The 57,376-nt window shown below is 73.2% G+C and carries 53 protein-coding genes (2 of these 53 only partly in view); 38 read left to right on the forward strand and 15 right to left on the reverse strand.

All coding sequences use genetic code 11. The features are described 5' to 3' along the window. A protein-coding gene (locus LZG04_RS09260; protein ID WP_233815306.1) for an SDR family oxidoreductase crosses the window boundary here: on the reverse strand, positions 1-466 show its 5' portion. Its footprint begins 305 nt before the window's first position; only the first 466 of its 771 coding nucleotides appear in the window; the start codon lies at positions 464-466; its stop codon lies off the left edge, out of view. Continuing rightward, the gene (gene kduI / locus LZG04_RS09265) at positions 463-1,293 is read right to left on the reverse strand and encodes a 5-dehydro-4-deoxy-D-glucuronate isomerase (protein ID WP_233815308.1); all 831 of its coding nucleotides are present in this window, start codon (positions 1,291-1,293) and stop codon (positions 463-465) included. Before kduI ends, LZG04_RS09260 begins: the two co-directional genes overlap by 4 nt. A gap of 135 nt (positions 1,294-1,428) precedes the next feature. Here kduI and LZG04_RS09270 point away from each other — a divergent pair, with 135 nt between their 5' ends. After that, positions 1,429-2,553 (forward strand): LacI family DNA-binding transcriptional regulator, encoded by a 1,125-nt coding sequence (locus LZG04_RS09270; RefSeq protein WP_233815310.1) that lies wholly within the window; start codon positions 1,429-1,431, stop codon positions 2,551-2,553. On the opposite strand, the gene LZG04_RS09275 is transcribed toward LZG04_RS09270, so the two are convergent. Continuing rightward, entirely contained in the window at positions 2,531-3,481 is a 951-nt protein-coding gene (locus LZG04_RS09275; protein WP_308199035.1) for a sugar kinase, read from the reverse strand. The two genes, LZG04_RS09270 and LZG04_RS09275, sit on opposite strands and share 23 nt — an antisense overlap. A 217-nt stretch (positions 3,482-3,698) precedes the next feature. Between LZG04_RS09275 and LZG04_RS09280 the strand changes: the two genes are divergently transcribed. From LZG04_RS09280 to LZG04_RS09315, 8 genes are all read left to right on the forward strand, one after another. Continuing rightward, positions 3,699-4,997: a BNR repeat-containing protein gene (locus LZG04_RS09280; RefSeq protein WP_233815313.1), complete on the forward strand. Its 1,299-nt coding sequence runs from the start codon at positions 3,699-3,701 to the stop codon at positions 4,995-4,997. 125 nt (positions 4,998-5,122) lie between these two features. Beyond that, the gene (locus LZG04_RS09285) at positions 5,123-6,367 is read left to right on the forward strand and encodes an MFS transporter (RefSeq protein ID WP_233815315.1); all 1,245 of its coding nucleotides are present in this window, start codon (positions 5,123-5,125) and stop codon (positions 6,365-6,367) included. A gap of 290 nt (positions 6,368-6,657) precedes the next feature. Then, positions 6,658-7,587, forward strand: coding sequence for a carbohydrate ABC transporter permease (locus LZG04_RS09290; protein ID WP_267935783.1), 930 nt, complete (start codon positions 6,658-6,660; stop codon positions 7,585-7,587). A gap of 5 nt (positions 7,588-7,592) precedes the next feature. After that, positions 7,593-8,459: a carbohydrate ABC transporter permease gene (locus LZG04_RS09295; RefSeq protein WP_233815320.1), complete on the forward strand. Its 867-nt coding sequence runs from the start codon at positions 7,593-7,595 to the stop codon at positions 8,457-8,459. Between the two features lie 38 nt (positions 8,460-8,497). Beyond that, positions 8,498-9,847: a sugar ABC transporter substrate-binding protein gene (locus LZG04_RS09300; RefSeq protein ID WP_233815323.1), complete on the forward strand. Its 1,350-nt coding sequence runs from the start codon at positions 8,498-8,500 to the stop codon at positions 9,845-9,847. Positions 9,848-9,931: 84 nt separating this feature from the next. After that, positions 9,932-11,692 (forward strand): glycoside hydrolase family 35 protein, encoded by a 1,761-nt coding sequence (locus LZG04_RS09305; protein ID WP_233815325.1) that lies wholly within the window; start codon positions 9,932-9,934, stop codon positions 11,690-11,692. Positions 11,693-11,778: 86 nt separating this feature from the next. After that, positions 11,779-12,837 carry a LacI family DNA-binding transcriptional regulator gene (locus LZG04_RS09310; protein WP_308199017.1) on the forward strand — a complete coding sequence of 353 codons (1,059 nt, stop codon included), beginning with the start codon at positions 11,779-11,781 and terminating at the stop codon, positions 12,835-12,837. Positions 12,838-13,071: 234 nt separating this feature from the next. Next, the gene (locus LZG04_RS09315) at positions 13,072-14,199 is read left to right on the forward strand and encodes a transcription termination factor Rho, short form (protein ID WP_308199018.1); all 1,128 of its coding nucleotides are present in this window, start codon (positions 13,072-13,074) and stop codon (positions 14,197-14,199) included. A 33-nt stretch (positions 14,200-14,232) separates the two neighbouring features. Here LZG04_RS09315 and LZG04_RS09320 read toward each other — a convergent pair whose 3' ends face one another. Continuing rightward, a complete protein-coding gene (locus tag LZG04_RS09320) occupies positions 14,233-14,754 on the reverse strand; it encodes a hypothetical protein (RefSeq protein WP_233815327.1) in 522 nt (173 codons plus the stop codon). Between the two features lie 196 nt (positions 14,755-14,950). Between LZG04_RS09320 and LZG04_RS09325 the strand changes: the two genes are divergently transcribed. Continuing rightward, the gene (locus tag LZG04_RS09325) at positions 14,951-16,060 is read left to right on the forward strand and encodes a glycosyl hydrolase 53 family protein (RefSeq protein WP_233815329.1); all 1,110 of its coding nucleotides are present in this window, start codon (positions 14,951-14,953) and stop codon (positions 16,058-16,060) included. Positions 16,061-16,109: 49 nt separating this feature from the next. On the opposite strand, the gene LZG04_RS09330 is transcribed toward LZG04_RS09325, so the two are convergent. Continuing rightward, complete coding sequence (locus LZG04_RS09330; protein WP_374202797.1) at positions 16,110-16,910, reverse strand: cytidylate kinase family protein; 801 nt, start codon at positions 16,908-16,910, stop codon at positions 16,110-16,112. 115 nt (positions 16,911-17,025) lie between these two features. Between LZG04_RS09330 and LZG04_RS09335 the strand changes: the two genes are divergently transcribed. Together LZG04_RS09335 and LZG04_RS09340 are read left to right on the forward strand one after the other, a co-directional pair. Further along, the gene (locus LZG04_RS09335) at positions 17,026-17,436 is read left to right on the forward strand and encodes an NUDIX hydrolase (protein WP_233815333.1); all 411 of its coding nucleotides are present in this window, start codon (positions 17,026-17,028) and stop codon (positions 17,434-17,436) included. A gap of 15 nt (positions 17,437-17,451) precedes the next feature. Further along, on the forward strand, positions 17,452-18,810 hold the full coding sequence (locus tag LZG04_RS09340; RefSeq protein WP_233815335.1) for a coproporphyrinogen-III oxidase family protein: 1,359 nt from the start codon (positions 17,452-17,454) through the stop codon (positions 18,808-18,810). Here LZG04_RS09340 and LZG04_RS09345 read toward each other — a convergent pair. Next, the gene (locus LZG04_RS09345) at positions 18,785-19,441 is read right to left on the reverse strand and encodes an AAA family ATPase (protein ID WP_233815337.1); all 657 of its coding nucleotides are present in this window, start codon (positions 19,439-19,441) and stop codon (positions 18,785-18,787) included. The genes LZG04_RS09340 and LZG04_RS09345 overlap by 26 nt on opposite strands. A gap of 222 nt (positions 19,442-19,663) precedes the next feature. Between LZG04_RS09345 and LZG04_RS09350 the strand changes: the two genes are divergently transcribed. Beyond that, complete coding sequence (locus tag LZG04_RS09350; protein WP_233815339.1) at positions 19,664-20,236, forward strand: DUF4406 domain-containing protein; 573 nt, start codon at positions 19,664-19,666, stop codon at positions 20,234-20,236. Positions 20,237-20,248: 12 nt separating this feature from the next. Here LZG04_RS09350 and LZG04_RS09355 read toward each other — a convergent pair whose 3' ends face one another. The 3 genes from LZG04_RS09355 to LZG04_RS09365 all read right to left on the reverse strand — a co-directional run bounded on the left by LZG04_RS09355 (position 20,249) and on the right by LZG04_RS09365 (position 24,857). Continuing rightward, the gene (locus LZG04_RS09355; protein WP_233815341.1) at positions 20,249-22,726 is read right to left on the reverse strand and encodes an NACHT domain-containing NTPase; all 2,478 of its coding nucleotides are present in this window, start codon (positions 22,724-22,726) and stop codon (positions 20,249-20,251) included. A gap of 404 nt (positions 22,727-23,130) precedes the next feature. Further along, positions 23,131-24,492, reverse strand: coding sequence for a permease prefix domain 1-containing protein (locus LZG04_RS09360; protein WP_233815343.1), 1,362 nt, complete (start codon positions 24,490-24,492; stop codon positions 23,131-23,133). After that, positions 24,489-24,857 carry a PadR family transcriptional regulator gene (locus tag LZG04_RS09365; protein WP_233815345.1) on the reverse strand — a complete coding sequence of 123 codons (369 nt, stop codon included), beginning with the start codon at positions 24,855-24,857 and terminating at the stop codon, positions 24,489-24,491. Before LZG04_RS09365 ends, LZG04_RS09360 begins: the two co-directional genes overlap by 4 nt. 168 nt (positions 24,858-25,025) lie before the next feature. On the opposite strand from LZG04_RS09365, the gene LZG04_RS09370 reads away from it, so the two are divergent. Beyond that, entirely contained in the window at positions 25,026-25,715 is a 690-nt protein-coding gene (locus LZG04_RS09370) for a response regulator transcription factor (protein ID WP_374202798.1), read from the forward strand. Positions 25,716-25,851: 136 nt separating this feature from the next. Further along, positions 25,852-26,973 carry a cell wall metabolism sensor histidine kinase WalK gene (locus tag LZG04_RS09375; RefSeq protein ID WP_233815347.1) on the forward strand — a complete coding sequence of 374 codons (1,122 nt, stop codon included), beginning with the start codon at positions 25,852-25,854 and terminating at the stop codon, positions 26,971-26,973. Between the two features lie 202 nt (positions 26,974-27,175). Here the strand turns inward: LZG04_RS09375 and LZG04_RS09380 are convergent, their stop codons facing one another. Further along, entirely contained in the window at positions 27,176-28,657 is a 1,482-nt protein-coding gene (locus LZG04_RS09380; RefSeq protein WP_233815349.1) for an aromatic amino acid ammonia-lyase, read from the reverse strand. Between the two features lie 63 nt (positions 28,658-28,720). Here LZG04_RS09380 and LZG04_RS09385 point away from each other — a divergent pair, with 63 nt between their 5' ends. The 6 genes from LZG04_RS09385 to LZG04_RS09410 are packed head-to-tail and all read left to right on the forward strand — an operon-like array spanning position 28,721 to position 37,019. Then, entirely contained in the window at positions 28,721-30,271 is a 1,551-nt protein-coding gene (locus LZG04_RS09385; protein ID WP_233815351.1) for an FAD-dependent oxidoreductase, read from the forward strand. Then, on the forward strand, positions 30,258-31,691 hold the full coding sequence (locus tag LZG04_RS09390) for a class I adenylate-forming enzyme family protein (protein ID WP_233815353.1): 1,434 nt from the start codon (positions 30,258-30,260) through the stop codon (positions 31,689-31,691). Before LZG04_RS09385 ends, LZG04_RS09390 begins: the two co-directional genes overlap by 14 nt. 15 nt (positions 31,692-31,706) lie before the next feature. Then, positions 31,707-33,284, forward strand: a complete 1,578-nt coding sequence (locus tag LZG04_RS09395) for an NAD(P)-binding domain-containing protein (RefSeq protein WP_233815355.1) — start codon at positions 31,707-31,709, stop codon at positions 33,282-33,284. Beyond that, positions 33,281-34,360 (forward strand): alpha-hydroxy acid oxidase, encoded by a 1,080-nt coding sequence (locus tag LZG04_RS09400; protein ID WP_233815357.1) that lies wholly within the window; start codon positions 33,281-33,283, stop codon positions 34,358-34,360. Before LZG04_RS09395 ends, LZG04_RS09400 begins: the two co-directional genes overlap by 4 nt. Further along, positions 34,342-35,736: a cytochrome P450 gene (locus tag LZG04_RS09405; RefSeq protein ID WP_233815359.1), complete on the forward strand. Its 1,395-nt coding sequence runs from the start codon at positions 34,342-34,344 to the stop codon at positions 35,734-35,736. Before LZG04_RS09400 ends, LZG04_RS09405 begins: the two co-directional genes overlap by 19 nt. Continuing rightward, positions 35,733-37,019, forward strand: a complete 1,287-nt coding sequence (locus LZG04_RS09410) for a cation:proton antiporter (RefSeq protein WP_233815361.1) — start codon at positions 35,733-35,735, stop codon at positions 37,017-37,019. Before LZG04_RS09405 ends, LZG04_RS09410 begins: the two co-directional genes overlap by 4 nt. 48 nt (positions 37,020-37,067) lie before the next feature. Here the strand turns inward: LZG04_RS09410 and folE are convergent, their stop codons facing one another. Both folE and LZG04_RS09420 read right to left on the reverse strand, forming a co-directional pair. Next, positions 37,068-37,679: a GTP cyclohydrolase I FolE gene (gene folE / locus LZG04_RS09415; protein ID WP_233815652.1), complete on the reverse strand. Its 612-nt coding sequence runs from the start codon at positions 37,677-37,679 to the stop codon at positions 37,068-37,070. Between the two features lie 5 nt (positions 37,680-37,684). After that, positions 37,685-38,122 carry a hypothetical protein gene (locus LZG04_RS09420; RefSeq protein WP_233815363.1) on the reverse strand — a complete coding sequence of 146 codons (438 nt, stop codon included), beginning with the start codon at positions 38,120-38,122 and terminating at the stop codon, positions 37,685-37,687. Between the two features lie 81 nt (positions 38,123-38,203). Here LZG04_RS09420 and LZG04_RS09425 point away from each other — a divergent pair, with 81 nt between their 5' ends. From LZG04_RS09425 to LZG04_RS42395, 7 genes are all read left to right on the forward strand, one after another. After that, positions 38,204-38,899 carry a metalloregulator ArsR/SmtB family transcription factor gene (locus LZG04_RS09425; protein ID WP_233815365.1) on the forward strand — a complete coding sequence of 232 codons (696 nt, stop codon included), beginning with the start codon at positions 38,204-38,206 and terminating at the stop codon, positions 38,897-38,899. 362 nt (positions 38,900-39,261) lie between these two features. After that, positions 39,262-39,819, forward strand: coding sequence for a DinB family protein (locus LZG04_RS09430; RefSeq protein ID WP_308199021.1), 558 nt, complete (start codon positions 39,262-39,264; stop codon positions 39,817-39,819). A 100-nt stretch (positions 39,820-39,919) separates the two neighbouring features. Next, positions 39,920-40,939: a sigma-70 family RNA polymerase sigma factor gene (locus LZG04_RS09435; protein WP_233815367.1), complete on the forward strand. Its 1,020-nt coding sequence runs from the start codon at positions 39,920-39,922 to the stop codon at positions 40,937-40,939. A gap of 63 nt (positions 40,940-41,002) precedes the next feature. Further along, positions 41,003-41,593, forward strand: coding sequence for a PadR family transcriptional regulator (locus LZG04_RS09440; protein ID WP_233815369.1), 591 nt, complete (start codon positions 41,003-41,005; stop codon positions 41,591-41,593). Then, positions 41,590-42,204: a GyrI-like domain-containing protein gene (locus LZG04_RS09445; RefSeq protein WP_233815371.1), complete on the forward strand. Its 615-nt coding sequence runs from the start codon at positions 41,590-41,592 to the stop codon at positions 42,202-42,204. The genes LZG04_RS09440 and LZG04_RS09445 overlap by 4 nt, the downstream gene beginning before the upstream one ends. Positions 42,205-42,480: 276 nt before the next feature. Further along, the gene (locus tag LZG04_RS09450; RefSeq protein ID WP_233815373.1) at positions 42,481-43,851 is read left to right on the forward strand and encodes a glutamate decarboxylase; all 1,371 of its coding nucleotides are present in this window, start codon (positions 42,481-42,483) and stop codon (positions 43,849-43,851) included. Between the two features lie 4 nt (positions 43,852-43,855). Then, a complete protein-coding gene (locus LZG04_RS42395) occupies positions 43,856-45,034 on the forward strand; it encodes a cytochrome P450 (protein WP_233815376.1) in 1,179 nt (392 codons plus the stop codon). 226 nt (positions 45,035-45,260) lie between these two features. On the opposite strand, the gene LZG04_RS09460 is transcribed toward LZG04_RS42395, so the two are convergent. Further along, on the reverse strand, positions 45,261-45,893 hold the full coding sequence (locus LZG04_RS09460; RefSeq protein ID WP_233815377.1) for a GNAT family N-acetyltransferase: 633 nt from the start codon (positions 45,891-45,893) through the stop codon (positions 45,261-45,263). A gap of 430 nt (positions 45,894-46,323) precedes the next feature. Here LZG04_RS09460 and LZG04_RS09465 point away from each other — a divergent pair, with 430 nt between their 5' ends. The 6 genes from LZG04_RS09465 to LZG04_RS09490 are packed head-to-tail and all read left to right on the forward strand — an operon-like array spanning position 46,324 to position 51,414. Continuing rightward, on the forward strand, positions 46,324-47,559 hold the full coding sequence (locus LZG04_RS09465) for an ATP-binding protein (protein WP_233815378.1): 1,236 nt from the start codon (positions 46,324-46,326) through the stop codon (positions 47,557-47,559). After that, positions 47,556-47,981 (forward strand): roadblock/LC7 domain-containing protein, encoded by a 426-nt coding sequence (locus LZG04_RS09470; protein ID WP_233815379.1) that lies wholly within the window; start codon positions 47,556-47,558, stop codon positions 47,979-47,981. The genes LZG04_RS09465 and LZG04_RS09470 overlap by 4 nt, the downstream gene beginning before the upstream one ends. Then, the gene (locus LZG04_RS09475) at positions 47,978-48,331 is read left to right on the forward strand and encodes a DUF742 domain-containing protein (protein WP_233815380.1); all 354 of its coding nucleotides are present in this window, start codon (positions 47,978-47,980) and stop codon (positions 48,329-48,331) included. The genes LZG04_RS09470 and LZG04_RS09475 overlap by 4 nt, the downstream gene beginning before the upstream one ends. Beyond that, positions 48,309-48,953 carry an ATP/GTP-binding protein gene (locus tag LZG04_RS09480; protein ID WP_233815381.1) on the forward strand — a complete coding sequence of 215 codons (645 nt, stop codon included), beginning with the start codon at positions 48,309-48,311 and terminating at the stop codon, positions 48,951-48,953. Before LZG04_RS09475 ends, LZG04_RS09480 begins: the two co-directional genes overlap by 23 nt. After that, positions 48,950-50,326 (forward strand): cytochrome P450, encoded by a 1,377-nt coding sequence (locus tag LZG04_RS09485; protein ID WP_233815382.1) that lies wholly within the window; start codon positions 48,950-48,952, stop codon positions 50,324-50,326. Before LZG04_RS09480 ends, LZG04_RS09485 begins: the two co-directional genes overlap by 4 nt. Then, entirely contained in the window at positions 50,308-51,414 is a 1,107-nt protein-coding gene (locus LZG04_RS09490) for a cytochrome P450 (RefSeq protein WP_233815383.1), read from the forward strand. Before LZG04_RS09485 ends, LZG04_RS09490 begins: the two co-directional genes overlap by 19 nt. Before the next feature lie 353 nt (positions 51,415-51,767). Here LZG04_RS09490 and LZG04_RS09495 read toward each other — a convergent pair whose 3' ends face one another. Continuing rightward, positions 51,768-52,553: a hypothetical protein gene (locus LZG04_RS09495; protein WP_233815384.1), complete on the reverse strand. Its 786-nt coding sequence runs from the start codon at positions 52,551-52,553 to the stop codon at positions 51,768-51,770. A 136-nt stretch (positions 52,554-52,689) separates the two neighbouring features. Between LZG04_RS09495 and LZG04_RS09500 the strand changes: the two genes are divergently transcribed. From LZG04_RS09500 to LZG04_RS09510, 3 genes are all read left to right on the forward strand, one after another. Further along, positions 52,690-53,361, forward strand: a complete 672-nt coding sequence (locus LZG04_RS09500) for a DNA alkylation repair protein (RefSeq protein ID WP_233815385.1) — start codon at positions 52,690-52,692, stop codon at positions 53,359-53,361. A gap of 226 nt (positions 53,362-53,587) precedes the next feature. Next, complete coding sequence (locus LZG04_RS09505) at positions 53,588-54,883, forward strand: diguanylate cyclase (RefSeq protein ID WP_233815386.1); 1,296 nt, start codon at positions 53,588-53,590, stop codon at positions 54,881-54,883. Positions 54,884-54,888: 5 nt separating this feature from the next. Beyond that, positions 54,889-56,115, forward strand: coding sequence for an MFS transporter (locus tag LZG04_RS09510; RefSeq protein WP_233815387.1), 1,227 nt, complete (start codon positions 54,889-54,891; stop codon positions 56,113-56,115). Here LZG04_RS09510 and LZG04_RS09515 read toward each other — a convergent pair. After that, entirely contained in the window at positions 56,105-57,007 is a 903-nt protein-coding gene (locus tag LZG04_RS09515; protein WP_233815388.1) for a LysR family transcriptional regulator, read from the reverse strand. The two genes, LZG04_RS09510 and LZG04_RS09515, sit on opposite strands and share 11 nt — an antisense overlap. Positions 57,008-57,131: 124 nt before the next feature. Between LZG04_RS09515 and LZG04_RS09520 the strand changes: the two genes are divergently transcribed. Continuing rightward, positions 57,132-57,376 carry the start of an inositol monophosphatase family protein gene (locus LZG04_RS09520; RefSeq protein WP_233815389.1) on the forward strand. The gene runs 553 nt beyond the window's last position, so the window shows 245 of its 798 coding nt (coding positions 1-245); the start codon lies at positions 57,132-57,134; the stop codon falls past the right edge of the window.

Here is a 57,376-nt window from a genome sequence, read left to right on the forward strand (position 1 = left end):
TGCCGCCCTGGAAGCTCAGCATCGACGCGATGTTGACGATCCGGCCCGACCCGCGGGCCAGCATCGCGCGGCCGACGTCACGCGACAGCGTCCACGTGGCGCGCAGGTTGACGTCGAGCACGTGGTCGAAGTCCGCGTCGGCGTGCTCGGCGGCGGGCGCGCGGCGGATCGTGCCGCCGTTGTTGACCAGCACGTCCACCTCCCGCGCGGCCAGCAGCGCGCCCAGCTCGGCCACCTGCCCGTGGTCGGACAGGTCGGTCCGGACCGGGGTGAACACGCGTCCCTCGGCCTCGACCGCGGCCCGCGCCGGGCTGTCGCACTCGGGCATGGCCGAGCTGACGCCGATCACGTCCGCGCCCGCCGCCGCCAGCAGCCGTGCCACGGCCAACCCGATGCCCCGGCTGGCCCCCGTGACGGCGGCGGTCCTGCCGGTCAGGTCGAGCAGGCCGGCCACCTCGGGCGTCATCGCAGCGCCGCCGCGGGGTGCGGGTCCATGTCGTCGAACGCCTGGTTCTCCCCCGCCATCGCCCACACGAAGCTGTACGCGGCCGTGCCCACGCCGCTGTGCACCGACCACGGCGGGGAGATCACCGCCTGCCGGTCGGCCACGACCAGGTGCCGGGTCTCGGTCGGCTCACCCAGCAGGTGCACCACGCGGGCGTCCTCGGGCAGGCCGAAGTAGAGGTAGACCTCCATGCGCCGCTCGTGGGTGTGCGCGGGCATGGTGTTCCACATGCTGCCGGGGTGCAGCGTGGTCACGCCCATCACGACCTGGCAGCTGCGGACGCCGTTCTCGTGGATGTACTGCGTCAACGTGCGGCGGTTCGACGTGAGCGGGTCGCCCAGCTCGCGGACCGTGCCGCCGCCCGGCTCGACCAGCACCGTCGGGTGGGTCGTGTGCGCGGGCGCGGAGAACAGGTAGAACGCGGCGGGCGCGGCCTCGTCGTCGGACGCGAACGACACCTCCTCGGCACCCCGCCCGACGTACAGGCACGCGGTCGGCTCCAGCCGGTGCTCCACGCCGTCCACCGTCACCGTGCCCGGACCGCCGACGTTGACGATCCCGGCCTCGCGGCGGTCGAAGAAGCGCTCCGACTTCAGCTCGGGGAACGCCGGCAGCCGCAGCGGACCCGTGCGCGGCAGCGCGCCCACCAGCACGACCCGGTCGTGGTGGCTGTGCACCGCGCGCACCTCGTCGTCGGCGAACAGGTCTTCGACCAGGTAGTGCCGCCGCAGGTCGTCCGTGGTCATGGACGGCACCTGCTGCGGCGCGGTCGCGTAGCGCTGCTCCACGTGCGTCGCCTTCCTTCCGTCAGGTCGTTTCACTCAGTCAGAAACAGTCAATCTCAGACACAAAGCAAGTACAAGACTGTACAGTTTGCTTGTTACGATCAGTTTCGATCAGGTCGACGAGATGAGCAGGCGGTCATGGCGGACAAACCGGGTGGGGAGGCGAAGGGCTCGATGCTGCCCGCCGCCCGACGGCAGTGGCTGCTGGAGCACCTGGACGGCCGGGGCGTCGTGCGCATCTCGCACATCGCCCGCGCCATGGGCGTCACCCCGGTCACCGTGCGGCGGGACGTGAACGACCTGGCCGCCGAAGGCCTGGTGGAACGGGTGCACGGCGGGGTCCGGCTCGTCGCCGCCGAGCCCGTCGAACCGTCCGGCGCGCAGCCCTCGCCCGCGATCGGGATGGTGGTGCCGTCACTGGACTACTACTGGCCCGAGGTCATCCGCGGCGCGCAGGACACCGCGCACGACCGGCGGGCCCGACTGGTGCTGCGCGGCGCGTCGTACCAGGTGGACGACGTGCGGCACCAGGTGGAGTGGATGATCGGCACCGGCGCGGTCGACGCGCTGCTGGTCGCGCCGCCCACCCGCGGCGCGGGGGCCGAGGAGCTGGTCGCCTGGCTGACGGCCCTGCCCGTCCCGGTCGTGCTGGTCGAGCGGTCCGCGGTCACCGGCCCCTACCGGCAGCACGTCGAGTCGGTGCGCACCGACCACGCGGCGGGCGCGGAGCTGGCCGTCCGCCACCTGCACGCCCAGGGTCACCGGTGCATCGGGCTGGCCATCAGCGCGAGCAGCCCCACGTCCGCCCAGATCCGCGACGGCTGGCACCACGCCATGGCGGACCTCGGCCTGCTGCCCGCGCCGGAGGCGCTGGTCGCGGCCTACTACGAGCCGGGCTGGGCCGTCGACGTCGACCGGGTGCTGGACCTGTGCGCCGAGCACCGCGCCACCGCGCTGGTCGTGCACTCCGACCGGGAGGCGGTGTCGCTGGTGCAGCGCGCGGAGGAGCGGGGCGTCCGGGTGCCCGCCGACCTCTCGGTCGTGGCCTACGACGACGAGGTGGCGAGGTTCGCCCACCCGCCGCTCACCGCCATGCGCCCCCCGAAGTACGCCGTCGGCAGCACGGCCGTGGACCTCGTGCTGGCCAGGCTGGCGCAGGGCCCCGACCGGCCGGTCCGCCGGGTCGTGCTCAGCTCCGAGCTGCGCGAACGCGCGTCGACCAGCGCCCGTGCCGGGCTGATCACCGCACACCCGCCGCGCTGACCCGGGCGGCGGCCCAGGTGGTCGCGTCGGCGGCGAGCAGCCGGGCCACGTCGGCCGGCGGCAGCGGCACGGCGACGTCGGACAGGGTGCACAGCGCCCCCGCCGCGGCCAAGTGGCCCGACCGCAGGCGGCGGGCGGCCGGTTCGCCCGCCAGGTGGGCCGCGAGGTACCCGGCGGCGAAGGCGTCGCCCGCGCCGACGGGTTCGACCACGTCCACGGCGAGGGCGGGCTCGAACACCGGTGCCGCGCCCGCCTCCAGCACGGTCGCGCCGGCCGCGCCCTGCTTGACGACCAGCGTGCCGGGCTCGGGCAGCACCTCGCGGACGGCGGCCGGCTCGGCGACACCCCACAGCGCCTCGGCCTCGTCGTCGCCGACCAGGACGATGTCGGCCTTGGCGGCCAGGCCGCGCAGCACGTCCGGGCCCGCGGGCCCCCACAGGGCGGGCCGCCAGTTCACGTCGAACGACGTCGTGACGCCGGGGTGGTCCAGCAGCGCGTGCACGAGCGCCAGGCAGGACGGCGACAGCGCGGCCGTGATGCCGGTGAGGTGCACGGCGCGGACCCCGTCCAGGTCGAGGAGGTCGACCACCTCGGGCCCGAGCGCGGACGCGGCGGAACCGGCGCGGTAGTAGCGCATGGCGCTGCCCGCCTTGCCCGTCTCCTTGACGTACAGGCCGGTGGGGCGGGTGGGGTCGACCCGCACGCGCGAGACGTCCACGCCGGCCGCCGCCACGGACGAGACGACCGCCCGGCCGAACGGGTCGTCGCCGACCGCGCTCACCCAGCCGACCCCGACGCCGAGCGCCGCCAGGGCGCAGGCCACGTTGGACTCCGCGCCGCCGATGCCGCGCACCCAGGTCCGGACCTCCTCGGCGGGCCCGGCCTCCGCCGGCGTGAACACGGCCATCGTCTCGCCCACGCACAGCACCGCGACCACTTCGACTCCTCAGGGTTCAGACTCCCGACGAAACGATCGTAAACGAAAAAATAATGCTTGACTCGACTAAATCGATCACACATGCTCAACCGGCTGGCCCGCTCCCCTCCCCGGGTGGACGGGAGCAGGATTTGACCGGCGCGGAGCGACGACAGGACGGATCATGGTGTCGGACACCGGGCGAACGACCGCACCCACCGCGACCTTGGTGTCCGACACCCTGCTGGACGCCGCCGCGCTGTACTTCGTGTCCTACGACGGCGTGGTGAACAACAACTCGTTCCAGCGGGAGGCGATCCTCACCCACGCCGGGTACCAGTACGCCACGTGGTACACCGGCAGCCGTCACGCGGTCGTGGCGCGCAGGCGGCTCGGCGGCGAGTGGGAGCACGTCGTGCTGCCGCACCGGTTGAGCGTGGACGACTCGCACAACGTGATCTCGCTCGGCGTCTGCCCGCACGACGGCACGCTGCACGTCGCGATGGACACGCACGACAACCCCGTGTTCTACGTGAAGTCGGTCGCCGGGCTCACCACGTCGCCGAGGGGCTGGGACTCCTCCGCGTTCGGCCCGGTGCAGCGGTCGTTGGACGGCGTGGAGCTGGGTGACGTGACCTACCCGCAGTTCGTCGTGACGCCCGAGGGCGACCTCCAGCTGAGCTACCGCACGGGGTGCTCCGGCAACGGCGTCAACGAGCTGGCCGAGTACCGCGACGGGGTGTGGACGCGGCTGGGCGCGTGGAGCTCCGCCGACGGCGACTACACCGGGCCGAACGGCGTCGTGTCCCGGACCCGCAACATGTACCTGCACGGCCTCGACTACGACCGGGACGGGCGGCTGCACGCCGCGTTCACCTGGCGCGAGGGCGACACCGGCGTGCTGTCCGCGCCCGGCGGCCTGGCCAACCACGACACGGGTTACGTCCACAGCGACGATCGCGGCCGGACCTGGCGCACGAGTGCGGGTGACGTCGTCGCCACCACGGGCGGCACGCCGGTGGGCATCTCCTCCCCCGGCGTCATCGTCGACCACCTGGGCCCCGACCACGCGCTCATGAACCAGGAGAGCCAGGCCGTCGACTCGACCGGCACACCCCACGTGGTGATCAGCTACGTGCCGGAGCGCCTCGTCCCCCGCGTCTCGGACTACGCCGCGCAGCGGGCACGACACGCCCGCACGTTCCACCTGACCCGGGTGGACGGCACGTGGACCAAGCGCGAGATCCCCGTCCCGCCGAACAGCACCCAACGCACCCGCCTGGTCCTCGACCGCGCCGACAACGCCTACCTGGTGATGCCGCGCGGGCTGATCGTGGCGGCGAGCCGGGCGAGCGGGTGGACCGACTGGACGACCGCGTTCACGCCGACGTCGCTGCACGCGTTCGGCGAGGTCAACGTCGACACGTCCCGGGTCGCCCTGGACGGCATCCTCTCCGTCCAGTACCAGCAGCTCTCGACGGGCACCACCCCGTCCCCGATCCGCGTGGCGGACTTCCTCCTCTCCTGACGGCCCGTCGACCGCGCGTCCGACGGGGTGGAGCGTCCGAACGCGCTTGGCGGATCGCGGGCGGGTCGTGGTGGCCGGCTCTCGGCTCCGCGGGTTGTCGGGGGGTGCCAGCAACGTACCGTGCCATGCCCCGGCTTGTTCCCCCTCTGCTGCGCGACCCGACGTTCCGCTGGTACTTCATCGCCCGGACCGCCTCCCACTTCGGTGACGGCCTGATCGGCATGGCGCTGGTGTTCGGCTCGTTGCGGCTCGGCGCGTCGCTGACCGAGGTCGGACTGGTGCTGCTCGTCGGCCGGCTGCCGGTGGTGGTGTTCACGCTCGTCGGCGGGGTGGTGGGCGACGTGGTGTCGCGCCGGGCCGTCATGCTCGCCGCCGACGTCGTCCGCTGCGCCTCCCAGGGCCTGACGGCCGCGCTGCTGATCACCGGCGCCGGGACGCTGTGGCACCTGGCCGCGTTGCAGGCGGTGGCGGGCGCGGCGAACGCCTTCTTCGCCCCCGCCGCGGCGGGCCTGGTCGTCGACGTGGTGCCCCAGGAGCAGCGAAGTCAGGCCAACGCGCTGGTCAACGCCGCCCAGAACGCCGCGACGCTCGTCGCCCCGGTGGTCTGCGCGGTGCTGGTGGAGACGGTCGGAGCGGGCGTGTCGTTCGCCGTGGACGCGGCCACGTTCGCGGTCAGCGCCGCCGCGCTCGTCGCGCTGAACGTCCCGGACAGGCCGGTGCCGCCACGGCCCCCGCTGCTCGACGCCGCACGGCAGGGGTGGCGCGACTTCCGCGGCCGCCCCTGGTTGCAGGCCATCACGATCCAGGTCGCCGTCATCAACGGCGCCTGCATCTCCCCGTTCCTCGTCCTCGCCCCTGTCGTCGCCGACCAGCAGCTGGGTGGCGCTCTGGCCTGGGGTTTCATCGCCAACGGCTACGCCGTCGGCGCGTTGCTGGGCAGCGTCCTGGCCCTGCGCCGGCGACCCCGGCGCCCGCTGCTGGTGGCCGTGACCATCCCGGTCGCCCTGGCCCCGCTGCCGGCCCTGCTCGCCGCCGGCGCGCCGGTCCCGGTTCTCGTCGCGGCGGCCGTTCCCGCCGGAGCGCAGGCCGGCCTCTACGCCGTGCTCACCCAGACCGCGCGGCAGATCCACGTGCCCGCCGACCTGGTCGCCAGGGCCACCGGCCTCTCCACCGTCGTCGGCCTGGCCGCCGCGCCGCTGGGCATGGCCCTGGCCGGACCGGCGGCCGACCTCATCGGCACGGACGCCGTGCTCCTCGCCGGCGCCGTGATCGCCGTGCTCAGCGCACCCCTGACGCTCGCCGTGCGCTCCGTCCGGCAACTCCCGGCCGAGCCCGCACCCGCCCACCCGACCCCTTCGCGCGTCAACTGAGGTCAACTGAGCCACAGGGCCTGCTGCTCGCCTTCACCGCGCCCCGCCCGGCCAGGACCTCTGCTGAAGTCGTTATCAGCCGTGCCTTGCGGACCTCGCATGTTTGCGCAAACATGACCGGCGACCGCTGCGGCACGTGACCTGGGCGACAGGGCCATCGCAGTGATCGGATGCCGGAAGCTGGTCGGACCTCGCGGTCGACGCGAGGCCCTGGACAGGCCCAGGACCGAGGGCTAGCGACTGCGGCCGATGTTTGCGCAAACATGTCGTGTGGTTCGACAGGAGTGACGATGACGTCCATCTCGCCGCCGGTGCAGCCTCGGTCGGTTCGGTCGGTCCGTCGTGGGCGCGGTTCGCGGGTGGAGGGTCGGGGGTGGTTGTTCGTCGCGCCGTTCCTGGTGGTGTTCGCCCTGGTGTTCCTGGCGCCGATCGCGTACGCGGTGTGGCTGAGCCTGTTCCGGGAGCAGGTGTTCTTCGGTGGTACGGAGTTCGTGGGGCTGGACAACTACGCGGCGGTGTTGGGGGACGGGAAGTTCTGGGAGTCGTTCCTGCGGGTGCTGGTGTTCCTGGTGGTGCAGGTGCCGGTGATGCTGGGGTTGGCGTTGGTGGCGGCGTTGGCGATCGACAGCGCGCGGTTGCACGCGGCGGGGTTGTTCCGGATCGTGATCTTCCTGCCCTACGCGGTGCCGGGGGTGGTGGCGGCGTTGATGTGGGGGTTCATCTACGGCGACCACTTCGGGTTGGCGGCCGACCTCAACGAGTGGCTGGGCCGCAAGGTGGTCGAGCCGTTGTCCGGGGACTGGATCCTCGCCTCGATCGGCAACATCGTGACGTGGGAGTTCGTGGGTTACAACATGTTGATCCTGTACTCGGCGCTCAAAGTCGTGCCGCACGACTTGTACGAGGCGGCGGCGATCGACGGGGCGGGGGCGTTGCGGACGGTCGTGAGCGTGAAGCTGCCGGCGATCCGGGGGGCGTTGATGATCGCGACGATCTTCTCGATCATCGGCAGCTTCCAGTTGTTCAACGAGCCCAACATCCTGCGGTCGTTGGCGCCGAACGCGATCAGCACCTTCTACACGCCGAACATGTACGCCTACAACCTGTCGTTCGGCGGTCAGCAGTACGACTACTCGGCCACGGTGGCGATCGTGATGGGTGTGATCACCGCGGTGATCGCCTACGTGGTGCAGTTGCGCGGCTCGCGGAAGGGCGCGTGAACCCCATGACCACCACGAACTCCGTGCTCAAGCCGCGCAGGTCCCCGGTTCTCACCGCCGTCATGGCGCTGTACCTGGTGTACACGTTGTTGCCGTTGGCGTGGTTGTTGATCAGCGCGACCAAGACCCAGCAGGACCTGTTGTCGACGTCGGGGTTGGCGCCCGGTGGGACGTTCGCGTTGTTCGACAACATCGGCCAGACGTTCACCCACGACGACGGGATCTTCCTGCGCTGGCTGGGCAACACGCTGCTCTACGTCGTGCTGGGCGCGGGTGGTGCGACGGTGCTGGCCACCGCGGCCGGGTACGGTCTGGCCAAGTACCGCTTCCGGGGCCGCCGCGCGGTGTTCGCGGTGTTGTTGGGTGCGATCGCGATCCCGGGCACGGCGTTGGCGGTGCCGACGTTCCTGATGTTCAGCAACCTGGGCCTGACCAACACCCCGTGGGCGATCATCATCCCGTCGCTGGTCAGCCCGTTCGGCCTGTACCTGGTGTGGACCTACGCCACCGAGGCGGTGCCCGACGAGCTGCTGGAGGCCGCCCGCATCGACGGCGCCGGCGAGGTGCGCATCTTCCTCACCGTGACGCTGCGGCTGCTGCTGCCGGGTGTGGTGACAGTGGCGTTGTTCGCGGTGGTGTCGACGTGGAACAACTACTTCCTGCCGTTGATCATGCTCAGCGAACCCGACTGGTACCCGCTCACCGTGGGGCTGAACCAGTGGAGCGCGCAGGCCTCCGGGGTCGGCGCGCAGCCGATCTACCACCTCGTGGTCACCGGCTCGCTCATCACCATCGTCCCGCTGGTCATCGCGTTCCTGCTGCTGCAACGCTTCTGGCAGTCGGGCCTGACCGCGGGCAGCGTCAAGCAATAACCCTCTCTCTTTCTCACCGCCGCGAAAGGATCCCGCCCATGTCACCCACCAGGCGCCGCCGCCAGGTGGCCCTCGTCCTGGCCACCGCCCTCGCCACCGCGCTGTCCGCCTGTTCCACCGGTGGTGGCGGTACCGCGCCCGCCGGTGGCGCCACCGGCACCCAGGACGCGGTCGACGCGGCCCTCAAGACCGGCGGCGAGATCACTTACTGGAGCTGGACCCCCTCCGCCAAGGCCCAGGTCGAGGCGTTCCAGCAGGAGTACCCGAACGTCAAGGTCAACTACGTCAACGCCGGCACCGGCAACGACCACTACACCAAGCTCCAGAACGCCATCAAAGCGGGCTCCGGCGCGCCCGACGTCGCCCAGATCGAGTACCAGGCCCTGCCCCAGTTCGCCCTGACCGGCTCACTGGTCGACCTCGGCCAGTACGGCTTCCAGGCGTTCGAGGACGACTACACCCCCTCCACCTGGAACTCGGTCAAGGTCGGTGGCGGCCTCTACGGCCTGCCCCAGGACTCCGGCCCCATGGCCCTGTTCTACAACAAGCAACTGTTCGACCAGCACGGCATCACCGTCCCCAAGACCTGGGCCGAGTACGTGGCCGCGGCGGAGAAGCTGCACGCCGCGGACCCGACCAAGTACATCACCTCCGACACCGGTGACGCGGGCTTCGCCACCAGCATGATGTGGCAGGCGGGCGCCAAGCCGTTCACCACCGACGGCAAGAACGTCAAGGTCGACCTCCAGGACGACGGCGTCAAGAAGTGGACCTCGACCTGGAACCAGCTCGTCGAGAAGAAGCTGGTCTCGTCGATCCCCGGCTGGTCCGACGCCTGGTACAAGGCGTTGGGCGACGGCACCATCGCCACCCTGGTGACCGGCGCGTGGATGCCCGGCGTGCTGGAGTCCTCGGTCAAGGACGGCGCCGGCAAGTGGGCCGTCGCGCCGATGCCGACCTACGACGGCGCAACGCCGATCACCGCGGAGAACGGCGGCGGCGGCCAGTCCGTGCTCAAGCAGAGCGCCAACCCCGCGCTCGCGGCCGCGTTCGTGCGCTGGCTCAACAACGGCAACGGCGTCAAGCCGTTCCTCGAGAGCGGCGGTTTCCCCGCCACGAAGGCCGACCTGGCTTCGCCCGCCTTCAAGGACAAGGCGTCGGAGTACTTCGGCGGCCAGCAGATCAACCAGGTCCTGACCGCCGCCGCGGGCCAGGTCGTGCCGGGCTGGAGCTACCTGCCCTACCAGCTCTACGCCAACAGCATCTTCGGCGACACGGTCGGCAAGGCCTACGCGGGCGGCACCGCGCTCGACCCCGCGCTGGCCGACTGGCAGAAGGCGCTGGTCGACTACGGCAACCAGCAGGGCTTCACGGTCACGACCGGCTGACCCGACGGCGGGGCGGCCCGGACCGGCCGTCCCGCCACCACACCCGCACGCACCCGTGCCCACCCGGAAGGACCACCCACCCCCGTGCCCGAGTTCAGCATCGGCGAGCGGGACTTCCTGCTCGACGGCAGGCCGTTCCGCATCCTGTCCGGCGCGCTGCACTACTTCCGCGTGCACCCCGACCAGTGGGCCGACCGGATCGACAAGGCCCGGCGCATGGGCCTGAACACGATCGAGACCTACGTCGCCTGGAACGCCCACGCGCCCGACCCGGGCACCTTCGACCTCACCGGCGGGCTCGACCTCGGCCGGTTCCTGCGGCTGGTCGCCGACGCGGGGATGAAGGCCATCGTCCGGCCCGGCCCCTACATCTGCGCCGAGTGGGACAACGGCGGCCTGCCCGCGTGGCTGTTCCGCGACCCGGAGGTCGGCGTGCGGCGCACCGAGCCCAAGTACCTGGCCGCGGTGCGCGCCTACCTCGACCGCGTCTACGAGGTCGTCGCGCCGTTGCAGGTCCAGCACGGCGGGCCGGTCATCCTGGTGCAGGTCGAGAACGAGTACGGCGCGTTCGGCGACGACAAGACCTACCTCAAGGCGTTGGCCGAGCACACCCGCGACGCCGGCATCACCGTGCCGCTGACGACCATCGACCAGCCGACCGACGCGATGCTCGAGGCGGGGAGCCTGGAAGGGCTGCACCGGACCGCGTCCTTCGGGTCGCGCGCCACCGAGCGGTTGGCCGCGCTGCGCCGCCACCAGCCGACCGGGCCGTTGATGTGCGCGGAGTTCTGGAACGGCTGGTTCGACCACTGGGGCAGCCACCACCACACCACCTCGGCCGCCGACAGCGCGGCCGAGCTCGACGCCCTGCTCGCCGCGGGCGCGTCGGTCAACTTCTACATGTTCCACGGCGGCACGAACTTCGGGTTCACCAGCGGCGCCAACGACAAGGGCACCTACCAGCCCACCATCACGTCCTACGACTACGACGCGCCGCTGGACGAGGCGGGCAACCCGACCGCGAAGTACCACGCGTTCCGCGAGGTGATCGCCCGCTACCACGACGTGCCCGGCGAACCGCCGCCCCCGGCGCGACCGGCCCCGACGTTCACCGCGGCGTTGGCCGACCCCGTCGGCCTGCTGGAGGTGGCGGGGCGGTGGGACGGCTGGCAGCGCCACGACACCGTGCCAACGCTGGACGAGCTGGACGGCGCGCCGCGGTTGGCGCTGGCGACCACGCGGGTCGACGCCCCCGGCCCGGCCGTGCTGTGCTTCGGCGAGGTGCGCGACCACGCCACGGTGTTCCTGGACCACCAGCCGGTCGGCGCCCTGCTGCGCGAGCACCACCAGCGCGCGCTCGGGCTGCACCGCGCCGTCGGCGCGTTGACGGTTTTGGTCGAGGACCACGGTCGGGTGAACTACGGTCCGCGCATCGGCGAGCCGAAGGGCCTGATCGGCGAGGCGACCCTCGACGGCCGCCCGCTGACCGGGTGGGAAGTCCTGCCGCTGGCCCTGGACACCCCGCCGCCGGCGTGGGCCGACCACGACCTCACCGCTCCGGTCACGGGACCGGTCGGCGGCCCGGTGTTCCTGCGCTCCCGGTTCGACCTCGACCAGCCGGCCGACCTCCACCTCGACACCGGTGGCTGGGGTCGGGGCGTGGTGTGGGTCAACGGCTTCGGCCTCGGCCGGTACTCCTCGCGCGGCCCGCAGCGCACGCTGTACGTGCCGGGCCCGGTGCTGCGCGCCCGCGGCAACGAGCTGGTCGTGCTGGAGCTGGCGGCGCTGACCGAGCCCACCGCCCGGTTCGTGCCCGGACCGCTGCTGGGCCACACGGAGGCATGACGGAATGTTTGCGCAAACAACGATCGGCGCGCACGGGCTATAGTGGCACCGCGTCAAGACGGCCGCCGGGGGAAGGAGCCCTAGACGTGACAGCGGAGTCCACGTCCGGGACGCCCCGGCCGCCGGCCACCCGGCGCGCACCCGCCCGCCGGGTGTCCATGGCCGACGTGGCCCGCCTGGCCGGCGTGTCGGCCCAGACCGTGTCCCGGGTGTCCAACGGCCACCCCAGCGTGGTGGGCTCCACGCGCGAGCAGGTGCTCGACGCCATGCGCCGCCTGGGCTACCGGCCCAACAGCGCGGCGCGCGCCCTGAAGTACGGCGAGTTCCGCACCATCGGCGTCATCCTCTTCACGCTCTCCACGGTCGGCAACAGCCGCACCCTGGAGGCCATCGTGGACCACGCCGCGCACGAGGGTTACGCCATCACGCTGATCCCGGTGGCCGTGCCGACCCAGGACGGCGTGCTCGGCGCGTTCACCCGGCTGGGCGAGCTCGCCGTGGACGCGGTCATCGTGATCATGGAGGTCCACCTCCTCGACGCCGCCACGATGACCCTCCCGCTGGGCATCCCGGCCGTGGTCGTGGACTCCAACGGCGGCGACCGCTACACCGTCGTGGACACCGATCAGGCCGACGGCGCGCGCCAGGCCGTGCGCCACCTGCTCGACCTCGGCCACCGCACCGTCTGGCACGTCGCCGGCCCCGAGGACTCCTACGCCGCCGAACGCCGGGCCGAGGCGTGGCGGGACGCGCTGGCCGAGGAGGGCTTGGAAGTGCCCCGGATGTGGCGCGGCGACTGGTCGGCCGACTCCGGGTACCGGGCCGGGCTGGAGCTGGCCGACGAGCCGGGCTGCACGGCCGTGTTCGCGGCCAACGACCAGATGGCGCTGGGCCTGCTGCGGGCGTTCCACGAGAAGGGCCGGGTCGTGCCGCGCGACATCAGCGTGGTCGGGTTCGACGACATCCCCGACGGCACCTCCTTCATCCCGCCGCTGACCACGGTCCACCAGGACTTCACCGAGGTCGGCCGCCGCTGCGTCGAACGCGTGCTGCGCCAGGTCCACCACCGGCGCACCAAGCCGGGCACCACCCTGGTGCCGACCCGCCTGGTGGTGCGCGCCAGCACCGCGCCGCCGCCCGCCTGACGGCCCTGGTCACCGCCTGTCCACATCGGACAGGCTTGCGCGTCGTGCCCAGCGGCGGCTATGCTGCACGACATCTCGTTCCCGTGGACGCAGGCGGCTCGGCCCCACCCACGGAGTCTCGCGAAATCCCCGGACCGACCGGACGTGGCTCGCACAGCCTTCCCCGACGTGTCACCGGGTCGTCACCGCGGCTGCGCCGCGCATCCCACCATTCCCGAAATCAGGGAGAAACCCTTGAACCACAACGACATTCCCGACACCCGGCTCACCTCCGGCGTCCTCGACCTGGTGGACCGCCGGGCCGTGCTGCGCGTCGACGGCTACCTGCCCGGACCGCACGACGTCGCGGTCGCGCCGCACCTGGTGGCCGAGCACGGCCTGCGGCGCGGCGACGAGGTGCACGGCCGGGTCGCGCCCGCGCCCCGCGGCGGCAAGGCGCCGTCGCTGGTCTCGGTCGAGGCCGTCAACGGCGCGCACCCGCGCCACTCCCCCACCAGGCGGGGGTTCACCGACCTGGTGCCCACCCACCCGGACGAGCGGCTGCGGCTGGAGACCGAGCCGCACGAGCTGACCACGCGCGTGATCGACCTGCTGATGCCCCTGGGCAAAGGACAACGCGCGTTGGTCGTCGCACCGCCCAAGGCGGGCAAGACGACCGTGCTGCGGTCGATCGCGCACGGCATCGCCAAGAACCACCCGGAGTGCCACCTGATGCTGGTCCTGGTCGGCGAACGCCCGGAGGAGGTCACCGACCTGGCGCGGGCCGTGCCGGCCGAGGTCCTCGCGGCCACGTTCGACCACCCGCCCCGCGACCACACCGCGCTCGCCGAGCTGGCCCTCGAACGGGCCAAGCGACTGGTCGAGCTGGGCCGCGACGTGGTGGTGCTGCTGGACTCCGCGACCCGGCTGGGCCGCGCCTACAACCTCGCCGCGCCGACCGGCGGGCGGACCCTGTCCGGTGGCGTGGACGCCGGCGCCCTCACCGCGCCCAAGCGGTTCCTGGGCGCGGCGCGCAACGTCGAGGGCGGTGGTTCGCTCACCGTCATCGCCACGGCGCTGGTCGACACCGGCTCCGCGGGCGACACGCTGCTGTTCGAGGAGTACAAGGGCACCGGCAACGCCGAGCTGCGGCTGGACCGCCGCAGCGCCGCACGGCGGGTCTTCCCCGCCGTGGACGTCCACCAGTCGAGCACCCGCCGCGACGACCTCCTGCTCACGCCCGGCGAGGGCGTCGCCACCCGGCTGCTGCGCCGCGTCCTGGCGGGTCAGGAGGACGCGATCGACGTGCTGCTCGACGGCCTGCGCAAGACCGGTGACAACGCCGAGTTCCTCGCCCGCCTCACCGCGACCACCCCTCGTTGACCCCGGTGTGGACTGTCGCGTCGGGACGGTCGGTCAGGTGAGCCGGACCGCGTCGGTGACGAACGCGCCGACCGGCGAGGTGCCGCCCCGGAGGGTCACGGCGACGTCCAGCCTGGTGTAGTACGGGACGCCGAACATCAGGGGGCCGGGTGTCGTGCTGGAGCACGACGGGGTGGTCCGGCCGGACGAGCACGACTTGTGCGAGACCTCCGTGCCGGGCAGGTACGGGTTGTACTCGCCCTGGAAGACGCGCACGTCCATCAGGACGAACTCGATGTCCGGCGCGGGCAGGCTCGGGTTCGCCAGGCTGCGGCAGTCGAGCGACCAGGTGCCGGTGGCCGTCCGGTCGGCGCCGATCTGCGGCCAGACCACGCTCACGTAGCAGAACGACTCCGGCGGGGTCGCCGCCGCCCGGATCACCACTTCGCCGACCGTGACCCGGTGGCCCAGGTCGACCACGCCCGGGTCGGCGACGAAGCCGCCGGCCGCGATGCGGGTCGGTCGGTCGGGCCCTGGTGACGCGGCAGCCGGAGCCGCCGCCAGTGCCGCTGCCACGGCCAGTGCCGCGGCCACGGCGACCGGGCGTCGGAGCGGGCGAAATCGCCAGCGGTGCATCGTGTCCCCTTTCTCGTGAGGCGGTGACAACCCGAAGTCTCGACAGCCGCTCTGGACGGGGACTGGACTCGGAGTGGACGCTGTGCACGTTCACAGTCCTCCGCCGCCGCACCGACCGTCGATCAAAGGAGATCGGATGTCCGGATCCCACCGGGCGGCCCGGGCCGTCCTGGCCCTGGCGACCGCCGTGCTGCCGCTCACCGCGCTCACCCCGACCGTGTCCGCGGCCGGCACGCTGACCATGCTCGGAGCCGACGTCTCGACCGCGCAGCGCGCGCTGGACCTCGGGGCGAAGTACTACGACGCGGCCGGTGTCGCCCGCGACCCGCTCGACATCCTCAAGGGCGCGGGCGTCAACTACATCCGGCTGCGGGTCTGGCACAACCCCAGGAGCGGCTACAACAACAAGGCGAAGGTGCTGGCCTACGCCAAGGCCGTGAAGGCCAGGGGCCTCAAGCTGCTGGTCGACTTCCACTACTCCGACACGTGGGCCGACCCGGGCAAGCAGTACAAGCCCGCCGCCTGGGCCGACCACGGCATCGGCCAGTTGCAGACCGACGTCTACAACCACACCTTCGACGTGTGCACCAGCCTGAAGGCCCAGGGCACCACGCCTGACAGCGTGCAGATCGGCAACGAGATCAACGTCGGCATGCTGTGGAACGACGGCAAGGTCGTGAACAACGACTTCACCAACCTCAGCCTGCTGCTCAAGGCCGGCTACAACGCCACCAAGGCGTGCAACGGCGGCACCCAGGTCATGGTCCACACGGCGAACGCCGACAGCCTCGACCACGCCCGCTGGTTCTACGACGGCATCAGGTCCAAGGGCGTCGCCTGGGACATCACCGCCCTGTCGTACTACTGCATGTGGCACGGCACGCTGGCCAACCTCTACAACGTGATCTCCGACGTGCGCACGCGGTACGGCAAGAACGTCGTGCTCGCCGAGACGGCCTACCCGTTCACCAACGGCAACGCCGACAGCACGGGCAACTCCATCACCACCGGGTGCGACGGCTACCCGCTGACGTGGACGGGCCAGGCCACCAACTTCGCCCACGTGCAGAACACCGCGCGCAACGCCGGGGCCATCGGCGTCTTCTACTGGGAGCCGACCTGGTACGCCGTCCCCGGCAACGGCTGGGACCCCGCCGACATCGACCACAGCGGCAACGGCTGGGACAACATGGCGGTCTTCAACTGGTCCGGCCGGGTCAACCCCGAGGTCCGCTGGACGCCGTGACGCGACCCGTGGGCGGGGCCACCACCCGGCGGTCCCGCCCGAGCACCGCTCACCGCCGCCACTCCACCACCGGCCCACCGCCGCCCACCGGTCCGGCGTCCGCGAGGTCCGCGCCCAGCAGGCCCCGGTCGACCAGGGCCGTGACCACGGCCCGGTAGGTCGCCCGCGCGCCCAGCTCGGCCTGCTCGACGGTCGCCTCCGGGATCTGCGCCGAGCAGTCCACGACCAGGTCGAACGGGCGGCGGTCGGTGAACAGGTCGAACCCCCAGTTGGCCAGGAACACCGCGCGGCTCTTCGCGTCCTTGGCGTCCAGGATCGAGGCGCATTCCTCGGAGGTCTTCGGCGCACCCCGCTGCACGTACGAGACGTGGCACTTGCGCAGGCGGCTGGCGCGGTCGGACTCCAGCCAGATCCGGATCGCCGGCTCGTCGGAGTACCAGGGCAGGCCCCACGAGTCGAACACCCCCGCGTCGCGCTCGCGCAGGGCGCTGCGCACCGCCGCGTCGACCGCACGTTCCACCGACAATTCCGTGCGCTTCTCGTCGAGTTGCGGCGTCCATTCCGCGCCCGCGTCGGACAGGTGTTCGGCCAGTATCCGGGACGCGCTCAGGAACGGCAGGCCCAGGCCGGCCGCCAAACGGCGGCACAGGGTCGTCTTCCCGGCTGCGGTCAAGCCGGACACGATAATCCTCACGACCAACCCCACAGGTGTTCGGCGACTATTCCGGTCCGAATGGCCGACGGTACCCGAACCGACCCGCCACCCAGGTCCGGCGATCCATTCGGCAGCAACCGATCGCCCCACCGGTCCGAGTCGTCCGCAATATTGCGGGCGATTGCGCCACAACATTTCGGAACGGCGTAGTGGGTTCACTCGAAGATGTGGTTCACTGGCACTTCCGCCGTTGCCGACCGCGCTGACCCGCTAACCTCTGCCGCCGAGGGGACGACCGGGAGGGTATTCCATGCAAGAGGTGCAACTGGCCGGATGCGTGATCACCGACGACCGCGGCCGCGTGCTGCTGCTCCACCGGAACACACCTGACCTGCAACAATGGGAAATACCTGGTGGCAAGCTCGATCCCGGCGAGGATCCCCGGACCACCGCGGTCCGAGAACTGCGGGAAGAGATGGGCGTCGAAGTCACCGTCGACCGGAATCTCGGTACGCGCACGTTCGTCGAAAACGGGCGCACGATGGTCTACACGTGGTTCCTCGCCCAGATCACGGCCGGCGAACCGCGCGTGCTCGAGCACCACATCCACGACAACTGCGGCTACCACGACGTGGACGAACTCGCCGCGATGCCGGAAGAGCTGTCGCCGAACACCCGGAACTTCCTGCACGAGATAAGCCAGGGCAACATCCGCTTCTGACCCGGCGAGGATTCCATGCGGATAGTAGTGGACGAGCCTTCCACCCGCACCCGGCTGACCGAGTCGATCGCCGCGGACACGCGCGCCGACTACGTCTACTCCTACCCGCCCCGGCAGGCTTACCGGCCGTTCGACGAACCGACCGCGGCGGCCGTACCGGACCTGATCGCCCGTTCGCTGCGCCGGTTCACCGATCTGAACCTGTACGTGCACGTGCCGTTCTGCCGCCAGATCTGCCGGTTCTGCAACCTCTACGCCGTCGCGGACCCGAACGCCGACCTGGACGGCTACGTCGACGCGGTGCTGGCCGAGGCCGCGGGCCTGGCCGGGCTGACCGACCGCAAGGACGTCACGACCCTCTACGTCGGCGGCGGCACCCCGTCCATCATGGCGCCCGCCCAACTGGAACGACTCCTCCGATCCCTGCTGGACCGGTTCTCGACCGACCCGGACCGGCCGCCGCCGGAGACCGCCCTGGAGGTGGACCCGGCGACGGTCGACGCGGCCGGGCTGCGCGACCTGCGCGCGGTCGGGTTCACCCGGATCAACCTCGGCTACCAGTCGATGGTCGACGGTGAGGTGCGCGGCCTGGGCAGGCGACGGCCCGCGAGCGCCGGGCTGTCGTTGCTGGAGCAGGCGCTGGCCGTGGGCTTCACCGACGTGTGCGTGGACCTGATCTACGGGTTGGCCGGGCAGACCGACGAGGGGTGGCTGGACTCGCTGCGGCGGGTCGCCGCACTGGCCCCGCCGACGGTGTGCGCCTACCCGCTCACGCTCCGGCCGTTCACCGGCTACCACAAGCTCGGCTACTCGTCCGTGGACGGCGCGACCCTGTACCGGCGCTACGAGACCGCGGACCACGTGCTGCGCGAGGCCGGGTACCGCCAGGAGACGCACGTCCGGTGGGTCCGCGACGGCGGCGGGTACCGGCAGAAGGTGAACCACTGGGGGCTGCGCAACGTGCTGGGCCTGGGCGCGGGCGCGCGGAGCTACCTGTGGGAGGCCGACCTGCGCAACGGCTACTCGGTCCGCTCGCGCGGCTCGGTGCTGCGGTCCTACGTGGACCGGATCGGCGCGGGCGGCACGGCGGTCACCGACGGCTTCGTCATGTCCGACGACGAGCGGCAGCGCAAGGCGACCGCGCTCAACCTGATGGCGCTGGACCGCGGGTGGGCGCGCGAGGTGCTCGACTTCGACCCTGTGACGCGGTTCGCGGACGAGTTCGCGCTGTTCGCGGAGCTGGGGCTGGGCGAGGTCGGCCCGGACCGCGTGACGCTGACGCGCGAGGGCGTGAAGTACCGGGACCTGTTGTCCCAGGCCCTGTTCAGCCGCGAGGTGCGCGCACGGGTCAGGGAGTTCGGCTATGACGAGTAGGCGGGCCGAGCGCGGCCACGGCCGCCACGGCGTCGGACAGGACGGCCCGCGGTGACCGGCCCGCGTCGATGGTGGTCACGCGCAGCGCGGGCGTCCCGGCCGACCGGCGTAAGGCGGCGCGGTGGGCTCGTTCCATGAAGGCCAGGCGCGCGTCGTCGCAGTACCCGTCGCGCGCCACGAGCCGTTCCCGCAGCACGCCCCGGGGCGCCACCAGGTGCAGGGTCAGGTCCGGGGTGGGGAGGTGGCGGAACACGCCGTCCAGCAGCTCCCGGGCGGCGGTCTCGCCGAGGTCCGCGCCGAGCACGACGTCCTGGTAGGCGTACTTGCTCAGGTACCCGCGATCGCTGACGACCGTGGCGCCAGCGGCGACCAGCGGTGCGACCGCGGAGGCGTGCACCTCGTAGAAGTCGCCCAGGAACACCAACGACTGCCCGATCCCGCTGGCGGCGATGAGGTGCGGGGTCTCGCGCACCGCGTCGGCCAGCGCCCGCCCGAACGACGCCGCGGAGAACTCCGGCGCCAGGTGCGCGCCGTACGCGTCGGCCAACGCGCGGGCGATCGTCGTCTTGCCGACGCCCTCGACGCCGTCGACGCAGATCCACCGGCCGCGCTCGGGGGATTCACCGGCCATGAACGGCCCACCTTCCGTGCGTGGAGTTGTGCCGGGCCGATCCCGGCGGGTGCCCGACGCGGTGGTGCGCCGACCGCGCGGGTTCCGGTGAGGTGGCAGCGCGAAGTGCCTGCCACCCGGGAGGTTACCGCGCTCGGACCGCGCCGGCGTGTCCGCGCCGGGCGGCGGGTGGGCCGTGCCATCGTGATCGTCGGACGCCGTCCGGCGAGGGAGGAGTGACGCATGCACAAGCCCGCGTTGTCCGCCGCACTCCAGGCGTTCGCGTCCATCGAGCTGAGGGACGCGGTCTACGTCGCGTGCGCCGTCAGCTCGGGCCGCCGCGAGCTGGACCTGATGCTGGCGGCGTCGCAGTTCGACCGCGCGGTGCTGCGGGCGCAGCTGGTCCACCGGTGGGTGCGGGACGTGCTGGAGCCCAACCGCGCCGACGCCCGTGCGGCCGCGACCCGGACGAGGGCGCGCTACCCCGGCCGCAGCGTGATCAACCCGTCGGAGTTCGACATCGACGGCCTGGACCAGCCGGGCTACGACGTGCTGTGCGAGCGGATCATCCGGGGGCACGTGACCCGGATCGTGCTGGCCGACGGGTGGGAGTTCAGCCGGGGCGCGCGGGTGGAGGCCGCGCTCGGCGCGGAGCTGGGGCTGGCGATGGAGGACGGCGCCGGGCGTCGGATGACCGAGCACGACGTGTGGGCCACGTGCGAGAAGTCCGAGGCCGCGCTCGTCGAGGCGGGGTTCCCGGAACACCGGGTGCGGGAGCTGCTGCCGCCCACGACCGGCGCGGCCGCGACGCGCTGACCCCGCGCCGCGTCACGGCCCGGTCGGCGCCACCAGCTTCCGCATGGCGTCGAGTTCGCGCAGCAGGGTCGGGTCGAGGTCCGGGTCGCGCAGCAACGCCGTCTCCGCGGCGCGCAACGCGCGGCCGTCCTGCTCCGCCAACGCTTCCTCCCGCCAGATGGCGTAGTCGTAGAACGTGTAGAGGTCGAGGTAGCGCCGGGCGGCGGCGATGCGGTGCGGGTAGTCCGGCGCGGTCATCAACGCGATCGTGCGCTCCCGCGTGCGGGTCCAGCCGCGCAGCTTGTCCGAGTCGACGTGCGGCGGTTCCTCGCGGTGGTCGATGTCGCCGTAGTAGTACATGAGGTAGCCGCGGTTCCAGGCGCGCCACTCGGTCGACTCGCGGCCCCGGTCCACGAAGATCCGCAACGCCTCCCGGTCGCCGAGGTGGCACAGCCCCCACAGCACTGCCTGTTCGAGGAAGATGTCGTCCTCGTCGTGGAACAGCCGCCACAGCGCGGCCCGACCGTCCGGTGCGGCCCGCGACAGCAGGTAGGCCACGAGGTTGCCGGTGACGCGGACGCGGGCCACGTCGTCGCCCGCCGAGCGGACGTGGCGGAACGCGGCTTCGAGCACGTCGCCGAGACCCGGCACGGGCGTGATGCGCAGCTCGTCCACGAGGAAGTGGCGCACCTCCGGCGTGGGGTCCACGTGCAGGCACGCGGCGAGCCGGCCGACCTCTCCGGAGGTCAGCGCGGCCTCGATCTCGCGCACGTAGTGCCTGCTCACCAGGTACTCGAAGAACGAGTAGTGGATGAAGCTGCCCCACACCCGCCCGGACGACCGCCACCGGTTGCACAGTTGGCTGAGCGCGCGTTGGGTGCAGCGGGCCGACTCGGCGCGGCCGGAGGAGAGCAGCGCGCTGACGGCGCCGAAGTCGAAGCGGTCCTCGTGGATCGCCGCGCGCTGGAACACCAGCCACGCGGCGTCGATCCAGACCTCGATCGACGCGCCCGCGCGGGCGCAGCCGGCCCGGGCGAGGGCGGCGTCGCTGACGGCCGCGAGCCGGTCGATGTACTCCGCGTACAGGGCCGACACGTTGCCGACGTCGGACAGCCCTTCGTGCCCGAGGAAGGTGACCATCCGCGCGTACAGCGGCCGGGTGACCATCCTCGACAGGTCGGGTGAGCCGCGCACGAGGTCGAGCAGGCGGTCCGACGGCAGCAGCCCGCCCGCGACCAGGCGGCGGACGAAGTCGGTGAAGTGGTCGTCGAGGGTCCACCCGCCGATGGCGTAGATCGAGTCGAACGTGTCGCCGTCCATCGACGGCGCGAGGTTGTCCTCGAACTCCCGGTGGCGGCACGTGACGACGACGGCGAACCTCTCCCGCGCCTGGCGGAGCAGCTCGGACAGGTCCGCGGGCGAGTCGAACTCGCCGAGGCTCTCGTCCAGCCCGTCGATCAGCAGCGCCGGGCGGGGTGAGCCGCCCGGCCCGGTGTCGGGTGGCGGGTGCTGCGCGTGGGCGGCGATCATGCGGCGCAGCTCGGAGGCGCGCACGGCCAGCGCCGGCGTGGAGTCGCGCAGCCGTCGCAGCACCGCGTAGGCGGCGACGCTCTTGCCGCTGCCCGGCTCGCCCAGGATGAGCACCGAGCCGTTGCCCGCGACCTCGGCCGCGATGTCGTCGACGGCGAACCGCCGGTCGCCGTGCCCGGTCTTGGCGAACGCGGCGGGCACGTACAGGCCGCGGTCGTGCAGTTCGGCGATGCTGAGGTCCACCGGGTAGGCGGTGCGGCGGCTGCCCAGCCGCCGCACCGAGTCGGCGGAGGCCCGCCACAGGTCGGCCGCGGTTTTCCCGCGGTCGCGGACGGCATTGCGCACCGTTTCCGCGCGGCGCGGTTCGGGCACTTCCGGCCCGGTGTGGACCCACGCGGTCGAATCGGTCTCTTTCATGACCACTTCGACGCTGCGGAATCGTCGCGCGTCCACCGCGAGCGAATGCCGGACGACCTCCTCGAAGAACCAGTCCGAGACCATCAGGGCGACCGCGCCGGGCGCGTCGGCGAGCGCGCGGCGCAGCGGGTCGGAGTCGACCAGCCGGCACACGTGGTTGACCGCGTGGCCGACCACGCCGTCACCGTCGGGGTAGACCTCACCGGCGTGCACGGCGACGCGCAGCCTGATGCGCTCCGGCGGCTCGTGCCTGCTGTTGTGCTCGTCCAGGTGCGCGGCCAGGGCCGTCGGCAGGCGTTCCACGAAGAGGCTCTTCGCCACTTCCGGTGGCACGAGCACGAGGATCCCGTCGCCGCGGTCCTGGCGCAGCCACGAGGTCCAGTCCACGCCGATGTCGGTGAACGCGGCCTCCATGGCCCGGTACAGCGCCTGGCGGACGACCAGCCGGTTCGGGTTCGTCCGGCCGTGGTCGCTGAACCGCTCGATGTCCACGACCACCATGGTCCGGTGCACGGCGACTCGGACCGGGTCGTCGGCCGAGCCGTGCACCGCCTCGCCGCTCATCCGCCCTCCCGCTCGAGCGCCCGCTTGCCGTCAGCGTAAAGCAGTGTGACGGACTCGTGGCGTTTTCCCCGGGCGTTCGGACTCGCCGGTCCGGCGCAAGGTCAGATGACGCAGTCCGGCGGAGGAATTCGCGTTCGGCGGCCGTCGCGCGGGCCTGGGGACGGATGCGGAAAACGTGGGGTCCACACATTTCGGAAATGATCGCGGTACGCGCTCCACAATGGACACGAAAGTGGACACGAGGGTGGGATTCCGGTGTCGGACGGCACCGGGATCCCACCCGTTCGGCGCAACGCTGATCACCCGGGTCGACCACCGCGGGCACCTCGACGCGGCAGCGCGCGCTGCGCCACGCACGGCGACGCTTGGGGATCAGCCGTGCCCGGTGTCCGCGGGGACGTCGGTCAGAGGTAGCCGAACACCGGCGGGAAGACCAGCACGACCACCCACGCCCACACCGCGTACACCGGCAGGTACGCGGTCTGCCAGCGCTCCAGGGCGGCGAACGGCGTGCGGCGGCGGACCAGGCCCAGCATCAGCCAGGCCGACCAGGCCAGGTTGGCCAGCAGGACCACGTTCTCGCCCAGCGCCGCCGCCTTGTTGGGCGTGGTGCCGAACTCGCTGATCCGGCCGGTGATCTCCACCAGCACCAGCACGTCGATGACCAGGGCGCTGACCACGAGCGCGAGCTGGAGCCGGTCGAACACGCCGGGCGGGGCCAGCGGGTCGCGGGCCGAGGCGGAGTAGAGCAGCAGGCCCAGCACCACGACCAGCAGCAGGTCGAACAGGATCAGCGCTTCCCGCTCCACGTCGATCCCGCCGGTGGTGACGCCCCACGTGACCAGGAACGCCAGCAGCACCACCGTGAACAGCGGCGTGAACAGGCGCGTCAGCACCGGCGCGATGTTCTCGACCACGCCCTGCTTGGCCTCGACCAGCCACCCCGCCACCACGATCGCGGCCGCCGCACCGCACGGCACCACCCACTGCGAGATCACCGTCTCCGGCGAGACGCCGATCGCCTCGAACGTGCCGAACACGAACCCGACCAGCACACCGCCGCCCAGGGCGATCAGCACGTAGTAGATGAAGCACTCGCCGGTGAAGCGGATGAAGTCCATCCAGCGGCGCGAGGCGCGCGGGTCGTCGGACGCGTAGGCCACGCCGACCGCGAACCACAGGGCGATGGGCAGGTGCAGGCTGGTCAGCACGATCGACTGGGACTGCGCGGTGAGCGGGTGGACGTTCGCGCCCACCGCGCCGAGCCCGAACAACGCCACCAGCACGCCGATCAGCCCGACCGGGGCACGACGCCGCCACGCCAGGAAACCCGCGAGCCACGGCAGCACGAGCAGGCCGGCGTTGAGCGGGTAGAAGGTGCTGCCGTCGGCCAGGCTCGCGCCGAGCAGCTCCGGCACCTTCACCGACGCCGCCGCGCCCAGCGCGCAGCCCACCATCACGACCAGGTCCCGCCGCGACCGGGTGACCGGGCCGTCCGGCCCGCCGGTCAGCACGAGCTGCTTCCACAACCGCTCGGAGTGCTCGCGGGCGAACTCGCGGGACAGCTCGTCGAGGCTGCCCATGCGCTTGACCGCCACCAGGAACGCCTCGTCGGCGCGCAGCCCGGCGGCCATCAGGTCGTCCACCGAGCCGCGCAGGTGGTCCTCGAGCTCGTCCGCGTCGGCCTGCCGCAGCTCGCGCCGGCGCTGCACGTAGTGGCGCCACTGGGCGAACTGCGCCTCCAGCCCGTCCTGGTCGTCGGTCATGCGAAGCCTCCCCGGGGGAACGTGGTCAACGGCTGAGGCCGGTCGGGCCAGATCTCCTTGAGCGCGCCCACGACCGTGTCCCACTGGCGTCGCTGCTCGGCCAGCTCGGCCAGCCCGCCGCGGGTGATGCGGTAGTACTTGCGCCGCCGCTCCCCCGCGACCGAACGCCAGCTCGACTCGACGTGACCGAGGCGCTCCAGCCGGTGCAACAACGGGTAGAGCAGCCCTTCGGTCCAGTCCAGCTCGCCGCCGGACAGCTCGTTGATCCGCCGGAGGATGGCGTAGCCGTAGCTGTCCTCCTCGGCGAGGATGCCCAGCACCATCGGCGTCGCCGAGGCGGCCACGAGATCCTTGGCGACCTTCACGACGACCTCCCCGACGGCGTACCCTAGATGTGCAAGGCATAGTAGTTCTAGGTATCGCGTCGTAGCAAACAGCGCGGAACGGACCATCTGGGACGCAAGCGGCGGAACCCCGATGGCAGGCGGTCGCATCACGTTGACCGCACCCCCGGAAGTGGGATTCTGGTCGACGTGCAGGGTGACCCCGGATCCTGGCCGGCCCACTGCTTCCGGTTGCTGCTGGTCGAGGACGACCGCGAACTCGTGGAGTTGCTGGCCGCCGCGCTGCGCGGCGAGGGGTACACCGTGGACGTCGCACTGGACGGGCACCGGGGCCTGCACCTGGCGCTCACCCGCCCGTACGACGTGGTGGTCATCGACCGCGGCCTGCCCGCGCTGGACGGGCTGGACCTCTTGGTGCGGCTGCGCGCGCGGTCGGTGCGGGCGCGGGCGTTGATCCTGACCGCGCTGGGCACCGTGCACGACCGGATCGACGGGCTCGACGCGGGTGCGGACGACTACCTGGTCAAGCCGTTCGACCTGGACGAGCTGAGCGCGCGGCTGCGGGCGCTGTGCCGCCGGTCGGCGGAACTGGCCGACGCGCTGCGGATCGGCGCGGGACACTTGGACGTGGGTCAGCGGGAAGTCGTGCTGCCCGACGGCGGACGCGTGCCGCTCACCACCCGGGAGTTCACGCTCCTGCGCGTGCTCGCCAGCCACCCGGAGACGGTGCACACGCGGGCGTCGTTGCGGCGGGTGGTGTTCCCCGACGCGTCGGCGACGTCCATTGTGGACACTTACATGTACTACCTGCGGACCAAGATCGACCGTTCGGTGGTGCAGACCGTGCAAGGACTCGGGTACCGCTTGGGGGCGCTGTGAGTCGATCGTGGGCCGAGGCGGAACGCGCGGTCGTCCGGCGGGCACGCCTGCGGATCGGCGTGCTGGTGGCGCTGGCGGTCACGGTGCTGGTCGCGTTCGTCGGCGGCATCGCCTACGTCGTGATGGCGCGGCGCAGGTGGCCCAGGCCAAGCGCGAGCTCTGGTACAACGCCACCTTCGGCGCGCCGTCGACGCCTCCGGGGTGCACGTGGCTGTTCTTCCTCGATGACGACGTGCTCGACGACGGCCCGCTGAAGGTGCCGCCGGGTTTCCCGCTCCACGACGACCTCCACGCGGTGCGGGCGTCGGGCGGGACGGTCGAGCGCGACTTCGAGCTCAACGGCACGCGGTACCTGGTGCTGACCCAGCGCGGCGCGGGCGACCGGACCGCGCAGGCGGTGTTCGACATGCGCTACCAGCTCGCCGACCGGCGGCACCTGCTGCTGGCGCTGGCGATCGCGGAGCTGGGCGGGCTGCTCGCGGCGGCGGCGCTGGGGCTGTGCGTGGGGCGCGGCACGGTCGCGCCGCTGGCGGAGGCGCTGGCCCGGCAGCGGCGGTTCGTCACGGACGCGAGCCACGAGCTGCGGACCCCTATCGCGCGGGCGTACACGCGGGCGCAGGTGCTGGCGCGGTGGGCCAGGTCGGCGGACCTGCCCGACGACCACCGCCACAGCCTCGACCAGCTCGCCAGCACCATCCGCGGGCTCGGCGACGTGGTGGACGACCTGTTGCTGTCGGCGCGGCTGAGCCGGGGGTCCGAGGGTCCGGCCGGCCGGCCGGTGGACCTGGCCGCGCTGGCGGAGTCCGCGGTGGCGACGGAGGACGAGCGGGCGGCCGAGCGGCGGATCACGCTGACCGTCGCGCGCCCGGCGGATCCGGTGGTGGTGATCGGCGTGGAGACCGCGTTGCGGCGCGCGGTGGACGAGCTGCTGGCCAACGCGGTGCGCCACACGCCGGAGGGCGGCCGGATCGACGTGCGCCTGGGGGTGCGGGGCGGGCAGGTTGAGCTGACGGTCGAGGACACGGGCGAAGGTTTCGACCAGGTGGAGGCCGAGCGGCTGTTCGACCGGTTCCACCGGGGGCCCGGTGACCAGGAGCGGCGGTTCGGCTTGGGGTTGGCGCTGCTGCGCGAGGTGGTGACCGGCCACGGCGGGACGGTGGAGGCGGCGGGCCACCCGGGCGAGGGTGCGCGGTTCACCCTGCGGCTGCCGGCGGCCGGTGCCGTGGGCGGCACGGCGTTGAGCACCGGCGGGCGCTGACGTCGCCGCCCCCGTTACCGGCGATCGGCCGGCGGAGAAGGACCGGCGACGACGGCCGCCGCGCCGATCCTCGACCGACCGGCGGTGACGGTCGCCGCTCCCGCCGACCAGTCGGCGGTGCCGGGAGCCGCGCCCACGACCGGTCAGCCGTACCGGAAGCCCCGCCCACGGTCAGCACTGCCGGGAGCCGCGGCCGACCTGGTCACCACCGGCCGGTGGTGACCAGGTCGGCCGCCACCCGCACGTCGACGTCCAGCGGCCGGTCCGGGTCGACCGGCGGGATCGCGTCGGCCAGGGCGTCGAGCAGCGCGGCGCAGCGGGGCGCGGTCGGCCTCCGCCCGCCCACGTGAACGGCTTGCCGCAGGCCGAGGGCCAGTGAGCCGCACAGCAGCCGCAGCAGCTCGGCCAGGTCGTAGGACCGCAGCGCGGCCTGCGTCCCGAACGGCACCACGTCCTGGTTGTGCAGGTTCGTCGGCAGGCTCTGGGTGCTCGCGGGCACGGCCGCGCGGCGGATCTCGGCGACGAGCGCCGTCGTGGCCAACTGCACGCCCTGCAACCCGTGCTGCCGACCGGGCCCGGCGGCCAGCATCGGCGGCAGGCCCGTGTTTCGGGCCGGGTCGACCAGCAGGTCCAGCTGCCGTTCCGCGAGGTTGCCCACCGACGCGGTCACCACGGCGAGCACGTCGGCGGCGAACGCGGCCGGTTGACCGAAGAAGTTGCCGCCGTGCGCCACGAGGTCGTCGTCCGGGAAGAACAGCGGGTTGTCGCTCACACCGCCCAGATCCGCCGCGACGACACCGTCGACGTAGCGCAACGCGTCCTCGGCCGCGCCGAGCAACTGCGGCGAGCACCGGATGCTGTAGGGCTCCTGGAGCGCGCGCTTCCCGCTCGGGATCGTGCCGACCAGCGTGGCGCGCATGTGCTCGGCGACGGCGGCCGCGCCGGGGTGGCCGTAGGCGGTGATCAGGCGTGGCTCCAGGAAACCGGGGTCCGCGCCGAGGACGTCCACGAGCAGGCACGTCAGGTCCCGCACGGCCCGGTGGGAGGCGCGCACGCCGCGCAACGCCAGCGCCGTGGCGGCGGTCGTCACCGACGTGCCGTTGACCAGCGCCAGCGCGTCCCGCCCGTCGAGGGTGAGCGGCGTGAGCCCGGCCCGGCGCAACGCGTCGCCCGCGGGCATCCGCTCGCCGTCCACGTAGGCGTGGCCGCGGCCGCGCAGCGCCTGCGTCGCGTAGGCGAGCGGGATGAGGTCGCCGCTCGCGCCGACCGAGCCGTGCCGCGGGATCGCCGGGACGAACGTGGTCGCGAACATCGCCGCCAACCCGTCCACGACGTGCGCGGAGACCCCGGAGAACCCCCGGGCCAGCGACCACGTCCGCACGAGCAGGGCCGCGCGGGCGATGTCGGCGGGCAGGTCGGGCCCCTGGCCCGCGCCGAGGTGTGCCAGGGTGTTGTCGCACTGGTCGGCGTCGTCGGCACGGCCCGCGTAGCCGATGAGCGCGCCGAACCCGGTCTTCGCGCCGTAGACGGGCCGTTCGTCGTCGGCCAGCACGCCGCGCAGGTGCTCGCGGCCCCGCTCCACCCGCTCCCGCACGGAGGGGCCGACCAGCACGGGCAGCGGCGTCGCGGCACGGACGAGGTCGTCGCCGGTCAGCGGTGCGTCGAGGTCCACGGAATCGGTCACGGCACCGACGGTAGGCAGCCGATCTCAGAGAGTTCTGAGATCCGGTGCGTAGCTTCCTGGCCCATGGCGCACGACTACCTGATCATCGGCGCGGGGCCGGCCGGGTTGCAGCTCGCCGCCCTGCTGGAGCGCGACGGTCGCGACTACGCCGTCCTCGAACGCGGCTCCGGTCCGGGCACGTTCTTCACCCGCTACCCCCGGCACCGGACGCTCATCTCCATCAACAAGGTCCACACCGGGCACACCGACCCGGAACGGCGGCTGCGGATGGACTGGAACTCGCTGCTGTCCGACGACCCGCGGCTGCTGTTCACCCGCTACAGCGGCCGGTACTTCCCGGACGCCGACGACCTGGTCCGCTACCTGGCCGACTTCGCCGAGGCCACCGGGGCGCGGGTGCACTACGACACCGAGGTCACCCGGATCTCCCGCGACGACGAGGGGTTCGCCGTGCTCGACCGCGGCGGGCGGACCTGGCGGGCCGCCCGGGTCGTGGTGGCGACCGGGGTCTCCCAGCTGCACCTGCCGCCGATCCCGGGCATCGAGCACGCCGAGCGCTACGACACGTTCGACACCGACCCGGAGTCGTTCACCGGCCTGCGGGTGCTGGTGATCGGCAAGGGCAACTCGGGGTTCGAGACCGCCGACGCCCTGGTCGAGCACGCGGCCGTCATCCACGTGGCCGGGCCGCACTCGGTGCGGCTGGCGTGGCAGACGCACTACGTCGGGCACCTGCGCGCGGTGAACAACAACTTCCTCGACACCTACCAGCTCAAGTCGGAGAACGCGGTCCTGGACGGCACGGTGGAGCTGATCGAGCCGCGCCCCGGTGGCGGGTTCCGCGTCCTGTTCCGCTACGCCCGCACGGTCGAGTCGTTGCGGGAGCTGGAGTACGACCGGATCGTGGCGTGCACCGGCTTCCGGTTCGACGCCTCGGTGTTCGACGACGGCTGCCGGCCCGCGCTGGCGATCGACGACCGGTTCCCCGAGCAGACCTCCGCCTACGAGTCGACCACCGTGCCCGGCCTGCACTTCGCGGGCACGCTCACCCAGCAGCGCGACTTCAAGAAGTCCACCAACGGGTTCATCCACGGCTTCCGCTACGGCGTGCGCGCCCTGCACCGCATCCTCGCCGCCCGCCACCACGGCGTGCCGTGGCCCTCGGCGGAGCTGCCCGCGTCACCGGAGGCGATCAGCGACGCGCTGGTGGCCAGGGTGAACCGGTCGTCCGCGTTGTGGCAGCAGTTCGCGGTGATCGGCGACGTGGTGACGGTCGACGGTGGCACGGCGCGGTACGAGGAGGAGGTGCCGGTCGCGTACGTCGCCGACGGCGGCCTCGGCCCGGCCGGGCACCGGTTCGTCGCCACGCTGGAGTACGGGCCCGACCACGACACCGTCGACCCGTTCGACATCACCGTCCCGCGCGTGGCGGAGAACGACGCGGCCAACGCCCACGACGCCAGCTACCTGCACCCGGTGGTGCGCTACTACCGCGACGGCGCGCTCGCCGGGACGCACCACCTGGCCGAGAACCTGGAGAACCAGTGGGACCTGCCGGCGGTGCACCAGCAGCCGCTGGCCGCGTTCGTGAAGGAGTGCCTTGCCGGCGCGTGACACCGAGCCGTTCCCGCGCGCGGTGCTCGACGTGCTCGACGCCGCCGCGGACCGGCCGGTGTTCGAACACGGCACGCGCGTGGTGACCGGCGCGGAGCTGCTCGACCTGGTCGCGCGGATCGCGGCCGGGCTGCGGCGCGAGGGCCTCGGCCCGGGTGACGGCGTCGCGCTGCTGCTGGGCGTGAACCCGGAGGCGTTCGCCACGATCCTCGCCGCGCACGCGGTCGGCGCGAGGGTGATCGGTGTGCGGCCGGGGCTGCCCGCCGACCAGGTGCGCCACCTGCTCGACCTCGACGTCGCCGCGGTGGTCACCGAGACGGGCGGGCTCACCGTCGACTCGTTGCGCGCGACCCGCGCGGCCGGTCCGGTGTCGTGCGCCGGCCGGCCGGACGACGTGGCGCGGCTGATCCACACCAGCGGCAGCACGGGCACGCCCAAGGCGTGCGCGCAGACCTACGCCGCGATGACCGCCGCGTGGACCGCGCGCCCGGCCGCGTGGCCGCCCGCGATCCGCGAGCTGGCGTCCCGGCTGGACCGCCACCTGGTGTTCGGGACGCTGTCGAGCCAGGTCGTGTTCGAGTACGCCGTGCTGGCCATCACCGCGGGCGGCACGGCGGTCGTCGCGGAGCGGCCCGACCTGCCCGACGCGATCACCCGCCACCGGGCGTCGGCGAGCGTGATCACGGTGCCACGTCTGGTCAGGCTCGTCGCCGGGCAGCGCCGCGCGCCCGCCGACCTGTCGACGCTGCGGGCGCTGGTCGTGTCCGGGTCGCCGCTGACCGACGACCGGCACCGCGAGGCATTGGACGTGCTGGGACCGGTCGTGTTCCACGGCTACGGCCAGACGGAGACGGGCACGATCTCGATGGCGACCCCGGCCGACCCGCCCGGCACGGTGGGCGTGCCGCCGCCCGCGGTGCGCGTCGAGGTCCGCGACGCGGACGGCGTGCCCGTGCCGGCCGGTGTCGACGGCGAGCTGTTCGTCCGCACCCCGGCGCAGGCCGTCGGGTACTGGGCGGACCCGGAGCGGTCGGCCGAGGTGTTCACCGACGGCTGGGTGCGCACGCGCGACCTGGGCCGCTTCGACGCCGGCGGCCGGCTGCGGCTGACCGGGCGGACCCGGGACGTGGTGATCGTCAACGCCACCCCGTACTACGCCGGCCCGATCGAGCGCGTCCTGGCCGAGCACCCCGACGTCGCCGAGGCGTACGTGGTCGCCGTGCCGGACGACGACACCGGCGAAGCGGTGCACGCGTTCGTCGTGCCGGCCGGCGAGCGGGAGCCCGACCTCGCCGCGCTGCGCGCGTGGGTGACCGCCCGCCTGGGCGCGGCGTGCGCGCCCGCGCACGTGACCGCGATCGCGGCACCGCCGCTCGCCCCGAGCGGCAAGCCGGACAAGCGCCTGCTGCCCCCTTCCTGACGTGAGGAGAAAGTCGTGTCCAGCGAGGTTTCGACGGACTGTCTCGTGATCGGCGCCGGCCCGGCGGGGCTGCAGGCGTCGTACCTGCTCACCCGCGCCGGGCGGGACCACCTGGTGCTGGAGGCCGGTGACGCCCCCGGCGCGTTCTTCACCCGGTTCCCCCGCCACCGCACGCTGATCTCGATCAACAAGCCCAACACCGGGTGGGACGACCCGGAGCTGAACCTGCGCACCGACTGGAACTCGCTGCTGTCCGACGACCCGTCGCTGCTGTTCACCCGCTACACGCCCCGCTACTTCCCGCACGCCGACGACATGCTGCGCTACCTCGGCGACTTCGCCGCGCGGCACGACCTGCCGATCCGCTACCGCACGTCCGCGGTGGAGGTGACCCGGCCGGACGACTTCGTGGTGCGCGACCAGCACGGCGGCACGTACCGGGCACGTCGGCTCATCGTGGCCACCGGGGTGTCCAAGCCGCACGTGCCGCCGATCGACGGGGTGGAACTCGCCGAGCGGTACGAGGACGTGTCCGTGGACCCGGCCGACTTCACCGGGCAACGGGTGCTGATCATCGGGCGCGGCAACTCGGCGTTCGAGACCGCCGACAACCTGGTCGAGACGGCGGCGGTCATCCACCTGGTCGGGCCGGGCTCGCTGAAGCTGGCGTGGCAGACGCACTTCGTCGGCCACCTGCGCGCGGTGAACAACAACTTCCTGGACACCTACCAGCTCAAGTCGCAGAACGCCCTGCTGGACGGCCGGGTGGTGGACATCCGCCGCGACGGCGACGGCTACCTGGTGCGGGTCAGCTTCGCCCGGGTCGCCGAACGGGTGAAGGAGATCCGCTACGACCGGGTGATCCTCGCGACCGGGTTCCGGTTCGACGCGTCGGTCTTCGCGCCCGGGTGCCGGCCGCGGCTGACGATCGACGACCGGTTCCCCGACCAGACCGCGGCCTGGGAGTCGGTGAACGTGCCCGACCTGTTCTTCGCCGGCACCATCACGCAGGCCAGGGACTTCAAGAAGTCGACCAGCGGGTTCATCCACGGCTTCCGGTACGGGGTGCGGGCCCTGCACCACATCCTGGAACACCGCTACCACGGCGTGCCGTGGCCGAGCCGGGACATCGCCCGCGACGCCGCGGCCGACGCCGTGCTGGAGCGGGTCAACCGCACCTCGGCGTTGTGGCAGCTGTTCGGGTTCCTGGCCGACGCGGTGCTCGTCGGGCCGGACGGCGCCCTGCGCTACGCCGAGGAGGTGCCGGTGGCGCACCTGCACGAGGCGGTCGCGCGCGGCGACTTCGGCGACGTCGACTCCTACCTGACCGTGACGCTGGAGTACGGCGCGGACCACGACAAGGTCAACCCGTTCGACATCACCGCGGGCCGGGTGTCGCAGGAGGACACCAGCGGGCTCGACGGGCGCTACCTGCACCCGGTGGTCCGGCACTTCCGCGGCGGCGCGCCGCTCGGCGAGCACCACCTCACCGAGAACCTGGAGAACGAGTGGGACAGCGAGGACGTGCACCGGGCGCCGCTGCTGGCGTTCCTGCGCGCCCGGCTGGACCGCGCCGCGGTGGGCCCGGCGTGAGCACCCGGCTCGCCGAGCTGCACGAGCGGGCCCGCGCGGTGCTCGACCCCGTGCACTACGACTACTACGCGGGCGGGGTCGGCGACGAGGTGGTGCTCGCCGAGAACGAGGCCGCGTTCCGGCGGCTGGCGCTGCTGCCCAGGGTGCTGCGCGGCCGGGAGACCCGCGACCTCGCGGTCGACCTGCCGGGCGGCCGGCTGGACCTGCCGGTGCTGGTCGCGCCGACCGCGTTCCACCGGCTCGCCCACCCCGAGGGCGAGCTGGCGACGGCGCGGGCCGCCGCGGCGGCGGGGACGGTGCTCGTGTCCGGCGTGGCCTCGACGGTGGCGATCGGCGAGGTGGTGGCCGCGGCGCGCTCGGTCGACCCGGGCGCGTCGGTGTGGTTCCAGCTCTACCCGCAGCCCGACGACGCCGTGACCGCGTGCCTGGTGGAGCGGGCGGAACGGGCCGGCTGCACGGCGCTGGTGGTGACGGCCGACTCGCCGGTGTTCGGCCGGCACCGGCGCGACGCCGAGCACGGTTTCCACGACCTGCCCGCCGGGTTGGCGGCGGAGAACATGCGGGACCTGCCCGGCGGTGTGCGGGACATCGTGATGTCACCCGCCGTGTCGTGGGAGCACCTGGACCGGCTGCGGGAGCTGACGTCGCTGCCGTTGTGGCTCAAGGGGGTGCTCCACCCGCGTGACGCGGTGCTGGCGGTGCGGCGTGGTGCGGCCGGGATCGTGGTGTCCAACCACGGCGGCCGCCAGTCCGACCTCGCGCCGGCGGCGGTGGAGGCGTTGCCCGCGGTGGTCGACGCCGTCGCGGGCCGCGTCCCCGTGGTGCTCGACGGCGGTGTCCGCGGCGGTGGGGACGTCGCCGTGGCGCTCGCGCTGGGCGCGGCGGCCGTCGGCGTCGGCAGGCCGGTGCTGTGGGGCCTGGCCGCCGACGGCGAGGCCGGGGTGGCGGGGGTGCTCGCCGTGCTGCGCGACGAGTTCGACCACGTCCTGGCGCTGTGCGGCGGGCGCGACCCGGCCGACCTGACCCGCGACCTGGTCGTGGCGCGCGGGACGGGGGTGTGCGCGCGGTGTGGGTGACCGGGGTGCTCGCCGCCGCAGCGGTGCTGACCGCGCCCCGGTGGCTGCCCGCGCGGGTGGTGGCGCTGCGCGCCAAGGTGTTCGAGAAGGTCAACGGGGACCACGCGATCACGTTCCCGAACGCCGACGTCGGGCCGGACCGGTTCGAGGAGGTCTACGGGCACCCCGCGGCGAACGGCCGCAGCCGCGGCGCGGGGCTGTCGGACCTGTTCTGGTACTGGCTCTCCCCCGGCCCCGAGGTGCACCAGGAGCACCTGGAGGCCGGCCCGCGCTACGACGACGTGGCGCGCACGACCCGCGCGCTGCTGTCCGGGCCGGGCGAGGTGCTGGCGGAGGCGGCGGCCCGCTGCACCGGGCGGGTGCTCGACGAGGTGGTCACCGGGCCGGTCACGCTGGTCCGCTTGCGCGACCTGATGATGCCGGTGTGGGCGGAGTACTTCCACGAGCTGGTGTTCGGCGAGCCGTGCCCGCGCGAGGCGCGAGACCTGATCGTGGGGCACGCAGACGACGTGGTGACGTCGCTGAAGTGCACCGGCCTGCGCCACCCCGCCCGGCGCGCCCGGTTGACCCGCTACCTGGCGCGGCGGGTCGCGGCGGGCGACGTGCGGCGGCCGTTGCCGTCGAGCCTGTCGCCCACCGAGCAGGTGCACTACCTGCAAGGCACGTTCTTCAACACCGCCGTGGTGCAGATGTCCGAGGCGATGGCGCACCTGCTGCTGGCGCTGGCGCGGCACCCGCACGTGGCGGCCCGGCTCGCGGGCGGCGACGAGCGCTACTTCGCGCACGTGCTGGACGAGACGCTGCGGCTGTACCCGCTGTTCGGCATCGCGCACCGCATCACCACCGCCGACCTCGCGCTGGACGAGCGCACCACGCTGCCCGCCGGGTCGGTGCTGTGCTTCAGCTACCCCGACTACCACGCCCGCGGCCACGCGCGGCCCGACGTGTTCGACCCGGACCGCTGGACGCGCCCCGGTGCCCGCGCGCACCACATCCCGTTCGGCGTGGCCGCGAACCGGCCGTGCCCGGCGTGGCGGCTGTCCCCGCTGGCGCTGCGCGCGGCGACGTTCGAGGTGCTGCGCCGCGTGACGCCGCGCTCCACCGTCACGCACACCCGGTCGTTGCCGAGCCGGGGTCCGTGCCTGCTGGTGCGGGTGGGCGAGTCGCCGCGCGGGCTGGCGGCGCTCGACGCGTTCCTGCGCGTGCGCGACCGGTGGGAGGACGTGTGGCGCAGCGTGGTCCAGCTCGTGCTGGGCACGGTCATGGTGCTGCACGCCCGCCGCCTGCGCCTGGCCGGGCGCTACTTCGACACGCACGACACCCAGGGTCGTCCGGTGCGGCGTCAGCCGCCTTCCACCGAGGAGATCACCGAGTGAACCAGATCCAGTTCGCGTTGCGGGTGTTCGCCGCGCTGGCGGTCGTGCTCGCCGCGACGACGTTGTGCGGGCGCCTGGCCACGCTGGTCAGGCAGCCGCGGGTGGTCGGCGAGATGGTCGCCGGCGTCCTGCTCGGACCGGCCCTGCTGGGCGCGGTCGCGCCGGGGGTCCAGGCCCAGCTGTTCCCGGCGGACGTCAAGGACACGCTGTACGTGCTGAGCACGATCGGGTTGACGTTCTACATGTTCCTGGTCGGGTCGTCGCTCGACCACGGCCTGGCCGCCGGGCGCAACATGCGGCGGGCGTCGGCGCTCGCGGTGTCGGGCATCGTGCCGACGTTCGCGCTGGGCGCGGGCGCCGCGGCGCTGTTCTTCGGGTCGCTGAGCCCCGACGGCGCGACCCGGTGGGAGTTCATGCTGTTCGTCGGCGGCGCGCTGTCGATCACCGCGTTCCCCATGCTGGCGCGGATCCTCCAGGAGCGCGGGATCGCGAACACGCCCATCGGCGGCCTGACCCTGGTCGCGGCGGCGATCGACGACGCGGCGGCGTGGGTGATCCTGGCGGTGATCATCGCCGTCGCGGCGGCGGGCAGCCCGTTCGACGCGGTGGGCACGGTGGCGGGCGCGGCGGTGTTCGCCCTGCTGATGCTCACGGTGGGGCGCGCGCTGTTCGCCAGGCTGGGCGCGCGGGTGGAGCGCGAGGGCCGGATGGGCCGCGACGTGATGGCCCTCGTGCTGCTCGTCGTGCTGGTGGCCGGGTGGTTCACCGACTTCATCGGGGTGTTCTCGGTGTTCGGCGGGTTCGTCACCGGGTTGGCGATGCCGCAGTCGGCGGTGGTGCGCCGGGAGCTGGAGATGCGGCTGACGGACCTGAACTCGATCCTGCTGCTGCCGGTGTTCTTCGCGTTCAGCGGGTTGAACACGCAGGTGTCCGGGTTCGGCGCGGGCGGCGGCCTGTGGTGGCCGCTGGTGGTGGTCATGGCGGCGGCGTTCGCGGGCAAGTACCTCGGCTGCGCGGTGGTCGTGCGCGTCCAGGGCTTCTCGTGGCGCTACGCCTCGGCGGTGGGCGGGCTGATGAACGCGCGCGGCCTGATGATCCTGATCTTCATCAACATCGGCCTCGCGCACGGCCTGGTGACGCCGGAGCTGTTCGCGATCCTCGTCGCGGTCGCGATCGTGACCACCGCCGCCGCGCTGCCGATCTACCGCGCGTCGCTGCCGGAGAGCCTGGAGCGCGGGACGACCGAGTTCATCCCGCCCGCGGTGGCCGCGCGCGAGCCGTGAGCCGGTGGCGGCCTCGTCCCGCAGGGCGTGGGGCGAGGCCGGCCCGGTCTACCCCTGGACGCCGGTCAGGGCGAAGAACTCCTGGCGGGTCCGGGCGTCGTCGCGCAGGGCGCCCAGCATGGCGGAGGTGACGGTGCGCGAGCCGGCGGCCCGCACGCCCCGCAGCGACATGCACAGGTGCTCGGCCTCCACGACCACGCCGACGCCTCGGGGCGCGAGGTGCTCCAGCAGCCAGTCCGCCACCTGCTTGGTCAGCCGTTCCTGCACCTGCAGGTCGCGGGCGAACAGCTCGACCACGCGCGCGAGCTTCGACAGGCCCAGGATCCGCTCCCCCGGCAGGTAGCCCACGTGGGCGACGCCCTGGAACGGCAGCATGTGGTGCTCGCACAGCGACTGCACCGGGATGCCGCGGGCCAGGACTAGCTCGTCGTAGCCCTCCTCGTTGGGGAACGTGGTCAGGTCGAACTCACGCGGGGTGAGCATCTCGGCGTAGGCGTGGGCGACCCGTCGTGGCGTGTCGGCCAGGTGCTCCGACGACGGGTCCTTGCCCAGGGCGGCCAGCAGGTCGGCCACGGCCCGCCGCGCGGCTTCCAGGTCCACGCCCGCGCGCCCGTCGACCGGGTACAGCCGCCGGTAGGAGCCCGCGGGCGACGGTGCCAGACCGCTCACCGCCCCCTCCCGCCGCGCGCCGGCGCGTACCGCACCGCCAGTCGCGACAGGGCGACGGCGGCCACGAACAGGCCGAAGTCGCGCAGCGCGATGTCGTAGTACGCCGGGATGGTCAGCAGGTTCACGATGATCCCGGCCAACCAGGCCGCGACGAGCAGGCCGCCGAAGCGCGGCGCCACCGCGACCACGATCCCCGCCGCGATCTCCACCACGCCCACGGCGTACATGGCCTGTTGCGCGGTGCCCGGCACGATCCCGTCGATCCACGGGGCCAGGTACCGCGGCCAGTCCACGAGCAGGTTGACGAACTTGTCGAGCCCGAACAGCACCGGCGCCACCGTGAACACGGTGCGCAGGAGCAGGAACGCCTGGTGGGCCGGGTCGGACCGCGACGCCCGACCGGCCGGCTGGACGCCGGACACCTCGGTGGCCATGACGCACTCCCTTCTAAAGACAACCTCGGCTAACCTTAGAAGCCAGCCCGAGATTTAGTCAACCGAAGTGGGTTTTAGAAAATGGGTGACGCCAGCCAGCCCGAGGCGCACATCTCGGCCGTCGCGGCGCTCGACGAGCCGACCCGCCGCCGGCTGTACGACTTCGTGGTGCGCCGACCCGCGCCGGTGAGCCGGGACGAGGCCGCCGAGGCCGTGGGCGTCCCGCGCACCACGGTCGCGTTCCACCTCGACCGCCTGGTCGCCGAAGGACTGCTGGAGGTGGTCCGCGAACGCCGCACCGGCCGCACCGGTCCCGGCGCGGGACGGCCCTCGAAGCTGTACCGGCGGTCGGCCGAGCAGATCGCCGTCTCGCTGCCCGACCGGCGCTACGAGCTGGCCGGCCTCCTGCTCGCCGACGCCCTGGCCGAGGCCGAGACCTCCGGCGAGCCGCCGCGACTGGTGCTCCAGCGCCGTGCCCGCGACGTGGGCAAGGACCTGGGCGAGGCGGCCCGTGCCACCCAGGACGGCAGGCCCGGCGTGCTGCGCGCGCTGGAGAGCTTCGGCTTCGAGCCGCGCGCCGAGGAGCCGGACGCCTCGATCGTGCTGGCCAACTGCCCGTTCCACACCCTGGCCCGGCAGCACACCGAACTGGTGTGCGGCATGAACCTGTGCCTGCTCGACGGCCTGCTCGACGGCCTCGCCGCCACCGACCTGACCGCCCGCCTCGCCCCCTCCGCCGACCACTGCTGCGTGCGCCTCGACCCGACCGACCACTGACCCCACCCGCCGGACCCGATCGCCGAATCCGGGCGGGCCAGTCGTGTTCGGAATCGGCGCGGTGGTGGCGCCGGCCGCCGGCCGGGACGTACTGCGGGCAGCCAGTCTGCGGCCGGCCGGCCCACCGGCAGGTGCAACCGGTGCAGCTCGCCGGACAACGCCCGGACCGGCCCTTCGGACACGTCCGGTCGCGGCAGTGCTCCCACGACGACGGGTAGGACTCCCGGCACCGCGATCGCCGGGATTCGGGTCGGATTCACCTTGTTGGCCCCTCGACCCGGACTTGCCGGAACGGCAAGTTCCCGTGCCGAACCCGGTGGCGCGTGGCGAGACTGGCCCCAGCCCACCCGAAGGGAGCACCGATGCCCACGCCCGCCGCCTCCCACCGCACCCACCGCGACCAACCACCACCCCGGACCCACCGCGATCAACCACCGCAGCGCACCCACCGCGATCAACCACCGCCCCGCACCGGCGGCGGCGAGGCCGAGACGCTGCGCGGGTTCCTCGACTACCTGCGCGCCTCGATCGAGGCGAAGGTCCGCGACGCCCCGGAGCCTCAGGTGCGGACGTCCGCGGTGCCGTCGGGCACCACGCTGCTCGGCCTGGTCGGGCACCTCACGGCGGTGGAGCGCGCGACCTTCCTCGGCGAGGACGTCGCCGACTGGCGGGCGACCTTCCACCCCTCGCCGCGCGACGGCGTCGCCGACGTCCTGGCCCGCTACCGTGAGGCGGTCGACCTCGCCGACGACGTCCTCGACCGGTGCGCCGACCTCTCCGCGCCGATCCCCACCGCACGGCCGCGACGGCGCGCGCCCAGCGCCCGCTGGGCGCTCACCCACCTGATCGAGGAAACCGGTCGCCACGCGGGCCACGCCGACATCCTGCGCGAACTGGCCGACGGGGTCACCGGGCGCTGATCCGCCCGAGATCTTCCGTCGGTGATCCACGAGCACGCCGTCGTGCCGGATACTCGGGGGTCGACGGTGGCCGTCCACCCGAGCACGGAGGAGCAACCGCATGCCAGGGTCGTCCCGGGTCGGGCGTTCGGCGGAGGAGCTGCCGGCGGCGGCACGGGCCGGGGACGGGGAGGCGTTCCGGGAGCTGGTCGAGCCGTACCGGCGCGAGCTGCACGTGCACTGCTACCGGATGCTGGGTTCGGTGCAGGACGCCGAGGACCTGGTGCAGGAGACGCTGCTGGCGGCGTGGCGCGGCATCGGCGGGTACGAGGAGCGCGCGTCGGTGCGGACCTGGCTGTACCGGATCGCGACCAACCGCTGCCTCAACGCCCTGCGCGCGGTGTCCCGGCGGCCCCGCGAGCAGCCGGAGGTCGAGTTCCCGGAGCCGTCCCACCACCGGGCCGAGCCGTTGTGGCTGGAGCCCTACCCCGACGTGCTGCTCGACGAGGTCGCCGACCAGGTGCCCGGGCCGGAGGCGCGGTACGAGGTCCGGGAGTCGGTGTCGCTGGCGTTCCTGGCGGCGGTGCAGCAGTTGCCGCCGCGGCAGCGGGCCGTGCTGATGCTGCGCGACGTGCTGCAGTTCCGCGCGGGCGAGGTCGCGGCCATGCTCGGCACCACCGAGGACGCCGTGACCGGCGCCCTCAAGCGGGCGCGCGGCGCGTTGGCCCGCGAGCTGCCCGGACCGGACCGCGACAGCGCGCCGTTGCCGGGCTCGCCGCGCGAACGGCAGGTCGTGGACGACTTCGCCCGCGCGTTCCAGGCCGGTGACGTCGAGGCGGTGGTGGCGATGCTGACCGGCGACGTGCGGCTGACCATGCCGCCGCTGCCGCAGGAGTACGTCGGCCCGGAGGCCGTCGGGCGGGTCCTGGCCGCGGTGGCGCTGCGCGACGGCCGCCGCCACGAGCTGGTGCCGACCCGGGCCAACGGCCAGCCCGCGTTCGGCCTCTACGTGCGCGACCCGGCGACGGCGGTCCCGCACGCGCACGGGCTGCTGGTGCTGACCCTGGCCGGCGACCGGGTCGCCGCGCTGACCCGCTTCCACGACAACTCGCTGCCGGCCGCCTTCGGGCTCGACGCCTGACCGTCCCACCCGCCGGCAGCCCACCCCGTCGAGACCGGTTGTCCTAGTACTAGAATAATCCGCGTGACCCCGGACCTGACGCCCGCCGAGCTGACCCTGCTGGGCCTGCTCGTGGAGAAACCCCGGCACGGCTACGAACTGGAGGAGGTGATCACCGCCCGCGGCCTGAGGGAGTGGACCGAGATCGGGTTCAGCTCCATCTACTACCTGCTGGCCAAGCTGCGCGACCGCGGCCTGGTGGCCGAGGTGGACGGGCTGGACGGGCTGGACGGGGTGGACCGGCCGGGGTCGGGGCGCGGCAAGGCCCGCAAGGTCTTCGGCCCCACGACCGAGGGACGCCACGCGTGCGCGCGGGCCGCCGAAGCCGCGGTGGCCGAGCTGCGGCCGGTGCACCCGCCGGTCCTCGTCGGGCTGGCCAACCAGCCCGTCATCCCGCCACGACGGCTGCGCGCCGCGCTCGACCGCCGGGCCGCCGCGGTGGCCGGGAAGATCGCCGAGCTGCGCGCGGCCGTCGCCGCCCAACCGCACGCGCCCCGCTTCGCCCGCGCGATCTTCGACTACTCGCTGGCCCAGCTCGAGGCCGAACAGCGCTGGCTGTCCGACTACCGGGCCGAACTGACCGCAGCACCCGACCAGGAGGACGACCGGCCGTGAGCACCGACCGCTACGACGTCAAGCGCGAGCTCAAGCAGCTCTACGCGCCCAAGAACACCGACTGGGCGCTCGTCGACGTGCCCGAGCAGCAGTTCCTCGCCGTCGACGGCCGCGGCGACCCCAACACCAGCGCCGCGCACGCCCACGCCGTCGAAGCGCTCTACTCGGTGGCCTACACGATCAAGTTCGCGAGCAAGCGCGAGGGCCGCGACCTCGTCGTCGCACCGCTGGAGGGCCTGTGGTGGGCCGACGACCCGGAGGTCTTCACCACGCGCGCCAAGGAGTCGTGGCACTGGCGAATGCTCATCTGCCAACCCGACTGGATCACCGAGGAGGCGATCGAGGACGCCAAGCGGGCCGTCGCGGCCAGGAAGGAGCTGCCCGCGCTCGCCGACGTCCGTCGCGAAGTCCTGCACGAAGGGCTCAGCGCCCAGGCCCTGCACATCGGCCCCTACGACGACGAAGGACCGATCCTGGCCAGGCTGCACGACGAGTGGCTGCGCGCGAACGACCTGCGGATGACCGGCCTGCACCACGAGGTCTACCTCGGCGACCCGCGCCGGACCGAGCCCGCGAAGCTCCGGACCGTGCTGCGCCAACCCGTCCGGTGACTCCGCGTGCGCCAGCCTGTCGCGCCGAGGTGTCGCCGAAATGACGTAATGTGGCACGGCGAATTTCACGTTCCGCCGCCGGAAACGGCATCGTGCGCTCTTTCGTGTCGCGTTTCCGGGTGATCTCGCGCACTGCTTCGCCCCGCGGAGCCGGGAATCAGGGCGCGCTCGACTCGAACAGGTGACGCCCACTCCACCTGAACAGGGCTAACCGTTGCCGCGATTGACGCGATAGACCTCTTGGTGTTCCTCGGCATCCCGCAGAATGAGGTCACCATGAGTTTGCAGCGCGTCATCACCGATGAGCGAGACGTGCAGGTCGCTCCCGTTTTCGCGCAGCGGATCGACGAGGACGTGATCCCCAAGGGCAGGCTGCCGGAGAACCCGATCCCCGCGGGTGTCGCGGCGGGCATCGTGCACTCGCGGCTGCTGCTCGACGGCCGGGCCGCCCTCAACCTGGCCACGTTCTGCACCACGTCGGCCGAGCCGGAGCTGGAGCGGATCTACGCCGACACCGCCGCGATCAACCTCATGAACCGCGAGGAGTACCCGGCCAGCTCCGACATCGAGCAGGAGTGCATCAACGCGCTGGCGGGCCTCTGGCACGAGGACGACGGCCGGTTCATCGGCTGCTCCACCAGCGGCAGCTCGGAAGCGGCCATGCTCGCCGGGCTGGCCATGCTGCGCCGCTGGCGCGAGCGCGGCGGCACGGGCACGCCGAACATGGTGTTCGGCAGCCACGTCCACGTCTGCTGGCCGAAGTTCTGCAACTTCTGGGACGTGGAGGCCCGCGTGGTGCCGCTGGAAGAGGGCCGCACGACGCTCGACCCGGCGCTCACCGCCGAGGCGGTGGACGGCAACACCATCGGCGTCGTCGCGGTGCTCGGCAGCACCCAGGACGGGCGCTACGACCCGGTCGCGGAGATCGCCGCCGCGCTCGACGCCGTCGCGGCCGACCGGGGCGTGGACGTGCCGCTGCACGTCGACGCGGCCAGCGGCGGGTTCGTCGCGCCGTTCCTCGACGTCGACATCGCCTGGGACTTCGCGCTGCCCCGGGTGGTGTCGATCAACGCGTCCGGCCACAAGTTCGGCCTCGTCTACCCCGGGTCGGGGTGGTGCCTGTGGCGCGATCCCGAGTACCTGCCCGAGTCGCTGGTCTTCGACTGCAACGTGCTCGGCGGCCACCACCCGACGTTCACGCTGAACTTCTCCCGGCCCGCCTCCGGCGTGATCGCGCAGTACTACCAGTTCCTGCGCAACGGGATGGCCGGCTACCGGATGATCGCGCAGCGGTGCCAGGAGGTCGCGCGGCACGTCGCCAAGGGCATCGAGGCCGCCGGGCCGTTCGAGATCGTCGGCGACGGCGAGGACCTGCCGGTGGTGGCGTTCCGCCTGCGCGACCCGAAGGCCGTCGGCTTCACGGTGTACCACCTGTCCGAGGCGCTCAGGGGCGACGGCTGGCACGTGCCCGCGTACAGCCTGCCGCCGAACCTGGAGCACGTGCACGTGCTGCGCGTGGTGTGCCGGCAGGGGTTCACGCTCGACCTCGCGGCGAAGTTCCTGGAGAGCTTGGCCAAGCACACCGAGAAGCTGGGCAGCCACCCGTTCCCGCTGCCCGAGGCGACCGCCCCGTCGTTCACGGACTGACACCGTGGTCACGATCAGGGAACTGGAGACCGACCCCTACCCCGTGTACGCGCGCCTGCGCCGCGAGGAGCCGGTCACCTGGGTGCCGGACGCGCGCCAGTGGCTGGTCACCCGCTGGCGCGACGTGCGCACCGTGCTGACCGACACCGAGCGGTTCACCACGGAACAGCCGTCGTCGCCGCTGCACGCGCTGTGCGGCGGCGCGCCCATGCTGTTCCGGGAGGGGCCGTCGCACCGGGACGTGCGGGAGGCGTTCCGGCACGACTACGACCCCCACCGGGTGACGGACTACGTCGACACCATCGCCCGGCCGATCGCGCACCGCGTGGCCGACGACCTGGCCCCGACCGGCGGCGCCGACCTGGCCGCGGACTACTTCGAGCCGGTCACCGCGATCGCCATGGCCGCGCACCTCGGCGCCGGGCCGGAAGGGGCGGACGAGTTGCGGCGGTGGGGGAAGGTGCTCACCGACGTGGCGAACAACTTCGGGCGCGACCCGGCGGTGGACGCCGAGGCGGCCGGGGTGATGGCCGACGACGTGGCGGTGACCGCGCTCGTCCGCGGGCTGCGCGAGCGCCCGGACCGGTCGGTGATCTCGCACCTGCTGCACGCGAACCGGCGCGGCCAGGGCGCCCGGCCGGACGCCGACGTGCTGCCGGTGCTCAAGCACCTCGGGCTGAGCGTGATCGAGCCCGGGTGGTTGGCGGCCTGGACGCTGGTGGCGCTGTGGTCGGAGCCGGACCAGCTCGCCGCGGTCCGCGCCGACCGGGCGCTGCTGGGCGCGGCGGTGTACGAGGCGTTGCGGTGGAGCGGACCGGTCGGCGTGCTGGGCAGGCGCACGACCCGGGACGTGACGCTGGGCGGCCGGGACATCCCGGCGGACAGCGTGATCGCCGCCGCCATCGCCTCGGCCAACCGGGACGAGGAGGAGTTCACCGACCCCGACCGGTTCGACCTGCACCGCGACGTCCGCACGCACCTGGGCTTCGGCGTCGGTCCGCACGGCTGCCCGGCGCACCCGCTGGTCACCGCCGCGGCACGGACCGCGCTGGACGTGCTGCTGGAGCGGATGCCCGGCGTGCGGCCGGCGCAGGGGACGCGGGGCACGCCGCACGGCTGGAAGCTGCGCCTCACCGGACCGCTCCACGCCGTGTGGGACGTGGCGGCCAGAAAGGTGTCCTGACGGGTGCGCCGCGCGTGCGGCGGTGTTCGGCTGTGAGGGCCGCCGCACGCGCAGCACACCGGTCCGCATCGGGAGCGTGAACGCGCCGCGCCCGGTTCGGGGCGACTCGACGGTCCGCTCGCGCGCAGTCCGGCCGGTGCTCGGCACAGGCGGCAGCCGCCGTGCCGGACACCGATCCCGACGCCTCGCGCTCCTCCACCGCGTTCCCCTGGTCGGCGACGCCGGTTCAGGGCGCCGCCGGCTCCGGGAGGTGCGCCGCGACGACGTCCGAGTCGACCCGCCACCCGAGCGACTCGTACAGGTGACGCCCCTCGACCGTGCTGACGAGGACCGCGACGCCGGCACCGAGGTCCGCCGCCCGCGCGCCGATCGTGCTCATCACGTGCCGCCCCAGCCCGAGCCGCCGGTGCGCGGGCTCCGTCTCGACCTGGTCCACCACCGCCGCGCCACCGTGCACCGCGAACCGGCCCCGTGCGGCCCGATCACCGTCCGGACCGGTCACGACCACCTGGGCGAACCCGCGCTCGCGCACGACGGCGGTCCGGTACCCGTCCGGCGCGGACGTGACGACACCGCCTCCCAGGGCACAGCTCATCAAGAACTCCGGGTCGCCCACCACCCACTTCCGACCGAACAACGGCACCGCCTCCGCCCGCGGCGCGCAGACCTTGAGCCAGGTTCCCGGCCCCGTCAGCTCCGTCGCCCGCGCGCGCACCGACGCCGTGCCGACCAGCACGAACCGCACGCGGTGCCCCGGCGTGCCGACGTCGATCCGGAACCCGTCGGGCTCCTCCACCGGCTCCGGCGTGCCGCGGCACGCCGACCAGCCCCTCACCCACTCCCGCACGCGTCGTTCCACGAGATCAGCACCCTAGCCGGAGGCCGTGCACGGGATCGTCGAACGGCCGCCTGCCCGGCGCGGTCGCACCCCGGCCGTACCGTCCGCCGCCACCTGCGAATTCGCGGCGAAAGCGCACGACAGCCACCATTGCGAACCGCGGAACGGCATCGTGGTGACTCCGATTCGGCACCGCGCGAATTGATGCTGGTCAGCCCGCGTGAAATTGCGTCCAGGACGCCGCGCGAGAGCGCCGACCACCCCCTGCATCCATTGTCCATTGTGGACATATGGTAGTGCTTTTCCCCGACGGTTGCTCCATTGGAGGGAGACTGCGGCTGCCACTTGGCGTCCGACGAAACCCCGTGATAAAGATCAGAGCTCTGCTGGCGCACTGGTATCCGGCAGCTCGCCCGCACCCGAGGGATTGATGGACCGACAAACACTCGCGATGGCGTTCTGGGTTCTGCTCGCCATCGTGCTGATCGCCGTGTTCCTGCTGGTACGCCAACACCGCACGACCCGCGCGTTGCGGTCCAGAGCCGAGGCCGCCGAGGCCGCGGCGCGGACGGTGGCCGAGGAGGAGCGCCACCTGGTCGAGGTCCGGCTCCCGGCGCTGGCCGAGTCGCTGGACCACAGGCCCGTCGAGGTGCCCGGCCCGAGGAGCCCGGAGGCGGCCGAGACCCACGACCGGGTGCTCGCGCTGTTCGCCCACTCCGTCCGGCAGGCGACCGAGCGGGGCGAGCAGTCGGCCCGCGCCACGCTCAAGTCGATGATGCGCGCCGTGCAGAGCCTGTCCAACGAGCAGCAGGTCGCGATCTCGGCCATGCAGGAGCGGCACGACGACCCGGACGTGCTCGCCGGCCTCATGCGGGTCGACCACATGAACTCCCAGCTCAACCGGCGCGCCCAGGCCACCGCCGTGCTCTGCGGCTCCTGGCCCGGCCAGCAGCGGTCGGCGTCGGCGCTGACCGACGTGGTGCGCGGCGCCACCTCGCGGATCCGGGACTACCTGCGCGTCAACCTGCCCGCCGAGTCCGACGTCGCGGTGGTCAGCCGCGCGGTCGAGCCGGTCGTGCTGGCCGTGGCCGAGCTGCTCGACAACGCCGCACGGCACTCGCCGCCCAACACCAGCGTCGAGGTCAACTTCCAGCAGGCGCACAACGGCATGGTCGTGATGATCGACGACGGCGGCGTCGGCATGACCGTCGAGGAGCTCAACCGCGCGGCCCGCCTCCTGGCCGGCACCGGGTCCAACGACATCAACCGGCTCGGCGACCCTCCGCAGGTCGGTTTCGCGGTCATCGGCGTGCTGGCCCGGCGCTACGGCTTCCGCGTCTCGGTGGACACGCGCTCCCCGTACGGCGGTGTACGCGCGGTGGTGTTCCTGCCGACCGAGCTGCTCACCCGCGTCAGCAAGCCCACCATGCCCGACAACGCCGTCGCGCTCCCCCCGGAGCAGCGCCGGCAGCCGCGACCGGACGCGGACGACGCCGCGCCGGGGCGCACCCCCGGCGGCCTGCCCAGACGACGGCGGACCCAACCCGCCGACCAGGGCTCCGCCGTCGTCCCGGCACCGGCCACCCAGCGGGTCCCGACCGGGCTGGCCGCCTGGAAGCGCGGGACCGACTCGGGCCGGGCCACCACCCCACCGCCGCCAGTCGCTGAAGGGAACACCCAGGCATGAACACTTTGGGCTGGATGCTCGACGACGCCCTGGCGATGCCGGAGACGCGGCACGCCGTCCTGCTGTCGGCCGACGGGCTGCTGATGGCGCACTCCGCCGGCATCGACCGCGACGACGCCGAACGGCACGCCGCCGCGATGTCCGCGTTGCAGTCGCTGGCCCGCGCCACCGCCGAGTTCTGCGGCCAGACCGGCGCCGACTGGCAGCAGACGGTCAGCGAGTTCGTCGGCGGCTACGTGTTCCTGGCCGCCGCGGGGCCGGGCGCGTACCTGGCCGTGTCGGCGACCGAGCGGGTGGACATGGAGGCGGTGTCCTTCCGGATCCAGGAGCTGGTCCAACGGCTGGGCAAGGAGCTCACCAGCCCGCCGCGGCAGACCGGGCCCGCCGGCCCGCCGCAGCGAGGGGCGGGCGGCCCGGCGTGAGCGCCGACAGGCGGTTGCAGGGCCTGGTGCGGCCGTACGTGGTGACCGGTGGCCGCGCCCACGCCAGCCGCAACACCTTCGACGCCGTCACGGTGGTGATCGCCACCCGCGAGCAGGTCGCCGGGTTGTCGCCGGAGAAGAAGCGGCTGATGGAGCTGTGCCGCGGCGGCGCGCTGTCGGTGGCCGAGATCGCCGCCCACCTCTCGCTGCCGATCAGCGTGACCAAGGTGCTGCTGTCCGACCTGGTCGACAGCGGTCACATCGCCACCCACGCCGCGGTCTCGCACGCCGCCCGCCCCGACATGAAGCTGCTGAAGGACGTGCTCGATGGCCTCCGTGCTCGCCTCTGACGGGCCCGCCTCCCCGAACGGACCGGCCCCGAACAGACCGGCCGACGCCGGCGTGTACCTGCGCGACACCGTGCGGACGGCGGTGAAGCTGCTGGTCGTCGGTCCCTTCGCGGTCGGCAAGACCACCTTCGTCGGCACCCTCTCCGAGATCAGGCCGCTGCGCACCGAGGAGACGATGACGCAGGCGGGCGCCCTCGTCGACGACCTCGCCGGGGTCGAGGGCAAGTCCACCACCACGGTGGCGCTCGACTTCGGCCGGCTGACCCTCAGCGACGAGCTGGTGCTCTACCTGTTCGGCGCGCCCGGCCAGCAGCGGTTCACCAGCATCTGGAAGGACATCGCCCACGGCGCGCTCGGCGCGCTCGTGCTGGTCGACACCCGCCGCCTGGACCAGTCCTTCGAGGTCATGGACCTGCTGGAGGAGCTGCGCATCCCGTACGCGGTGGCGGTCAACACCTTCGACGGCGCGCCCCCGTTCCCCCCCGACGAGCTGCGGGACGCGCTGGACCTGCTGCCCGAGACACCCCTGATGTCCTGCGACGCCCGTGACGCGACCTCGTCCACGCGGGCGCTCGTCACCCTCGTCGAGTACCTGCTCACCCGCACCCAGGAGAACGCGTGACCTCGCAAGCCGCCCCCGGGCAGGCATGTCCCGCACACCACGGCCGCACGCCCCTGTACGGCCCCGAGTTCGCCGCCGACCCGGCCGCGACCTACCAGGCCCTGCGCGAGCACGGGCCGGTCGCGCCGGTCGAGCTGGCGCCCGGTGTGCCCGCCAGCCTCGTCGTGGGCTACTCGGCCGCGCTGGAAGTCCTGCGCAACCCCAGCGCGTTCCCGCGCGACCCGCGCCAGTGGCAGGCGAAGATGCCACCGGACTGCCCGGTGCTGCCGATGATGATGTACCGGCCCAACTGCCTGTTCACCGACGGTGCGCAGCACGCGCGGCTGCGTGCCGTGGTCACCGACAGCCTGGCCCGGGTGGACGCGAACGCGTTGCGCGCCAACGTCGAGCGGACCGCGGACCGGCTGATCGCCCGGTTCGCCCCCGACGGGGAGGCCGACCTGCTCGCCCAGTACGCGCGGCTGCTGCCGTTGATGATCTACAACCACCTCTACGGCTGCCCGCCGCAGCTGGGTGACCGGCTGGTGGCCGCCATGCGCGCCGTCTTCGACATGGTCGAGCCGGAGAAGGCCAACGCCGAGCTGACCCGGTGCATGGTGGAGCTGGTGGCGCTCAAGCGACGGCAGCCCGACCAGGACATGCCCTCGTGGATGATGGCCCACCCGGCCCGGCTCACCGACGAGGAGCTGATCCACCAGCTCGTCCTGCTGATGGGCGCGGGCACCGAGCCCGAGCAGAACCTGATCGCCAACGGCATCCGGCTGCTGCTGTCCGACGACCGGTTCGCGGGCAGCCTCTCCGGCGGCAGCCTGCCGGTCGAGGAGGCGCTGGACGAGGTGCTGTGGACCGACCCGCCGATGGCGAACTACTCGGCGAGCTACCCGGTCGAGGACACCGACTTCGCGGGCGTCCGGCTGCCCGCCGCCGAACCGGTGGTGATCAGCTTCGCGGCGGCCAACAACGACCCCGCGCTGGCCGGCCAGCAGCGCTCGGGCAACCGCGCCCACCTCGCGTGGAGCGCGGGCGTGCACTCGTGCCCGGCCCAGCAGCCCGCCCGGCTGATCGCGTCGGTGGCGATGGAGAAGATCCTCGACGCCCTGCCCGACATGCGGCTGGCCGTCCCGGTCGAGGAGCTCGTCTGGCGGCCTGGCCCGTTCCACCGCGCGCTCGACGCGCTCCCCGTGCGTTTCACCCCGGTAGCCGTGCCCGTCCCGTCCGACGAGTCACCTGGAGAAACCCGATGGAACGCACAGCCGACCCCGTCGTCCTCGACCCCACCGGCCGTGACATCCACGCCGAGTCCGCCGCCCTCGCCGCACGGGGCCCGGCGACGCTGGTGGAGCTCCCTGGCCGGGTGGTTGCGTGGGCGGTGACCCACCAGGACACCCTGCGCGACCTGCTCGCCGACCCGCGGGTCTCCAAGGACCCCCGGCAGCACTGGCCCGCGTACACCAGCGGCGCGATCTCCGAGGACTGGCCGCTGCACGTGTGGGTGTCGGTGCAGAACATGTTCACCGCGTACGGCGCCGACCACCGCCGCCTGCGGTCGCTGGTGTCCAAGGCGTTCACGCCGCGGCGGGTGGCGGCGATGCGGCCGTGGATCGAGGAGATCACCCACCGGCTGCTGGACGAGCTGGACGCCGCCGAGCAGCCGGTCGACCTGCGGGAGCGCTTCGCCTACCCGATCCCGATCGAGGTCATCTGCCAGTTGTTCGGCGTGCCCGCGCAGGCGAGGTCGCAGCTGCGGAAGGTGGTCGACGGCGTCTTCGACACCACGGTCACCGCCGAGGCGGCCCAGGCGAACGTCGTGCAGCTCTACGGGATCATGCACGAGCTGGTCGCGGCGAAGCGGGAGGACCCCGGTGACGACCTGACCAGCGGCCTGATCGCGGTGCGCGAGGACGACGGCTCGAAGCTGGAGGAGGCCGAGCTGGTCGACACCCTGATCCTGGTGATCTCCGCGGGCTACGAGACCACGGTGAACTTATTGGACCAGGCGATCACGGCCCTGCTGACCCACCCGGAGCAGCTCGCCGCGGTGCGGGCGGGCACGAGCGGCTGGGGTGACGTGATCGAGGAGACCCTGCGCTGGCAGGCGCCGATCGCGAACCTGCCCCTGCGCTACGCCGTGGAGGACATCGAGATCGGCGACGGCGTCGTCATCGCCAAGGGCGACGCGATCCTGGCGGCCTACGCGGCGGCGGGCCGCGACCGGTCGGTCCACGGCGACACCGCCGACCGGTTCGACATCACCAGGGCGGACAAGGCGCACCTGGCGTTCGGGCACGGCGCGCACTACTGCCTGGGTTCGCCGCTGGCCCGGATGGAAGCGGAGATCGCCCTGCCCGCGCTGTTCGCCCGGTTCCCCGACCTGCGGTTGGCCGTCGAGCCGCACGAGCTGAGGCCGGGCCAGTCCTTCATCTCCAACGGCCACGAATCGCTGCCGGTGACGCTGAAGTAGCCGCGGCCGGGGCGCGGGACCACCGGTGTCGCGCCCCGCCCTCGGCGTACTGCGGCGTCACGAGGAAGACGAACTCGTGCACCCGGTCGGCTCGGAGACGACGGAGGTCTCCCGGTCCGGGTGCCGTGGCGCATCAGCAGTTCCTGGTGCACGGGGGGTCACGCCGCCGTCGTCGTTGACCGGGTCGCCGAACACCTCCAGCGCTCACGTGTCGCCGCCGACGACGGCCGGCCGGAACCGCGCGAGCCACCGCGCAGGTAGGTGCCGGGCATCCCCTTCGCGCCCCCCGCGCGATGTCCGCCGGGTCGCGACGGGCCGGCAACCCCTTCCAGCCGGTGTGGAGCAGCACCACGTCACCCGGTTCGACGGCGCGGATCCCGCCGAACTCCATGGCGTCCTCGACGGTGGTGCGGTGGTCCTCGCGCAGCGGCGGTTGGCCGTTGCTCGCCGGCTCCGCCAGGTCCCGCACGCGGCCGCGGGCCGGCTTCACGCCCAGGACGTCCGGCAGCACGCCACGCGTGACGATCGGCCCCACGTGCTCGGCGCCCGGCTTCGCGGTGCCGTGGGCGCGGGCGGTAGGTCGTGGCCGGCGGTCCGGGGTGCGCCGGGGAGGTCTCCGCCTCGAACCGCTCCTCGTGCGCGCCGGCCCGGTTGACGCCCAGCGGCTCGGTCCCGATCACGATGCCGCCCGCGTCCCGCGACCCCGGCGGCGGCCTGTGCCCCGAGACCGTGAGCCGTTGCTGGTAGGTGCCCGGGCGTTGCATCCGCATGGCCGGGAAGCCGTTCCACCTCAGCTCGCCCAGGTCGTAGGTCTGCACGTCGTGGTGACGGCGCAGCAGCGCGAGCGCCGACGCCGTCTTGGCCGGGGTCACCTCGTTCAGCGCACCGCGCTGGTACCCCGGCCCGTAGCGGCCGGGCGGGGGTGGCCGGGTCGGCGCAGTCGACCAGCGCGTCGTCGGCCGCGGCGGCGCTCGCGGGCGTCGTGCCGACCAGGGCGGCCCGGCCGCGGACCGCCCCGCCCGGAACACCGGGTCGAAGTGGTTCTTCCAGGCCGCGCCGGCGGCCCCGGCCGTCGCGAGCACCTCCCGCCGGCCGACGTGGTGCCTGGTGAAGCAGTCGCGCAACTGGTCGGGGTCCATGTGGCGACTCCTTCCCCGCAGGGTGAACGGCCAACCACCTGGAGGAGGCAACGGCGCGCTGCCGTCAGCGCTTTGGCGACCACCGGGTCCGCTGTGGTTTCCTCGGCATCCCCCGGTGACGGACAGGAGGCTCGCGGTGGCGGAGACGACGGTGGCCGAGGTGATGGCCGAGCTGTCCGCGCTCGAGGACCCGAGGGCCCGCGCGGTCAACGAGAAGCACGGTGACGACCACGGCGTGAACCTCGGCGAGCTGCGCGCGCTGGCGAAGCGGCTGAAGACCCAGCAGGAGCTCGCGCGGCGGCTGTGGGAGACCGGTGACACGGCGGCGAGGCTGCTGGCGCTCCTCGTCTGCCGGCCGAAGGCGTTCGCGCGGGACGAGCTGGACGCCATGCTCCGCGAGGCGCGCACGCCCAAGGTGCACGACTGGCTGGTGAACTACGTGGTGAAGAAGAGCCCGTTCGCCGAAGAGCTGCGCCTGGCGTGGTCGGCCGACCCGGATCCGGTGGTCGCGAGCGCCGGGTGGGCGCTGACCACCGAGCGGGTGGCCAGGACGCCCGAGGGGCTCGACCTCGCGGCCCTGCTCGACGTCGTCGAAGCCGAGATGAGGACCGCGCCGGACCGCCTCCAGTGGGCGATGAACCACTGCCTGGCCCAGATCGGCATCGACCACCCCGAGCACCGGGCGCGTGCGATCGACATCGGCGAACGCCTCGGAGTGCTGAAGGACTACCCGACTCCCCGGAACTGCACCTCCCCGTTCGCGCCGGTCTGGATCACGGAGGTGGTCCGCCGCCGAGCCGCCGGGTAGGCGGCCACGACCCGTGCGGCGTCGCGGCCCGGCCGCCGTGCGGGGTGGCGGCCGGGCCGGTTCGGGGTCAGCGACGCCAGTCGTTCGGCCGGCCGGTGCGCCAGTCGTTGGGGCGGGTGGAGCCGGCGTTGGTCGTGATGGTGCTCATGCTGCTCTCCTGGGGTGCTCGACTGACTGTGATGGCTTGGTTACGGTGTCATCACCTGTTGGGAGGCGGTGACACCTCATGGTCGCGGGGGAACGACGAGGGCGCGCGTCCCCTCTCGCCCGGTGTCGCGGCTGGTCGCTGTGGCGGCTGCCGCGAGCCGTGCTGGTCTACGTGCTGGCCGTGGAGGCCGTGGCGGTGGTCGCGGTGGCGGCCGTGGCCGGGCTGACGCCGGTGACCGGTCGCCACTGGGCGTGGTTCGGGGTGCTCGCGGCCGCGGCCGTGGTGCACTTCGAGGCGGCGCGCGGGCTGGAACGGGTGCGCGAGGTGGCCGCGGAGGGCAGCCCGTACGCGCACCCGCAGTCGATCTGGCTGTTCGCGGGCGTGCTGGTGCTGCCGCCGCCGCTGGTGGCCGCGTTGGTCGCGGTGAGCTACGGCTACGGGTGGCTGCGGATCTACCGGCGCAGCCCGCTGCACCGCAAGGTCTTCTCCGCCGCCACGGTGCTGCTGGCCTGCTGGTCGGCGGGCGCGATCCTGCTCGTCGCCCACCCGGACCCGGCGCTGCCGCACGCCGCGCAGCTGACCGGCCCGGTCGACCTGGGCGCGCTGGTGGCGGCCGGGGTGACGTACTGGCTGGTCAACCTCGCGCTGGTGGTGGGCGCGATCCTGCTGTCCACGCCGGCGCGGCCGGGGCGCGACGTGCTGGGGCCGCTGAGCCAGCAGTTGGTCATCGCGGCGTCGATCGGCCTGGGCACGGGCCTGGCGGTGGTGCTGGTGACGGCCCCGTGGGTGGTGCCGGTGCTGGTGGTGACCATGCTCGGGATGCACCTGGGGCTGCTGCTGCCGGTCTACCGCACCGCCGCGCGGGTGGACGGCAAGACCGGCGCGCTGACCTCGGTGGCGTGGACCGAGCGCGCCGCCGCCGAGCTGGCCCGGTCGGCGGCGACCGGCGCGCCGATGGCGGTGCTGCTGCTCGACCTCGACCACTTCAGCGACATCAACAACACGCGCGGGCACCTGGCCGGTGACCACGCGCTGCGCGCGGTGGCCGCCGAGCTGCGCCGCCAGGTGCGTGACGACGACCTGGTGGGCAGGTGGGGCGGCGAGGAGTTCGTGGTGCTGCTGCCGGGCGCGGACGCGACCGCCGCCCGGCAGGCCGCCGAACGCATCCGCGCCGCGGTCAGGACGCCGTTGACCGACGTGCCCGCCACCGGTGGCCGGGACGTGGACGACCTGCGGATCACCGCGTCGCTGGGCGTGGCCGCGTACCCGGTCCACGGCGACACGGTCGACCGGCTGCTGCTGGCCGCCGACACCGCGCTGTACCGGGCGAAGAACAACGGCCGGGACCGGGTCGAGACCGCGCCGGCCGGCTGACCCGGATGGTGGCGGCGGACGGCGGGCGGGTGCGGTACCGCGAGGTGTTCTCCTCCGGCGAGTTCCGGGCGTTGTTCGCCGCGCACACCGTCTCCACCGTCGGCGACCAGTTCGCCCGGGTCGCGCTCACCGTGCTGGTGTTCCGCGACACCGGCTCCCCCGCGTGGGCGGCGATCACGTACGCGTTGACGTTCCTGCCCGACCTCGTGGGCGGCCCCCTGCTGGCGGGACTGGCCGACCGCCATCCCCGACGCGCGGTGATGGTGTGCTCCGACGTCGTGCGCGCCCTGCTGGTCGCGCTGATGGCCGTGCCGGTCCTGCCGTGGCCGGTGGTGTGCGGGCTGCTGGTGCTGCTGCAGCTGGCGGGCGCGCCCGCGGTCCCGGCCCGGACCGCCCTGCTGCCGCACGTGCTGCCCGGTCCGGCGTTCCGCGCGGGCGCGGCCGCGCTGTCCACCGTGAGCCAGGCCGCCCAGGTCGCCGGGTTCGCCGCCGGCGGTGTCCTGGTCCTCGCGATCGGCACGGGCGGCGTGCTGCTGCTGGACGCCGCGTCGTTCGCGGTGTCGGCGGCCGTGGTGGCGTGGCGAGTTCGGGCCCGGCCCAGGCCCGGTGGCGACGGCGTGGCCCGGCCGGGGTGGTGGCGGGCGACGGCGGCCGGCGCGGTCCTGGTGTGGCGTGACCGGCGGCTCCTCGCGCTGGTCGGCTTCGCGGCGCTGTCGGCGTTCTACATCAGCGGCGAGGCGCTGGCCGTGCCGCTGGCCGACCAGCTCGGCGGCGGGCCGGTCGCGGCCGGGCTGCTGTTCGCCGCCTACCCGGCGGGGTGCGCGGTGGCGAGCCTGGTCGTGGCCACCCGCCCGGAGGCCGTCCAACTGCGCGCCCTGCCCGTGCTGGCGGTGGCGACCAGCGCGGTGCTGGTCGCCTGCGCGCTGCGGCCCGGCCTGCCGGTCCTGGTGCTGCTGTTCGCCGCGTCCGGCGCCGCGTCGAGCTACCACGCCATCGCCTCGCCGACGTTCGCGCTGTGGACCCCGGACGAGGCCCGCGGCCAGGTCTACGGCCTGGCCGTCACCGCGCTCAAGATCGCGCAGGGCCTCGGCGTCGCCGCCGCCGGCCTCGCCGCCGAGCACGTGCCGCCGCACCAGGTGGTCGCGGCGGGCGGTGTGCTGGGTGTGCTCGCGGCCCTGGGCGTCGGCGTGCTGTGGCGGCGCAGCGGCGTCCGCCGCCTCGTCAGGGACTGACCTGGGTCAGGGCGGCCCGGGCGAGGTCGCGCAGCCAGGCGTGGGCGGGGTCGGTGTCGTGGCGCTGGTGCCACGACAGGTACACCGGGGCGGGCGGCAGGTCCAGCGGCAGCGGGAGCAGGGCCAGGTCGGGACCGGCCGCCGTCGCGCGGGCGGTGGCTTCGGGGACGGTGACGACGAGGTCCGACTCGCGCGCGAAGGCGAAAGCGGCGGCCTCGGTGGGCACGGCGGCCACCACCCGCCTGGTCAGCCCCAGCCGCGCGAGGGTGTCGTCGAGCGCGTTGGCCAACCGGCCGCGCCGTGACACGGTGATGTGCTCCGCGGCGGCGTACCGCGCGGCGGTGACGGTCTGGACGCGGGTCAGCGGGTGGTCGCGCCGCACGGCGAGCACGTGACGCGTCTCGGCCACCCGTTCGGCGCGCAGGTCGGCCGCGGTCGGACGGCTCGCGTTCGCCTCCAGGTCGACCTCGCCGCGCCGCAGCCCGGGTGTGTCGGTGCTCGACTCGGCGATGAAGCGCAACCGCACGCCCGGCGCGCGGTCGCGCACGGCCGTGAGCAGGGCGGGACCGGCGAGCGCGACGAGCGAGTCGTGCCAGCGCAGCGTGAACGTGCGGTCGAGCGTGGCGAGGTCGAGCTCACGGCTCGGTGCGAGCACGCCTTGAACCTGCCGGAGCAGCTCGTGCACCTGCTCCCGGACGGAGAGCGCGTACGGCGTCGGCGTCATCGTCCGCCCGGTGCGCACCAGGATCTGGTCACCCGTCGTGCGCCGGATCCGGCCGAGGCTGCGGCTCATCGCGGGTGCGGTGACGTGCATGCGCTCGGCCGCCCCCGCCACGCTGCCCTCTTCGAGCAGGGCGTCGAGCGCGGCGAGCAGGTTCAAATCCAAGTGCATGTGAGTAATGCTAGCCGTGTTTTACCTGCACTTGCTGTTAATCCACAGCCCGAATACCGTCGGATCACCGGGCCGGGACAACTCGCCCGATCACCTTTCACCCCTGTTCAGACGGGACATCGTCATGCCTGGAACAACCCGGGACGCGGAGCTGCTCGCCCAGACCGCGAACGCCGTGCGCGCGGCCGGTTCGGTGCTGCTCGAATGCTTCGGCGAGGTGGTGCGCCACCGGACCCGCGACGAGCTGGTGCGTGCGCTCGCGGCGAACGACAACGCGGCCCTCGACGTCCTGCGGCCCCGCCTCACGGACCTGCGCCCGGACGCCCGCTGGGTGGCCGACGAACTCGCCGGCGGCGCGCTGCCGCCCGG

The organism is Saccharothrix sp. S26 (assembly GCF_021390395.1).
Taxonomy (GTDB): domain Bacteria; phylum Actinomycetota; class Actinomycetes; order Mycobacteriales; family Pseudonocardiaceae; genus Actinosynnema.

What these genes read in the sequence shown, in the direction of transcription:
- LZG04_RS09270 (WP_233815310.1), top strand. Translation starts at nt 1,429, where the DNA reads ATGGCGGACAAACCGGGTGGGGAGGCGAAGGGCTCGATGCTGCCCGCC.
- LZG04_RS09285 (WP_233815315.1), top strand. Translation starts at nt 5,123, where the DNA reads ATGCCCCGGCTTGTTCCCCCTCTGCTGCGCGACCCGACGTTCCGCTGG.
- LZG04_RS09290 (WP_267935783.1), top strand. Translation starts at nt 6,658, where the DNA reads ATGACGTCCATCTCGCCGCCGGTGCAGCCTCGGTCGGTTCGGTCGGTC.
- LZG04_RS09295 (WP_233815320.1), top strand. Translation starts at nt 7,593, where the DNA reads ATGACCACCACGAACTCCGTGCTCAAGCCGCGCAGGTCCCCGGTTCTC.
- LZG04_RS09300 (WP_233815323.1), top strand. Translation starts at nt 8,498, where the DNA reads ATGTCACCCACCAGGCGCCGCCGCCAGGTGGCCCTCGTCCTGGCCACC.
- LZG04_RS09325 (WP_233815329.1), top strand. Translation starts at nt 14,951, where the DNA reads ATGTCCGGATCCCACCGGGCGGCCCGGGCCGTCCTGGCCCTGGCGACC.
- LZG04_RS09330 (WP_374202797.1), bottom strand. Translation starts at nt 16,910, where the DNA reads ATGTTGTGGCGCAATCGCCCGCAATATTGCGGACGACTCGGACCGGTG.
- LZG04_RS09335 (WP_233815333.1), top strand. Translation starts at nt 17,026, where the DNA reads ATGCAAGAGGTGCAACTGGCCGGATGCGTGATCACCGACGACCGCGGC.
- LZG04_RS09340 (WP_233815335.1), top strand. Translation starts at nt 17,452, where the DNA reads ATGCGGATAGTAGTGGACGAGCCTTCCACCCGCACCCGGCTGACCGAG.
- LZG04_RS09345 (WP_233815337.1), bottom strand. Translation starts at nt 19,441, where the DNA reads ATGGCCGGTGAATCCCCCGAGCGCGGCCGGTGGATCTGCGTCGACGGC.
- LZG04_RS09350 (WP_233815339.1), top strand. Translation starts at nt 19,664, where the DNA reads ATGCACAAGCCCGCGTTGTCCGCCGCACTCCAGGCGTTCGCGTCCATC.
- LZG04_RS09355 (WP_233815341.1), bottom strand. Translation starts at nt 22,726, where the DNA reads ATGAGCGGCGAGGCGGTGCACGGCTCGGCCGACGACCCGGTCCGAGTC.
- LZG04_RS09360 (WP_233815343.1), bottom strand. Translation starts at nt 24,492, where the DNA reads ATGACCGACGACCAGGACGGGCTGGAGGCGCAGTTCGCCCAGTGGCGC.
- LZG04_RS09385 (WP_233815351.1), top strand. Translation starts at nt 28,721, where the DNA reads ATGGCGCACGACTACCTGATCATCGGCGCGGGGCCGGCCGGGTTGCAG.
- LZG04_RS09420 (WP_233815363.1), bottom strand. Translation starts at nt 38,122, where the DNA reads ATGGCCACCGAGGTGTCCGGCGTCCAGCCGGCCGGTCGGGCGTCGCGG.
- LZG04_RS09425 (WP_233815365.1), top strand. Translation starts at nt 38,204, where the DNA reads ATGGGTGACGCCAGCCAGCCCGAGGCGCACATCTCGGCCGTCGCGGCG.
- LZG04_RS09430 (WP_308199021.1), top strand. Translation starts at nt 39,262, where the DNA reads ATGCCCACGCCCGCCGCCTCCCACCGCACCCACCGCGACCAACCACCA.
- LZG04_RS09435 (WP_233815367.1), top strand. Translation starts at nt 39,920, where the DNA reads ATGCCAGGGTCGTCCCGGGTCGGGCGTTCGGCGGAGGAGCTGCCGGCG.
- LZG04_RS09450 (WP_233815373.1), top strand. Translation starts at nt 42,481, where the DNA reads ATGAGTTTGCAGCGCGTCATCACCGATGAGCGAGACGTGCAGGTCGCT.
- LZG04_RS09465 (WP_233815378.1), top strand. Translation starts at nt 46,324, where the DNA reads ATGGCGTTCTGGGTTCTGCTCGCCATCGTGCTGATCGCCGTGTTCCTG.
- LZG04_RS09470 (WP_233815379.1), top strand. Translation starts at nt 47,556, where the DNA reads ATGAACACTTTGGGCTGGATGCTCGACGACGCCCTGGCGATGCCGGAG.
- LZG04_RS09480 (WP_233815381.1), top strand. Translation starts at nt 48,309, where the DNA reads ATGGCCTCCGTGCTCGCCTCTGACGGGCCCGCCTCCCCGAACGGACCG.
- LZG04_RS09495 (WP_233815384.1), bottom strand. Translation starts at nt 52,553, where the DNA reads ATGGACCCCGACCAGTTGCGCGACTGCTTCACCAGGCACCACGTCGGC.
- LZG04_RS09505 (WP_233815386.1), top strand. Translation starts at nt 53,588, where the DNA reads ATGGTCGCGGGGGAACGACGAGGGCGCGCGTCCCCTCTCGCCCGGTGT.
- LZG04_RS09510 (WP_233815387.1), top strand. Translation starts at nt 54,889, where the DNA reads ATGGTGGCGGCGGACGGCGGGCGGGTGCGGTACCGCGAGGTGTTCTCC.
- LZG04_RS09515 (WP_233815388.1), bottom strand. Translation starts at nt 57,007, where the DNA reads ATGCACTTGGATTTGAACCTGCTCGCCGCGCTCGACGCCCTGCTCGAA.